Source organism: Enterococcus haemoperoxidus ATCC BAA-382, assembly GCF_000407165.1.
Lineage (GTDB): Bacteria > Bacillota > Bacilli > Lactobacillales > Enterococcaceae > Enterococcus_L > Enterococcus_L haemoperoxidus.
Genome location: NZ_KE136480.1, coordinates 1,038,086 through 1,095,756, shown reverse-complemented (window position 1 = coordinate 1,095,756; position 57,671 = coordinate 1,038,086). Strand labels below are relative to the sequence as shown.

Below are 57,671 nucleotides of genomic sequence, written 5' to 3'. Positions count from 1 at the left end.
TCATTTAACTTTTCTAGTTGGCTAAGTTGCTCTTGTTGGAAGGTAAAGACTGACTGAAATAATTCCCTCGTTAACGGATGAATCATCTTTTCCAGCATTGCTTCATCACCGATTTGATCATTAAAGTAGACTTTTGCTCTGCCTTTATTTTGCCCTTTGAAACGTTCAACCTGAACTTCCCCATAAACTGGATGGGAAAACCACAGACGTCCTCCATAAGCAGCACCATTTTTAGGTTGGTAATCTTTTTTTCGTTTGCCTTTAGCAGGAAAACCAAAAAGCATTGCTTGAATAAATTGATAAATCGTTGATTTGCCAGCTTCATTTGCCCCAAATAGTAATTGATTTTTTGGAAGAAACTCAATTTTCTGTTGTTGCCATTTACCAAATCCAACGAGTTCTATTGCAATGAGTTTCATAGCTGATCCTCCTGTATAACAAAATCTTCTTTGATAGTTTGATCTGCTTGTTCGATGCTGCGCTCACGCCATTCTTCATTTATCTGTACAATAGAAGAAAAGAGTGGATTTTGAACGAGTTCCTGCAAGGTATTTGAAAATATATCTGGTTGTAAATAGTTTTTTTCCAATTGTTTTAGCAGCTCTGGAGCTGCGCTGATCACTACTTTTTTCTCAAAATAGTCAGTCATTACCCCTACTTGAAATAAAAATAAGGAGTGATTCGTTTGCTGTAGTAAAGTTGTCTGCAAATATTGAAGTAACTCACCATTTTCATATGATATTTGGAATTCTTCACCAAGTTCTTCAGTATCAGTTAACTGAATTTCTTTTAACGTTAATTGTTTTTGGTTTTCCATGTCTTTTAAAAGAAACTCAATCAAGATACTCAATGCTTCCTGCAGATTTCTAGCTTGGCTTAGGGAATACCTTTGAACCTGCCAAGTAACTTGAGCTACAGGTTCAAAGTGAACCGTAGCATGTCCTGGTTCTATCGAAACGATTGCCACACCTTGAACTGTCTGTTCTTTTTTAGTATGACCTTGTGGTGTTCCTGGATACACGATTAAAGGGTCTGCACTTACTACTTGTGGTTGATGGATGTGTCCCAATGCCCAGTAGTCATAGCCTTTGCTTTTCATATTGCTGAATGAAAATGGGGCATAATTCTGCTGCCCGTTATTCGTCGTATCACCATGATAAATCCCAATATGTAAATCTACCATTGGATCTTTTTTAGGGAAAGCCGACAGTTTATCCTCATTGATCCAAGGATGTTCATAGCTAAAACCGGAAACTGCTACTTTCTCTTGATTCTTCGTCATAAAGTAATGCGTTTCAATCTGTTCTTTTTGGAAAAGAAACATGTTTTTAGGAAAATCGAACCAATAGCGCTCTGCTACATAGTAATCATGATTACCAAATGACATGATCACTGGAATTTCTGCTTGATCCAAACGCTTCATTTCATCGATAAAATACGCTTGTGTTCGAATCGACGTACGACTTTGGTGAAATGTATCTCCAGCAAAAACAACAGCATCCACCTGATTTTTTATTGCTATATCAACAATTGCCGTTATTACTTCATGATTGGCCCGTTGCAATTTTTCAAGGATTTCTTTGGGACTATTTTTTAGGCCTTCAAAAGACCGATCCAGATGTAAATCTGCCGTATGCAATACTTTCATTAGATCCTCCTATTCGCCCGAATTCTTTTCTTTAATCATATCATTTTATTTAGAAGCGGTCAGTAAAAACATACGAAAATTTGTTCGTTTTTCATTTTTTTAAGACCTAAAAATAAAAAGGTGAAAATAAAACTTTGTATGTTTCATTCTCACCTAATTTATTAAACTTATTCTATTGTGATCTCTATTTGAACAATTTCACTTTGAGTTCCAATTCGCATCGGCGGTCCCCATGTACCTACGCCAGAAGAAACGATGACTTGTGGGCTGTTTTCATTTTTACGATAATAACCATAGTCTACAGTGAAATAAGCTTTTGTGACTAAACTAAAGGGGAAAATCTGTCCTTGATGGGTATGACCTGAAAGAATCAACTCATTTGGATTATCATATTCATCAATTGTTGAGGGCTGATGATCCAAGATGATTTTTGGCAGTTGATTGCCTACTTTTTCGAATTGTTCCTTCATGCTTTTTCTCTGGCCATCTTGTGAGCCGATCGGTCGGCTATCTTTTCTGCCGACTACTAAAATTTCTTCCCCAATAACAGTCATTTCATCTTCCAATAACGTAATGTTTGATGCTTCAACAAGATCCTTCATCTTCTCAAAACTCTCACCAGCATCATGATTGCCCCAGCACATATATGTTCCATACGTTGAAGATAAACGGTTAAATTGTTTTTTTATGCCGTCTACATCTTGTAATGCTTTATAATTCCCATCAAACAAATCACCTGAAATGAAGATAATATCAGGATTTATTTGGTTGATTTTGGTCACGATTTTTTTCAACTTTTTCGCGTCATTAACATAACCTAGATGCAGATCGCTAATCAATACAGCCCTGATTTTTTTCTGTTTATTGTTTGCCGATTTATCGATTGCTACGTGATAATTCACCGTTTTGATTTGCTGTGCTTGCCAGGAACCATAGCAAAATAACACGGCGACCAAACATGCCGCTCCCATCCAAACCATTAACTCAGTTTTTGCTGGCACACTCGTAATTTTACCTGTAATTTTCAAAATCAAATCTGTTAGAGCAAATATAACTAAAGATACAAACCAAAATGATAACCAATAACTACCCATTTTCCCGATTAATCCACCTACATTAGCATTAAACAATAACATCGTTAGCATCGATGCCACCGAAAAAATACCAATAAGTCCCCATAAAATGAGTGAATATTTAAAAAATGAAAACTGTTCAAGTAATGAAAGCAGTTTTCTACCAATGTAAAAATTACTTAGAAGAAATAGCACCCCAATCATCAAAAATACTAGCTTATTCATGACACTCCTCCATTTTTGTTCCAAAGGCTTGACCAAATTTCACGATTGTTTCAAGATTATTTTCAGTGTTCATCCAAATTTCCGGATCGATCTGTACTTGATTTTTTTGAAATAATAAAATAACAGTTGATCCACCAAATTCAAACCAGCCTTTTTTCTCAAAACGCTGACAATTTCCTGATTTTTTTAGATTTTTGATTTTTCCAACCATCAGAGCGCCAACTTCAATTTGAGCAATTTTCCCAAATTTTTCTGTCTCAATAATCGTAATTTCTCTTGAATTTCTTGAAAATACAGGTTGATTATGAATCGCTACTGGCTGAACTGTGTGGAAAACACCCTCTATTTTTTGATGTCCTATAATCGTTCCTTCAGTGATAAAATAATAATGATGGTAATCATCTGGAGTTAAACGAAAAATAACAGCACAACCAGCTTGCCATTCTTCCGCAAGACTTGTGCTATCCAGTAATTCTGCAAGATCATATTCCGAATTTTTTATGTTAAACGTTTGACTTTTATTGATTGGATAAACTGTAACTTTCCCGTCGCAAGGCGCACCTAAAGAAGATTCACCTTTCGATAAAATGCGTGCTTCTGGCTTGATTTCCCGCATAAAAAAATGGTTGAACGAACGGTATGACATCGTTTCATATTCGTCCATTTGAAGCTTATTTTTCTTAATAAATCGTTTGATCATTCTTTTTGAAAGTGCGCTATTTAAATAAACTCCAGCCACTTTTGTAAGCGGTGGTTGGATAAGTCCTTTTAACATAAAACGTCCAATTGGATTTTTATATAAAAAATGTACTATCCCGCTATCATTGTCAGTGATAATCTGTGTTTTAAAACCCTTCTCCATTTGTTTTCCCCTTTGAAAAGTTTAGCGAACAAAAAAAGCAACAACAGCGCCTAAAAAGGCTCCAAAAACTAGTTTTCTAGGGTCGACTTTTTTTATTTTCACCTTCGAAATAAATAAGAACCCAATAATCAATAGCGCTGCAGGATAAACGAGCGTAATCCCAATATGGAAACGACCCGCAATAAAAAATAACAAAGGAATCAAGGCAGCACTACTTGTTACTGGCAATCCTTCATAATACTCGCGATATCCTTCTGCGTGTTCTTTTCTCTCCATTTCTGTCACATTATAGTGGGCTAAACGAATCAAGGCAGCTAAAATATAAAATACAAATAATGGCAAATAAATTCCTTGCGTAAGCCCTGATGCATAACCTAAAACCGTTGGGAAAACCCCAAAACTAATCAAATCAGCGAGTGAATCAATTTGAATACCGTAGCACATCTCACTCTTAGTACGTTCCTTCGTATTTGCGACTAATCCGTCAAACATATCACAAATACCTGAGAGTACTAAACAAAAAATTGCTTCAACAACATGCTGCGTCAAAGCTAAATACATTCCTACTATAGAAAAAACTGCGTTTCCATACGTTAGAATAACTGTGTAATCATAAATGCCAATCATACTATTTGTTCCCCAATCATTTTTTTCGTTTAGTAATACTATAGCATTAAAAAAGAGAGAATTGGGAAATTTTTTAAGATTTCATGTGTTTTTGATAGTAGAAAAAAACTGCCTTTTAGCTTATTTATGATTCTACAAAAAAAAGCCTTTAAAGATCGTTGAGGATGTTTCTTACCAACTAATCTCTAAAAGCTTTTATTTTCATCTATTAATCGTTATACAAATCACGAATCGGTGTCATGATAATACGGTTCAAATCATTTACGATCAAGCTAAACGCTTGTTCTTTTTGCATCAATTGGTTGATAACTTCTGCTTTTTGAACTTCCGTAGCTAATGCTTGAGCTTTCTCAGCATCTTCTTCTGAAAATTCTTCTCCACGCATTTGTTTTTCTTGTAATCCTTGTTGGAAGCTTTGGAATTCTTTGAACAACTTGTATGCTTCTTCATCCGCTTTTACATCTGCATAAGCTTGTTCCAATGCTTTAAACTCTTCCATTTCACGGATTTCACGTTCTACTTGATTAGCTGTATCATAAATATTACTCATTCAATCTCCCTCGTTTCTATAAATTCTTCTCTTTGATTGTACCATTCTTTGATTCGTTTTCAAACCGATTATTCTCCTGTCAAACCACCGAAGAAGTCTTTCAGTCCATTTTTTGTTTTGTCCCAGCCTTCTTTGATTTTGCCGCCGATATCTTTTGCGCCCTCTTTAACTTGGCCGCTAATATCTTTGACGCTGTCTTTCCAAGCATCGTTATTTTCATTTGTCGCTACTTCACTTGCTGGTTGTACGACGCCACCTGTTACATACGAATCTGCTACTGTAAAAGGAGTTTGTGCTGTGTACGGTAAAATGCCTTGTGTTTGACTGCTAAATACAGTAGAAGCATGCGTAGCACTGCTACCTTGCAAATAATGACTTTCACTCGTTTGTTCAAAGCCTAACCATGTTGCGACCACCACATCAGGTGTATAGCCGACAACCCATTGGTCATTGGTTTTATCTGTGTCAAAGTTCGTTTCTGTGGTTCCTGTTTTCCCAGCCATGACATATCCTGCTGGATCAGCATTAATCCCAGTCCCTGAGCTAAAGACACCTAACAGCATACTTGTCATTTGATCTGCAGTATCTTTTGTAATAATTTGCTTGGTTTTCGCATTAGTATTATCTTCGATGACTGCTCCTGTAGAATCAACGATTTTTGTAATCAAATGTGCTTCTGACTGAGAGCCGCCTGTCGCAAATGGACTATACGCATTCGCCATCGTTAAAGGGGATACTCCGGTTTTCAAACCACCAAGTGCTAAACCATAATATTTATCTTCTGGCGCTAACGGAATACCGAATTTCTCTGTTTTTTCGAACCCTTTATCTAGCCCAATTTTGTGCAATGTCCAAACGGCTGGTAAATTTAAACTTTCACCTAGTGCTTGGTACATCGTTACTTCACCGCTATTTGTACGACTATAATTTTCAGCGGGGTAATAATCTTGCGGTTTGTCTTCTAAAATACTATTTGGCTTCATTCCAGATTCTAAAGCTGGCGTATAAACCGAAATTGGTTTCAATGACGAACCTGGTGAACGTTTTGTTTGTGTTGCGAAGTTAAACCCACGATAGACGTGTTCGCCGCGTCCACCTACAACACCTTGTACACCACCCGTTTTGGGATTTAGTGCAACGGAGCCACTTTGAACCATTGCGCCATCTTCTGCATTCGGTGGGAATAAAGCGTCATTAGCGTATGTTTGTTCCATCGCTTTTTGATAGTTTTGGTCTAATGCTGTATAAATTTTGTACCCTTTATTCAATAGATCTTCTTCTTTTAACCCATATTTATTGACCGCTTCATCGATGACCGCATCGAAGTAATAAGGATATCTGTAATCTGAATTTTGGTCAGAATAATTGTCCGCCAATAAACTATTCATATCGACACCTGCTTGTGCATCGGCTTCTCCTTGAGATAATTTACCGTTATCTACCATTAACTGTAAAACCGTATTGCGGCGATTGACTGCATTTTCAACATAGTCTATCGGATTATAGATTCCTGGACCTTTCAACATCCCGACTAAAGTTGCCGATTCACCGACTGATAACTCGCTTGCACTAACTCCAAAGTATTTATGTGATGCGTCTTCAATTCCCCAAACTCCGTTTCCAAAGTAAGAATTGTTCAGATACATTTCTAGAATTTGTTGTTTGTCATACTTTTTCTCGATTTCGATTGCTAAAAATAGCTCTCTTGCCTTACGCGTCATCGTTTGTTCTTGTGTAAGGTAGGCATTTTTGGCTAATTGCTGAGTGATCGTACTACCGCCACCACCGCCACCGATCATGCCAAAACTCAACTTGCCAACTACTGCCCGCAAAAGTCCTTTAATATCATAACCGTGATGGGTTTCAAAATTACGATCCTCAGTTGAAATCAAGGCATCTTTGACATGTGGAGAAATTTGATCGATTGTGACAAATGTTCCTTTTTGCCCAAACAACTTCCCTGCCTCATCTCCATTTTTATCATAAATGACCGTTGATTCTTCTAACCCTTTTTTCAAAGCACCAACATTTGCTGATTTAGCTAAGGTAAATAGATAGATACTTGCTACTAAAACGACTAACATACCTAATAGCAAAATAATCTTATTGATTTGATATTTTTTCCAAATTCGCTTTCTCCAGTGATGAAAACGAACAAGATAAGGTTTGATCCAAGCCCAAAAGCGCTGAAAACCAGATTTTAATTTTCCCATAATTGTTTTAAAGTCCATAGTGCTCCCTCTTTGCATAAAAGTTTCTAAGCCATTTTACCATAGATTGCCGCTCTCATTCATACGGCTTTAGCATGAATAATGCACATAGATTTTGTTTTGCCTATTTTACCATGCTTTTCTTTTATTTTTATGTAGAAAAGTTTAAGAATACATCAAGAAATCAGGGGATTGACGGAGGAAAATAGCATTTTATGTATAAATTCTTCTTTTCGTTGAAAAAAAGTGCTAATTTAACAGAACTTTGATCATAAAAAATTCATATTTTCCCTTTATTATACAAGTATACCAACAAACAACCCTAACAAAACACTTTTTCATTTTTTAACTCCTTTTCCCACTCTTCCCCAAAGAGTGGGTCTCTTTTTGTTTTGAGAAAATTTTCAGCTCTGACTAACAGATGTGAAACTTCTACCTAGATGATTTACTAGCGCTTCCCTAACTGTTATTATACCTTTTTTTATGCTACACTTTTTTTGAAATGTAACCGTTTTACAAAAAATAGAAGAGGAGAATTTTTATGTCTAAAAAACTAACATTTTTACTTATTCCGATTTTCTTTTTACTAAGTTTTAGTCTGTTGCCTAATCAATCAGATGCTACTCAAGCAAATTCAAAAGATCCGATCATGATGGCTTATTATCGTACATGGCGAGACGTTACAATGCCTCACGATGCAAATTCCACCTTGCCTGATCCAAACGTCACTGCCATGACAGATATTCCTGAAGGCGTAGATATTGTCTCTGTTTTCCATTATGTCAATCCTGGAACAAATCAACAGAAATTTTGGGATACCTTGAAAGATACTTACGTCCCTACACTGCATGCTAGAGGGACTCGTGTCATTCGGACAATCGATATAAGAGAAATTTGGAATGTTCCTCATGCAGGTACTACGCCCACGACAGCTGAATATGATAAATATGCACAACAACTGATTGATACTTATCTAACTCCGTGGAATTTAGATGGACTGGATGTTGATATGGAATCTAGTTTGACTGCGAAGCAAGAAGAAATGGCGGTTGGTACGTTCAACGCTTTATCTAAAAAACTAGGTCCAAATTCCAATTCTGGAAAATTATTGATTTATGATACAAATAAAGATAATCATTCTTTATTTAAAAAAACAGCCTCTTACTTTGATTATTTATTTGTCCAAGCATATGGCCGTTCAGTTAGTTCTTTAGATAATACATGGAATACCTACAAAACGTCAATTACGCCGCAACAATTTCTTCCTGGCATCTCTTTCCCAGAAGAACAAGATCACAACCGTTGGAATGATACGGTAGAACCATATGAAACAAGCCGAGCTTATTCTTATGCAAAATGGAATCCAAAAGATGGTCAAAAAGGCGGGATGTTTGTCTATGCTATCGATCGGGATGGTAAGACATATGGTGATGATACAATCACAAAAACCGATTTTAACTGGACGAAACGTTTGATCAATACAATGAATAATAACTAGTTAGGAATTTTTGTGTAAATCTTAAACCCTTCTTTAGAAAATATTTACATTTTTAGACAAATTAATACACAAAAAATTCATATTTAGTTTGTATTATATATGTATACCAACAAACAACCCTAACAAAACACTTTTTCATTTTTAACTCCTTTCCCGTCCTTCCCCAAAGGACGGGTATTTGCTTTCAATCACTACACTTCGTTTCGATCTCATTGTTGTAAATCACAAAGAACGAAGTGATTCGATGATGCACAATACAAGGTATCAGAAAGATACATTGCTCCCTTTATTTTCTAAGAGCTACAGCTCTAAGAATTAAAGGACTACAACTGGCTTTGCCAGAGTAGATGATGAGCTAAAAATAGTGAGAGAAGTCTTCTTACTTGTGAATCAAAAAAATAACGTGATTTAATAGTAAACAATACAAAAATACCCTTTAGAAAAGCTATTTCTTTCTACCAATCCAGTTCAAAAATAGACTACTGCCTCTTCTGTCTCTTTAATTCTACCTAACCACTTGCACTTATCCTTCCATTTGTTAAACTAAGATAGAACGCTATTGAAAAGGTGGAAAACAAATGGAATTAGCCATCCAGTTACCGAAGAATTTTAAAGAACAAACCGTCCGAGAACTGCTTGAACAAGAATGGTTAGTTCCTCGTAAAGTAAGACACTTTTTGCGCACTCGAAAAAATGTTTCGATCAATGGAGAGCCCGCTTTATTCCATTTTCCTGTGAAAAGTGGCGATATTGTTACTTTACAGTTTGAATCAGAAGACTATCCGATGCCTACGATTCTTTTGGGGAATGAGTCTAAAGTGAATATGCTGTTTGAAGATGACCATTTGATTATTTTAAATAAACCGATCGGCATGAAAACTCACCCGAATCAACCAAATGAAAATGACACACTACTTAACCATTTAGCCGCATACTTAGCACCTAAAAACCAAATCCCCTATGTGGTTCATCGGCTTGATAAAGAAACTAGTGGTGCGATTTTATTTGCTAAAAACCCTTTTGTATTACCGATTTTAGGCCGATTACTAGAAAGCAAGCTAATCTATCGGCGCTATCAATCAATCGTTTCAGGTATTCTAAAAGAGTCTATGACCATTCGAAAAAAAATTGGCCGTGATCGTCATGATCGACGAAAACGAGTGATTGATGAACGAAATGGCGATGGTGCTGTTACTCATGTTGAGGTTGAAACTTATGATCGAAAGACGAACCATACCACTATTTATTGTGTTCTGGAAACGGGACGAACGCATCAAATCCGTGTACATCTAGCAAGCATTGGGCATCCAATCATTGGTGATCCCTTGTATCATCCAAAACCTAATGGGCGCTTGATGCTTCATGCTTATGAGCTGCACCTGACACACCCATTTACTGGAGAAACGATTATGGCAGTTGCTGAGCCTAGTTTGTGGTAAGCTGAAACAGCTAGGAGAGAACTTTTTTGTTCTTTCCTAGCTGTTTATTATTTTTTCAATATTTCGTATAGTTTAGTTAAATCTAACTGTTTATACCCTTCAAAAAAAAGAGCCAATTCATCTAAAACCTTTTGATTCATCCCAGCTTGATCATTTTCAACTTGTAAAACCAACAATGGTTCATGCAAACTCATCCGCAGTAAAAACCAACCTCTCCCATACTCATCATAAACATTTACTCGAATTCCTTCATGATTTTCAGGATCGACTTTCATGCCTCGTTGACTTAAAACAAACCCACTTAAATCTCGAATTACTTGCTCTCCATAATCACGGACATGACTGTCCAAAATTTCAAAACGTAATTCTTGGGTTTCTGCTGGTTGTTTTAATGAACTGATCAAATCACCGAGTGTTGAGCCTTCTTTTTTTAATGTAGGTAACAACATCAGAATTTTAGCGATAACATAGGCCCCATCATCTAAATAGTAGTTTTCTTTAAAGGCTGCATGTCCACTTGTTTCGATCGCTAATTGGGTATCGATTCCCTCATCATTGAGTTCAATCATTTTGTTGATCACATTGCGGTAACCAGAAATATAACGCACTTGTTTGCCACCTTTTGACTCGATAAACTCTTTCAGATGGCTTGAAGTTGGTGAGTTTGTCACAATACTGCTACCAGGATATTCAGCCAAAACAATCGTCGCTAAGACCGCAATCAAATTATTTCGATTGATGACTTCGCCTGACGCATCTACCACTGCTGAGCGGTCCACATCCGTATCAAAAATCACCCCTAAATCAGCTTTGTTTTTCAAAACAGCTTGTTGGATGCTTGCCATTGCTTCTTTATTATCTGGATTAGGAATATGATTAGGGAACATACCGTCAGGTTCTAAAAATTGCGAACCTGTAATGTCTGCGCCAAGTTTTGCTAAGACTTTTTCCGCAAAGAAACCGCCTGCGCCATTACCAGCATCGACTATAATATGAAAACCAGATAAAGGTTTTTCTTCTGCCGTTTTCATGCCTTTACGAATTTTATCAGTTAAATCAGCAGAGTAATCTTCTAAAATCGAGTATTTGGTTACTGAGCCTTTTGCTACAAGTGCAGGTTCGTCAGCGTGTTCTAAGATAAAAGCAATGTCCGCTTTTTCTGCACCACCAGATTTAGTGAACAGCTTTAAGCCATTAAAATAATAAGGCAAATGACTGGCTGTGATCATAATTGCTGCATCACAATCATATTGCGGAAATTGCGTAGCCATAAACATGGCTGGCGTTGTCGCTAAACCAAAGTCTAAGACTTCGACATTTTGCTCAAAAAAGCTATCGATCAAGGCTTGTTTCAAACTATCTGCTGAAATCCGGCTATCATGACCGATACCGATTTTCAATTGTCCCGATTGATGTTTGTCAGCTAAGTTTTTTTCATCACGAAGCCAATGAACCATTCCGACTGCAATTTTCCCGACTTGCGCTGGTGTTAAGTTCGCTGTTTTTCCCTCATGTTCTACTGCTATTCCTCTTATATCTGACCCGTTTTGTAACGCTTTCAAATCCATGTAACCAAATCTCCCTTCATTTTTTGATTGGTTCTATTTTAATCCATCATTGCCTCAAAACGTTCAACAACAGCTACTGCGTCATCTTCCGAACGAGCAATAATAATGATGGTATCAACACCTGCGACCGTTCCTGCAATTTCTTCATAACTGACTTCATCTAAAAAATTAGTGACGACATCTGCTGCGCCCATATCTGTATGAACGATCACCATAAATTGGACACGTTCCATGCGAATCACTGAATCTTTCACAGATTCTTTTAGTTTTTCCTCACTGCTAGATGCTTGTTGTTGAGAAAATAAGGCGTATTTCACTCGACCATCTGAGCCGTGTGTTTTAACGATGCTCATTTCACGTACATCTCTTGAAACTGTTGCTTGGGTTGCTTTGACACCAGATTGTTCAAGAAGTGCAATCAGGTCGTCTTGGGTTTCTATTTCATTTTCTGTGATCAGTTGCTTGATCAACCGTTGTCGGTCTGCTTTTTTCATGTTTAGCTACACTTCCTGTTTTGGTTATTTTCTTTATTATAGCGAAAGTTGAGGAAATTTGCATTTCTTTTTGGTAAAAATTACTTTATTATGAGAAAAGAAAAAAAGTATGAACGACACTGCTCATAAGACTTACGTGTTGTTCATACTCTTTTTTAGCTGCTTCCTATTCTACTGAGTCTGTTTAAGGTCTAAGTCTATAACTAGGGAAGCATATTTCAATAATTGTTTATCATGTGTGACCATTACAACTGCTTTATTTTTTTCCGTTACTAGATATTGAAAATACTTTATTATAAATGAAGCATTTTCATCGTCTAAATTTCCAGTTGGTTCATCAGCAAAAATAATATCAAACGGCTTCAATAATGAACGAATCAGAGCGATTCTCTGTTGTTCTCCTCCACTCAATAAAAATACTTTTTTCGTTAAAATCGATTCTGATAATGAAAATTTTTCTAGAAGAAGCGTAAGATCACTTTTTTTAAACGATTTATTGTATTTAATAGCTAGTTTAAGATTTTCTAAAACCGTCATATTTTCTAGTAACCCATAGTTTTGAAACATATAGCTGATTACATTTTTTCTAATCCTTTGGCAATTTTTTTTCGTATTTTCAAATTGTTCATAGTTTAAACTTCCTGTATAGACCTTCTCCAATAAACTCAAATTATTAATGAGCGTCGTTTTTCCTGTACCACTCTTACCAGTTATTAAGATAAAATCTCCTGCTTTTACTGATAAGTTAAAATTGGTGACGATTTTCTTCTTATTGATTTCAATCGATAAGTTATTTGCTTCAAATATCATAAAAATCTCCTTTCAAAGTAATAGACTTACTATTCAAATAGATGCATCCATAAATGAAGCAGTTCAATAATGCAATGATGACAAGCGGTACTACTACAATCGAAGTTTGAGAATGTAAAACATTAAAGAGGACTACAGTAGTCAACTCTATGAGTATTGGAATCAATACAATATCAGTCATTTGATTAAATACTGAATACCCCAATATTTCTTTTACCAATCGTTTTTTTGCATTCAACTTGAATAAGATATACATAATTTGAACATTCAACGTGATAATCAAGATAATCAAGATACTATATTGAATACTTAGGTTAAAGACATTCGCTTCATTTCTTGCCGTCTCTTCTCCTCGTTCTTTAAAAACTGATAACGTAAAATTCACAATACCATTGAGACCTGAATCTTTCACATCTTGTTTAATCAGGTCAAAAGGCTCTTTTTTCGATGTACTATCAAAATCAATAAACAGACCACCATTCATCGTCAATATATTCCCCCAAAAGAGTCCATCCATTAATTTTGGGTTTACGACTACAGCTATAGGATCTTCGATTTTATTTTCGTCCGCTTGGGTTCCATAAAATGAGTTATAAGTGAAATACTTTTGTTGATTCTCAACATACAGCACTTGAATTTTTACTTTGTCCAATGAAATCAATCCATTTGAAGGTTCTTCCGTTAGCCTGAACTTCAGATCTGATAAATAGTTTTGCTTGATTTCTGCTTCATATTTCTGGTATTTTTGAGGCACTAACAATGACTGTGTATTAGCATCTGCATTCATTTGTTCCATTTCAGACGGGTTAATAAATTTTATGGGGTTAACCTTTAAATAATTTGTGTCAATGGTGATATCCGCCCCTCCTGGCGAAGTAATATATTCCTCTTTATCAGGGATTCTATCTTGTCCAATGATTATGGATTTTCCTTTTGAGTCATTTAAAACAGTATAGTTATAGGGAGCTATTATAAATGTTTTATGTTTTTTTGAAAGCTTTTCATAAAATAATTGAGCATTTTTCAAATAGGTTGTTTCTTCTAATGGGTCTCCTCTATCTAGTTGATTTGTTATATTTGTTTTATATAGATTTTCAGTTTTTGCCCACAATTGCGTTGATTGCTTTATCTTATTATAATGTTTGAACTCCTGCTTTATTTCTTGTGATTTCCCAAGAAACAGAAATAATGTGATACACAACGCTCCTCCAAGGATTATTGTTAATAATTTACTTGGCGCAGCTCCCTTTATATTATTCTTTAAATTTGTAAACTGATACAAAAATACTACGATCGAACTATAGACTATTAACGATAACAAGTAAACACATACGCAAAGTAATAATGACCAAACTAGGTTGAGAGTTATATCCCTAGATAAAATAATATATAGAGTTAAAGCTAGTAGCAGTCCGTAGACTATAGAAAAAGTTGACTTGATGGATTGGAATACAATTTGTCGAATAGAATAGCCCAAGATTTTTTTCAAAGAAATCATTTTCCTTTGTGAAAATGCTAATGAAATGATACAAACAAAGAAAAATATAATCAAGTACAACGTAATCAGATTTTGGTAGATGTTAACTGTAAATGTATCTGATATAACTGGGTTAGCTATCTTAATAGTTCCGTATTTTTGGAATACATCAATAAGCTTTTTATGGCGCCCATTCCCTTGGATGTAGAAAACATTTCCTAGTCCTATATTTTTTACGTATTCAAATGAATAAAGTTTTATTTTTAAATAATCACTAGGTAAATTGATACTTCCTATATTTTTTCGATTTCCATCAGAATAATTTGCCACACAAGAAGATTCTGAATTAGTAGGAAATACGCCCGATTTCAAGCGAAAGAATGGATTTATCTTAGGATTTGTCGAGAGAATACTTAATGTGTCTTTCGCAGTAAAATTGTACTGCGAAATTGTTATATCCTCTTTAAGAGAAGTCTCGTAAAGATCATAAACAAACTGTTTATAATTAATTCCGGGCTCATAAATAATATGCAGTTCCTTCGTATTATCATAAAGTGCCTTTTTTATATCTAATCCTTTTAATAAACTAGTAGCAGAAAATAGCAGTAACAGAAAAATTATCGTTGATAAACAAAAATTTATTTTTTTAATCATATGTATGCAACCTTTCTAAAAGAATAAAAAGAGGTCGAGATAAAGCAATTAGCTCCGAGAAATAAAAAGAAATTCACGAAAATCCCCAAGAATCACAGTGAGTTTACGAGCTGATGATGATTGGTACCTACCTTGTGTTATTCAAATTTTTGAGTATTTCTTCTTATTTTCAACGGAGCTGCTTTTTTATCGCCGTTTATCCATATTTAGCTACCTAGTAGACATTCCACCAACCTGTATTACCAGATAACGCGGCATTTGCAGTTGCATAAGCGCGTCTGCCAGCACCTTGCTTATCGCGGACAGAACCACCCCAACCATTCTTAGCTGTCGCACTATGCGTTCTTCTAGAGTGATCGTATCTTGCCCAGACTTTAAATCCATTAACACCACACGCAAAGTCTCCTCCACCAGCGGCATATCTTGATTGAGGAACAACATCATCTGGAGTTACACCATTGCGTGCTTCCATTCCACCTCCAAATAAAGCTTCCGGGTCTTCACTTGCTTGTACCGAAAAGCCACCCACAACCGTCGTTGCTAAAATCCCCAAAAATAAAATTGTCTTCTTCATACTATCGTCCTCCATTACTTTTTTGTTACCATTTCTAGTACAAACTTAGCTTACTAGCATTTGGCTATTTTTATAAAGAACTTATCGAGTTACATGACAAAAAAAGCCTGTACATTTAGATTTCCACCGTGGAAACTCAACTTTCCATGCCTAAATAATGCCTTTTTGGCACTTTACTTTTGCAACTACAATAAACTATTATTAATTTTCAATGTGAATTATGCTAAAATAAAATTGTGCATATTTATATTTACATAGGGAGGGAATATGGATTCTTTAGGTTATAAACTAAAAACATTAAGAACACAGAAAAAATACACACAAGAAGAATTGGCGAAACAGCTATTTGTCACACGGCAGACTATTTCAAAATGGGAAAATGGAAAAACGGTTCCAGACATTCAAACATTAAATAGAATTTGTGATTTCTATAATATCCAGTTATCATTTTTGTTATCTGAAGAAAGTTCTGAAAAAAAAGAAAGCTTTCACAATGAAAAGCTTATAAAGTACTTAGCTATTTGTATAAATATTGTTATTGTAATGATTCTTATATTTAATTTGATACAAAGCGCTTTTTTTCTACATACACATAGCGTTTTCACATGGTTTATTCTATTTTTGTTAGGAGTTATTCTATTGGCAAATATGATTATACTCTTCATTTCAACGGGTTATAAACTATATGTATTTAATGTTGTAGTTCCCGTTTTGATTCTTATTATTGTTCAGGCTATTGTAAGAAATCAATAAAAAGCTTCAAGATCTTTGTGATAAAAGATCTTAAAGCTTTTTACTATATTTTGATTACATTTGGTTTTATTTGCCTAGTTTTCCTTTAGCTCGATTCCTAGCTCATTTTTTAAATAATCGCCAAGATCTTGCTCTTCACCTGAAGAAGCATTTTTTATTTTCCATGTTTTTCCAATTTCATTTGGGACAGAACGTGTTCTTGAAATTGGTTGTTCGTCATCTTCTAGTAGCAAAGCACCATACTGATAGCCTTCTAGAATGTATGCTCCTCTTTCCTCACTATACGTAGCAAAGAACAAATATACCTCACCTGCTTGAAGTTCAATATCGCCATCTTCTCTCACTTCCACCCAATCCTCACTCTGAGTAATAGGGGGCCGGCCCAATTCAGCTCTCAAACGATTGTGTTTATCTACTTCTTCTTTTTCAGCGTTTTTAAATCGATCTTTTTCTTTGATAATACCACCTGATCTAATAAATGATACTTCTTTATCTGTTGTTCCTTCAATATTTTTCAATACTTCTAGCTTTCCATAAGTGTCAGGTAAAATGCTGTTGCTGTCAGTTTCAGAAAGATTGGCATCTACATCCGCTTTATCTATAGAGATTACACGGGCTAAGAAAATAGTGTTTGTATTTTCTTGAAGACTTTTTGGGTTGGTATTATCATACATTAGAAATGATTCTACTGTTGATGATTGTATGTTGGAACGATCAACTTCATCGAGATAAGAGTAGTAGTTTGTTTTTTGACTTCTGATGATGTTTCTTCTTTGGTTTTAGGTGTTACATTTGAACTGCTTTTTTCTGTTGGTTGCTCTTTGACTTCGGCATTTTTGGAAGACGTATTGTTGCAACCAGTTAAAAGAATGCTTGAGCAAAGAAGTGTTATTACAGTTAGTTTTTTCATTTTTTATCACCGTATTCTAGTCTACTAAAGACAATTTGACCTTATTTAGTAAAAACAATATTATAAAATCCAAACGTAGAGTTACTGTCAGCCAAAGCTATTTTTAGTGTCTCTACATTTGTAATATCATATTCATAATGCTGTGTGGTTATGTCTGCACGAATACTTTCTTGGTGTTTCTTTTCTCCATTGAACTCTATTTTCATCTTCCCATTTTCCAAAGAATTACTTGGTTCGTCTGTTCTCCCAACATCAAACTCTACTTTGATAAACTTATTATTTGTATTTAGTAACGCAAAATTTTCTCTCCAAGTAGATCCATTAATAACAAACCCGCCTTCAATATTTTTCCCTCCAACATAGTAATCATCTTCTACATCTTTAAGTGATTTGTAATCTTTTCCACCATACAAGATACCATACTGCTCCGATAATTTTTGTTTTGTAATCTTCTGATCAGATTTTTTTCCTATATAGATTGTCTTATCTTCATCATTATAATTTATTTCTTGATCAACAAAATTTTTCAATACATCTTCATTGTAATAGAACGTATCATTAACATCTGCAACTACATTATTTCCGTCTTCAATTGCCAAACCGTCCACTACTAAAGATGCTTTCGTTAGCTCAGCATAATTTTTCTCTTCTAAATCTTTATTCTTTTTAGACAACTTAGTTTTCTCTTGAGTCTGATCCGCTATCACTGATTTTAGTTCGCTATTCTCTTTTTTTAATTCATCAATTTCTGATATCTTATCCTCATATTCTGGAAAGAAAACAGGAACTCTTTCTTCTGGAATTACGTAAGGTAATGCAGTAATAATAATCCCTACATAAGCCACAATCAACGGTGAAAATTCTTTTATTAAATCGGATTTTGTTTGCTCTTGTTGATTTTTCTTCCTTGTATTTAATCTCCAAAACAAAAACATTGAAATAAAAATTAATAATAAGATAATCCCTAAAAATACTACTAAAAAAGTGCTCAATATGTAACTCTCCTTTTTCTATGATAAAATTCTTCTTCATTATAACAAAAACAAACAAAAAGTTATACATTATACTCTAAATACATAGATATAAATTCTATTAATAACTTTTTTTACACAAACTTACATTCCCCCATTACCTCTCAACCTAACTTAATTTGAAATAAAATAAGATAGAACGAAAAAACTCTAGCCAAACAAATCTCGTTCAGCTAGACAAAATAAAAAAGCACTCTGCAGGAAGATTGGTCGTCATCCTACAGAGCTTTATACAATGATAAATCAAGTTGCCTAAGTCAATAATGCGTATAGTTAAGAAAGAATGCTATCTACCAGAATCCGTAGCATTCGATCAGATAAACATTCTTCTAGGCTGACTGTTTGCTCGTTATTTTTTGTAAAATATTTAATACACTATCAGTACAATTTTTGATATACTATAACTAGTTGAATAACGGCTGAAGCTCTGAAAAAGGAGTTGATGCCATAAAGATATGTCTTTATCGCTTTTGTCCTGCTTTATTGCTTAGGAAAAGCGGTCCTTGAAAGATTTGTTAAAAGATATCGCTTCGAAAATAGTAGTCACACTTGTGGCTTACTATATTGTCGAAGGGATCAAACTTTTTATCACTTCTATTTTTGAGTAAAAAAAGACCACTATCTGCTCAGCTAAAGTAAGATAGTGGCAATTCGTCTTATCGAGCTTTAGTCAATATTCAACTAAAGAGTCAGTGTTATCAGCACTGGCTTTTTTGTAATCGTAATGATTATCGATTACCTTCTCTTTAATTATACCTTATAATATCTCTGAAAAGCAACTTAGCATACTTGCTTTTGTAAAATATTTAATACACTATCTGGAATTTTGGCACTTATAGCGGGAACAATTATTCTAATTGTCGCCTTATATAATTTGCTCTATAATTAATTATATATATACAACAAGAAAGATAACGATTCATCTCCCTTGTTGTATCTGTTCATTTATCCATTACTATTCTTCCAACATCCCATGCTCCACCAAATAATCATGCGCAACGGTCGCCGGATCTTTTTGCTCCACATTCACTTGGTAATTCATCTCACTCATTTCTTCTTCCGTGATCTTACCAACTAAAGGCTGCAATAATTCTTTTAATTCCGGGTATTTCTCAAGCGTTTCAGCTTTCAGCAATGGCGCACCTTGATACGGTGGAAATAGCTGTTTATTATCTTTTAAAATCACCAAATCATATTGCTTCAATTCACTATCAGTCGAATAAGCGTCTACCACATTCACATCCCCATTATTGATTGCTTGGTAACGTAATGACGGTTCCATCGACTTCACATCTAAATTCAAGTTGTACAATTTTTGCAATCCTTTATACCCATCTTCACGATCGATAAATTCTAGCGTAAAACCAGCTTTTAACTGACTTTCAACTTTTTTCAGATCTTCAATGGTTTTCAGACCGTTCTCTTCTGCAAATGATCGTTTGACTGCCACCGCATACGTATTTTGATAACGCATTGGTTCGAGATAATCCATATTTTCTTGTTTCTTAATTTGATCTCGTGCGTATTCGTACACTTCTCTTGGATCATTCGATGTATTTTTGTTGTCCTTCAAAAATGTTTCAAGTACGGTTCCTGTAAATTCAGGGTAGACATCGATTTCACCAGATTTTAGTGCATTAAATAGGAAACTGGTTTTCCCAAAGTTTGATTTTAAGTTTACGTGGATATCGCTATTTGCTTCAATTAATTCTTTATACATGTTGATCAGGATATCTGGTTCTGCACCTAATTTTCCTGCAACAGTGATTTCTTTTTGTTCTGCTTCATGATGAGTATAGACAAATGAACCCACTAATAAAGCAAGTAACACCATAAATGCGGCTACAATTCGTTTCACTGTAGCTTTTTCCAATAAATGGATCCCAAAGTTAAACAATACTGCTAAAACAGCGGAAGAAATTGCTCCAATCAAGATCAGGTACACATTGTTTCGGTCGATTCCAAGTAAAATGAATGTTCCGAGACCTCCTGCACCTATCAAGGCCGCAAGTGTCGCTGTTCCGATGATCATAACGGTTGCTGTGCGAATCCCTGAAATGATATAAGGTAACGCTAACTGCAACTCAAACTTGATTAGTTTTTCCCGTTTATTCATCCCAAAAGCTTCAGCTGCTTCTTCCAACGAAGGATCGATTTCAGTCAAGCCTGTATACGTATTTTGCAAAATCGGAAACAGGGCATAAATCACTAACGCCACAATAGCTGGTGGACTGCCAATCCCAATAACCGGAATCAGTAATCCTAATAAAGCCAGTGACGGAATCGTTTGGAAAATCCCCGTAATTTGCAGAACAAATTCAGCGACTTTTTTGTAATTCGTCAGTAGAATGGCTAACGGAATTGCAATAAGAATCGCAATCAATAATGACAATAACGATAGTTGGATATGTTCGACGACCGCTTGAATAAAGTCTTCTTTACGGGCAATGAATGTTTCAATCAGTTTTCCCATATTATTGATCACCTTCTATCTTTGTTTCTAAAAAGCGTAGAATCGTTCGATCTGTGATTTCACCGATTGGACCATCTTCATCGACTAATACAACGGTTTTTCCTTCTACAAGTATGCGGATCACCGTTGGTAAATCTGTTCCTAAATTCACGGTTGTTTCACTCTCTACTTGTCCATCCTCTACAAAACCAGCGGCTACTAAATCCTCTGCACAATAATTCTCCAAATTGGCATGCTCATGTTGGAAGAACTGTGCTACAAATTCATTGGCTGGATGACTTTTGATAGCTTCTGGTGTATCTGTTTGAACGATTTTACCGTCTTTCATCACACAAATCCGATCGCCTAAAAGAAGAGCCTCATTCATATCATGGGTCACAAAAACAACAGTGCTGGCTAATTCTTTATGCAGCTCTTTGATCAACAATTGTAATTGTCCTTTGGAAATTGGATCTAATGCACTGAACGGTTCGTCCATTAAAATAATATCTGGTTTGGCTGCGATCGCTCGTAAGATTCCGATCCGTTGTTGTTCGCCTCCAGATAATTCAGCTGGTTTTCGATGGAGGTATTCTTCTGGCGGTAAACTAACTTTTCTTAGTAATTCTTCCGTTCTTTCCCGTCTTTTGGCTTTGCTCCAGTGTTTCATTTCTGGAATCAATTCAATGTTTTCAGCAACTGTTAGATTTGGGAATAGCGCAATTTGCTGAAGGACATAGCCGATTGTTAAGCGTAGCTCTTTTAGATTGTAATCGATCAGCCTTTGCTCGTTAAAATAGATATCGCCGTCTGTTGGTTCGATCAAGCGATTGATCATTTTTAAAGTGGTTGTTTTTCCGCTCCCACTTGGACCGACTAATACAAAAAATTCACCGTCCTCAATTGAGACATCGAAGTCTTCCAATACTAATTGGTCGTTGTATTTTTTTGATACGTTTTGGAAATTAATCATTTGTTCACCTCATTTTTTCTTGTGTGCACGTGCTATTTATCTTTAGGTAATCTTTCATTATTTTTAAGTATGTTTATAAGTATACTTGAAAATGTCCGATGTTTCTAACGACTTGTTTCTATTGTACAGAAAAAAACCTGACAACTGTCTGTCAGGTTTTCTGATTTTTTTAAATTAGCGTGGCGAAGTTTATTTCGCCAAACGATAAATCGCATCCGCATAAATTGCTGTTGCACGGAATAAATCATCCAACGCCATAAATTCATTGGCTTGGTGCATTGTATCTGTATAGCCTGGGAACATTGCACCATAAGCGACACCACGTTTTAGTAAACGTCCGTACGTTCCGCCACCGATGATTTGTTCATGACCTTTTTGACCAGTATGATCTTCGTAAACTTGTAATAATGTTTCAACTAATGGATCATCTGCTGGAACATAATGCGGTTCTTGATTACGTCCGCCTTGAACGATTTCTGCACCGATAGCGCCTGCTGTAGCTTTCACACCAGTTTCTAAATCAGCAGCCGTTGTTCCTTTAGGGTAACGGAAATTCAAGCTCATAAAGTTGCCTTCTTCAGCATCTTTCTTGAAGACGAATAAACCAGCGTTCATTGTTAATTTACCCATCTTAGCATCTTCAAAAGCTACGCCTAATTTTTCCCCATAGAAATCTTCATGGACAAGTGTTGCTGCAACTTGAATAAATTCTTTCGCTGCGCCAGCAAATGCATAGCTGTTTAGGAATACTGCTAAGAATGTCGCCGCATTGATCCCTGATTGCGGACTAGCACCATGTGCACCTTTTCCTACAACTTTGATCGTTACACTTGTACCATTCGCTTCTAACTCGCCAGAAATCGGCTCTTCATCCACAAATACACTAAATGCGCCTTGCATTTTTTCTGCCGCTTCGGCAGTTGGAACAGTGATTACAGCGGTTGCTGTACCTGGAACCATGTTTTCACGTAAACCAGCATTGAAGCTTTCTAAAACATATTCGCCTTCGCTTGATCCGCCAAAACGAGCGTATAAAGAGACATTCCCTTTTTCACCATTGATGATTGGGAATTCTGCATCTGGAGAGAACCCGAAATCAGGAGTTTCTTCATGTTTGAAGTAATAATCCATATCACCCCAGCCACTTTCTTCGTCACTACCAACGACAAAACGAACTTTTTTAGATAATGGTACACCTAAATCTTTGATGATTCGTAATGCATAATAAGCGGCCATACTTGGGCCTTTATCGTCACTTGAACCACGGGCAAAGATTTTACCGTCTTTGATGACAGGCTCATAAGGATCCGTATCCCAACCATCACCAGCAGGAACAACGTCCATGTGACCGAAAATTCCTAACGTTTCATCGCCTTCGCCGTATTCAATATGACCAGCATAGTTATCAACATTTTTCACAGCAAAACCATCACGTTCGCCATACGCTAACATATGTTTTAAGCCAGCAACAGGTCCTGGTCCAAATGGTGCATCTGGTGTTACTTTTGAGTCATCACGCTCACTATTGATGCGTAATAGATTTTGTAAATCTTCTAATAGCGCATCTTTACGTGCGTCTACTTCTTTTTGCCAATCAATTGTCATTTTTTAGTCACTCCAATTCATTATTCTACCTCCCCATCATACCACTAACTGGCTTAAAAGAAAAAGGCGGGAACAGTTTTTTTCTGTAATATTTTGCGCTTCATTCTAAACAGTTTTATACTGAAGGTAAATCACGAAAGGAGAATATTCAGATGAAAGAACTATCAAAAGAAAATTTGACTGCTGTGATCAAGACTCGCCTACAAAATTCTCACAAAGGAACCTTTGGACGTTCCGTTTTGATTGGTGGAAATGACTCGTATGGCGGAGCAATCATTATGAGTGCAGAAGCTTGCGTTAAAGCAGGTTGTGGCTTAACTTCTGTTAGTACAGCTGAAAAAAATCATACTGCACTTCATGCTCGCTTACCTGAGGCGATGGTTCTTGATTGGACGCTCACTCAAGAATTCAATGATTTAATTGATACAGCAGATGTCATTTTAATTGGACCTGGTCTAGGGTTAGATACTCATAGTCAACATATTTTAGACAACGTCTTACAACAGCAAAAATCGTCCCAGTGGCTTGTGATCGACGGGTCTGCTATTACTTTATTTGCGCAAAATCATTATTCTTTAAACTACCCAAAACAAGTTGTATTCACACCTCATCAAATGGAATGGGAACGTCTAAGTGGCCTTAAAATCATTGATCAAACTGTCGAAAATAACCAACTTTGGCAAATGAAACTAGGGGCTACGATTGTTTTAAAAAGCCATCGAACTGAAATTTATACCGCCAACGCAAAATACAAAAACCCCTTAGGATCACCTGCCATGGCAACTGGTGGTATGGGTGATACACTTGCTGGGATGATTGCTAGTTTTCTAGCGCAATTTAAAGAAAAAGAAGCGGCCGTTTGTGCAGCCGTTTATTTGCATAGTTTCATTGGAGAAGAATTAGGGAAAGAAAATTACGTGGTCTTACCGACTGAAATCAGTAAGAATTTGCCCTATTACATGAAACGTTTTGAACAGTTACACAATAAAACAGAAGAAAAACGATAATCATTTTTCCTCTGTTTTATTTTCTAGGTATCCTGTTTGTAAAATTCTCATATAAATCTCTGCCCGTTCTGCTAAAAAATCCATTTGTTTGACCTCGGTAACTTCTGGATCAGCTTTCAAAAGCTGCAAACTTTCAGTAGAGATTTGATTAAATACACCCAAAACTAACTGAACAACATTTTGTTTTTCAATGCCTTTTTTGATCGGCAATTGTCCAAGAATTCTAGTTAATAACGGATAGGTGATGTTCGTATTTTCATCCATATACTGTGTTAACTTAGCTTGGATTCCTTTTGGTAGCAGTTGTTTTTGTGTATATGCCACTTTCAACAATTGAAGATGTTTCGGATAAGCTTGTTCTAATTTCATTTTATGCTGAATCGATACAACTATGACTTCTACCAAATCTGGATTCTTTTCCGTAAATAAACCCTTTGATTGTTCAGTTAAAAAATCAACCACTGCACTGATCGTTCGTTCATATAATACGTGTTTTTTACCAAAATAATGGAAAATCAATCCTTTTGAAACTTCAGCATCGTTTGCAATCTGATCCGTACTGGATTTTTGATATCCATACTTTGCAAAATGGCTTAATGCCGCTTCTAAAATTCGGTCGTATTTTTTTTGATCGATCTTGACTTCGTTCACTAGACTTTCAAATCCTTCCGTTGATAAACTCCATATGTTCCAGCTAAAAATAAAATAAGCAGGACACTCAATGAAGCCACATTTCCAACAGATAACCCTTTATCCAACAAGTTGCCTGGAATCCCCATATGTGTGGGTGAAACATTTTTTGCCCAACTAAATGAGTCATTCAAATCTGAAAAAATGCCAATTAAATAAAACCCAAACACAATACCTAATGAAATACTGGTACTTTGTTTACTAGATTTTAAAAATGTCGAAACAAAAAAGCCCAGTGTTAAGAAAAACAACAAAATCAAACTTTCTTGGATATAGATTCTACTGATTTCTCTGATGATCGTTGCAGCAGAATCACTTGATTGGCGATATAATAGCGTTGAACCTACAGAAACTGCAAATGAAAATAACCAAAAAATAGCTAGAATCAATACATTTCCTACAAATTTACTTGTCACGATCCCAATACGTGTTACAGGTTGTGCATATAAGAATTCAATCGTGCCATCTGTCTCTTCTTTGATCAAAGACTGACTTCCCAGCATCATAGCATAAATGCATGCTGCTAAAAACATATACTGAAAATAGTAACCAAAGAACCCGGTAGCTACTAAAAAGCTTGTTTGTCCACTCACGCTAATGTTGAACGTCTTTAGTAAGGATGGAGATAACCCGTTCAATTTAGCTCCCAAAAGATCCTCCATCGCTGAACTGTGCATTTGGGGATAAACTGCACTAAAGCCAAAAATAATAACGGCAAATAAAATAGTCCAAATGATCAGCCCCTTTACTAACGACTTACTTTCGATTTTTGCTGTAATCATTTTCCATCTCCTCCTTCATACAAGGCCATAAACTGATCTTCTAATTCAGGATTTGTGATCGTAAAATCTTGAATCGAAGTATCACTCAATAGTGGCAGGACTTTACGTAAATCACCTTCGTATAATAATCGAGTTTCATTTCCTTGGTGTTTTAAAATAGCAGCACCCATTTGTTCAAATAACGACAATGGGATGTGATCACCAATCAATGTGATGACTTTACCTAATGATTTTTCCTTTGTAATATCTTGAACTGTGATGATTTTTCCTTGACGAATAAAGGCTGCTCGATGTGCGTGTTGTTGAACTTCATTTAAATCATGGCTAGATAAAAAAATTGTCATGCCTTTTTTATTGTATTTTTCTAACTCTTCAAATAGACGGTGCTGCATCAATGGGTCCAACCCGTTGGTAGGTTCGTCTAAAATCAGTAATTCTGGATTTGGTAAGATACCTGCTGTAATCGCAATTTTCTTTTTATTTCCTAGTGATAGATCGGACATTTTTTTACGAGCATCTATATCAAACAACTCAATAAAATAATCGATTTGCTGTTTGCTGTTTTTTAGTTGGTGAAAATCAGCCACGTATTTAAGCACGTCAATTGTTGTCATATTTGGATAAAAACGGACATCGCTTGATACATAACCTGTACGCTTACGAATTTCTTTAACATCTTTAATGCTATCCAAACCAAGTAAAGTAGCTGTTCCTTGATCAGGATAGATAAAATTTAGCATGGCTTTGATTGTCGTTGATTTTCCGGCACCATTTGGACCGATAAAACCGTAGATTTCACCTTTTTCTACTGATAAATCTACTTGATCGATAGCTGCTTGTTTTTTGTATAGCTTGGTCAACCCTTTCAGTTCAATAACATTCATTTTATTATTCCTCCTCATTGACTAGCCAGTCAATAGAAGTATATACCTGTACTGACTGGCTAGTCAAAGAAAAAACAACAAGAAAGAATTGTTTAAAATAAACAGTCGCTTCTTGTTGTCTTTTCTTGCACCTTTTAGAAATTTATATATTGTTGTACGAATAAACAGCGAGAAAAAAGCAAACTAAACTCCGTTCTGATCATCTCAATTCTCGGAGCTAAAACCTTTTATTTAGGTCTTCAAGCTCTTTTTCAGTCAAAGCTCGATATTCACCTAAGGCCAAGTCTTCATCTAGCCATAACGTTCCCATTCGCAACCGTTTTAGGTAAACTACTTTTTTATCGACCGCTTCAAACATGCGTTTTACTTGATGAAATTTTCCTTCTTGAATAATCAAACGTATTTCTGAGATTTCGCTTGTTTCGTCTACTGATTCAATCATTAGTTCACTCGGTTTGACTTGCTCTTTATTGTTCAACGCAAATCCTTCCGCAAACTGACGTACATCTTTTTCAGTTACGACTCCTTGAACTTTTGCGAAGTATTCTTTGTCTACATGTTTTTTAGGAGATAATAATTGATGAGCCAGTTGTCCATCATTCGTTAACAGCAATAAACCTTCTGTATCCTTATCCAGACGACCGACAGGAAATAGATCTTCGCGATAGTCTTCATTTCTTAGTATATCTATTACTGTTTGATCCCATTTATCTTCTGTTGCTGAGATCACGCCTTGCGGTTTGTGCAACAAATAATAGTAATATTTTTGATAGGTTAATGTTTCTCCAGCAAATTTAATGCTATCCTGCTTTTCATCAATGTGTGTCTTACCATCTTTGATGACCTTCTCATTTACAGTGACTAATCCTTTTTTCAACAATTGTTTGGCTTCTTTCCGACTGCCAACTCCAGTTTCTGCAAGAAATTTATCTAAACGCATATGATCCTCCAGTTTTAAAAGCGTATGTATTTTAACGAAAATAGCGGAACATTGCGTCCCGCTATTGATTTCGTTTTATTTATTTTATTTTCAACTTACGACGAATTTTAACTACACTTGCTCCTAGTAATTTGTCCGCTAAGCGCAGTTTTAATGTGATATATCCGTATACTGCCCCGCCAAATGCCGCTACGATCATGATAATCACAAAAGATTGGAATTTGCGTGTTGGATCCAAGAATAGATACAAGAATTGTCTCATCACGATTGCTGCAATCACCATTACTAATGTGATCAAGAAAATCAATAATCCACGTCGTAACGTCAAGCCAAAATTGAAGTGACTGACTTTCTTGATTTTTCTCATGATCAACACGCAAGATAGCGCAAACCCGATCATCGTAGCAATCAATGGGCCATAAACTTCGAAAAGTCGTATACTTGGATATTGAATAATCAATTTCAAAGCAAGACCTAAACCAAAGTATTTGATGGCGGCCTTATTCTCATACATCCCCATTAACATTGTTGATGATAACATATATAATCCCATAAACAAACCAGCAAAACAGGCTTGAATCAAGACCGAAACACCTAAGTCATCTGGTGCATAAAACATTGTATAAAGTGGTTTTGCTAAGACGATCATACCGAATGTCGCCGGCAACATCACAAACATAAACAATTGAAAATTGTTACTAATCAATTTAGACAAATCACGGTATTTTTTCAAGGTAATCGCTTCAGTGATCAATGGTAACCCTGTAGCTGAAATAGAGGTTGCTAACGCAATCACTACCATTGTTAGTTTATCTGGATTTGCATTAAATATTGCAAACAAAGTTCTCAACTGACTGCCAGAATATGCGGTAAAGGTATTCATAAAATTAGAAAATGTAAACTGGTCAACTAGTTTAAAAACTGTCACACCTGATCCAACAATAATAAACGGAATTGCTTCTTTTAAAGTCTCTGTCAATAAATCTCGAGTTGAAGCTTCATGCTCATTGGCACTGTGAGCTTCAAGATAGTCAAACATTGGTTTTTGTTTACGAATATAGTAAAGCAAAACAACTAAGCTAGCTAACATTCCTACGAATGCGGCAAGTGTTGATTGTGTTACTGCATCAACATAATTTCCATCGATGACTTTCATAATGATAAATGCTGTCAATAACATATAAAAAACACGTGCAACTTGTTCAACAATTTGTGACAAAGCATAAGGCATCATATCTTGGTTTCCTTGGAAATAACCTCGAACAACGCTCATACAAGGAAAAATCAATACAGCTAAACTTAGTGAACGCATCGTTGGAATCAATTCTTCTCCGCCGCCTGACCACTTAGCTAGAAGTGGTGCTGCAAGATACATGATGATTGCAAAAATAGCACCTAAAATAGCCATCAACTGAAGAGCCTTATAAAAAAGCTGTCGGCTGAGCTTATATTCATTCAATGAATTGTAATAAGAGGTCTGCTTAGCTATAGCCGCAGGAAGCCCCGCTGTAGATATTAATAAAAAGAGAGCATACACAGTATATCCCATTGAAGATAAACTATTTGCTTCGTTGGCGTGTTCTCCCATCCATGCGTACCATGGGATAATGTATACCGCACCCAACAAACGAGAAATTATATTACTAGCTGTCATCCAAGCAGATCCTTTAACCATTTTCTCTTGGTTAGTCAAGATCGGTTGATCAGCAGGATTTGGTTGATTTATCATTTAACTCCTCCAACTTTCTTTGAACATGCTTTCTTTATTTTAATTGTTAAACCAAGTATATGCAACGACTTTCTTGAATAAATTAACTTATTTATACTTTCCACACAGATTTTGTAAAAAAACAGTCGTTTTCATATTTTAAATATCTAAAAACCAACGAAACACTTCATTTATAACTATTCCATTTTTGTTTATATTAAAAGAAAAAAACGCTCTATACTAATTAGATTTTGTGATTATTTTTATATTAGATAAAAAAACATTTATTATATGGTTGTTATTTTAATTCCTTTTTTATATTAGAATGAGACGTATTTACATTGAGAATATCGCAATCTTTTTTCCCCACCTACCAGTCAAGCGCCTTGAAGTTTTGACGTTTAAATTGTATGATGAATTTCTAAAGTTTTCTATCCAAAAAATCTGAAAATCAGATTATTAGATACTGCTTGGAGGCGTAATGATGACTATTTCTTTAGAAACAATCCGAGAATGTTTACTTGAAGAACATCTTTTAAAAGAATTTACTTCAGCTGACGGCTGGTCTTTGACCTTACCTACCTCGTTGAATAATAAAAATTTTGACACTCTTTCCTATGATTCCCGTACTGTAAATGCTAATACTCTTTTTTTCTGTAAAGGAATGAATTTCAAATCAGAGTATTTAGAAATGGCAGTCAAATCTGGGCTTACTGTTTATGTAGCAGAACAACCTTATGATGTCCCCGCAACATTAGGAATCATTGTGACAGATATCAAAAAGGCAATGGCTGTTTTAAGCATGGCTTTTTATGACTATCCACAAAATAAATTAAAATTAATTGGTTTTACTGGCACAAAAGGCAAAACAACTGCTGCTTACTTTACTAAATTTATCTTAGATAACGCTACAAATAACAAAACAGCCATGTTGTCTACTATGAACTCTACGTTAGATGGAAAAACCTTTTTCAAATCACATTTAACAACCCCTGAGTCACTTGACCTTTATCAAATGATGGCAGAAGCTGTAAAAAACAACATGACTCATTTCATTATGGAAGTGTCATCTCAAGCTTACAAAACAAATCGCGTGTATGGTTTATTTTTTGATGTAGGAATTTTCCTAAATATTACACCGGATCATATCAGTCCGATCGAACATCCAACATTTGATGATTACTTTTACTGTAAACGGCAACTAATTAAGCATTCAAAAACGATGATTTTTAATCACGAATCCGATTATTTTCAATTATTGAAAGAAACAGCTGAATTGCATAAAATTCCTTATCTTGTTTATGGCGACCAAGCATCTCCAGACACAGATTATATCTATCAAACCTGTGCAGATGATTCTCTTGCCTTTTCTATCAAAGGAAAAAATGACTCCTTAGCCGTTTCTGGTGAGTATCACTTGCGTTTGGGCGGTGATTTTAATAAGGGGAATGCCTTGAGCGCTGTTCTTGCTAGTGCCTTAGTTGGCGCTACACGCAATGACTGTGAGAAAGGAATCAAAGAAACGACTGTTCCTGGACGAATGGAATTATTAACGAATACAAATGGTGCAAAAATCTATGTAGATTATGCGCATAATTATGATAGTTTAAAAAATCTGTTAGCCTTTGTCAAAAAAGAGCATCCTACTGGCCGTTTACTTGTGGTGATTGGCAGTACAGGAAATAAAGCTATTTCCAGAAGAAAAGATTTCGGTACTGTCTTATCTGAATTAGCTGATATTGCTATCTTAACTACAGATGATCCAGCTGATGAAAATCCCGTTACGATTTGCGAAGAGATTCAATCATACATCACAACGGATATTCCAGTTGAAATAATTGAAGACCGCAGTGAAGCAATTGAAAAAGCTTTGGCAATGAGTCTAGCAGAAGACGCCGTCGTCTTAGCTGGAAAAGGCGCAGACCTATACCAAAAAGTAGGCGGAGAAGATACGCCTTATAAAGGTGATTTCTATATTGCTGAACGTCTAATACTTAAATAACCTGAGAGGTTGGAACAGGTGTGTTTAATGCCAAAAACCAAGTAGGGACTATGCAACATCAACTCCTACTTCGTTGTGTTTTACAGCAATAAGAAGGAATTGCTTCTGCTTCCTCCATTTATACCGATTCCATGTGGGCGGGATATAACTCAAAGAGTTATCTCTCACTCACATTTTTCTAGTGTCATCCCATAAACATCATTATTAGTGTCATCAATACTAAACTGATCAAAATACTCGCAGAAGACGTAAATCCAACTGTCTCTTCCGGCATTCCGACCTTAACGCTATTGATCACCGAAAAAGTTGGCATGGGAGCCACACTCAATACGACTAAAACAATCCGTAACAATGGATCTAGCGGAATGACAAAAGCAAATAATAACGCAAAAATCGCTCCACATAAATAACGCCAAACTAAAACTTCTTTTACTAAGTGCAGCGCTTTTTTAGGTAAACGTAATTCAAAATATAGTCCGATCATAAACATCGATAAAAAACCATTTGCCTTGGCAATCATTTCTAACACACCCAACACTTCCACAGGTAAGTTAAACTGAATGATCCGTAACAGCAACATAACCATATACGCTGTAAACGGTGCTGATTTAAACAAAGCTAAAACGATTTTCTTAAACGTAGTCTCTTCTTTAGTCCCAACCACTTTATCAATCAACAAGGTGGTTCCACCTGTCAACATCACGCTATTGCCAATATCAAACATCAAAAGAAATGGCACCGCTAACGGATAAAAACCTTGGATAAACGGCAAACTAAAATTACCAATATTATAGCCTGACATTGAATACATTTGGAATTTCTGCTCTAAAATGGAACGTTTCTTACTTACTTTACCACCAATCAAAATAACCAAGATATTCAAAACAATTCCCATTGCTAATAAGAAAAATAGCGTGCCTGAAACAACCACGTTAGCTAAACTAACGATCACGGTTGCCGGCAAGGTAATATTTACAATAATAACTGACAACATACCACCATCTGCTTTACTCAGCAAGCCAATTCGCTTCATTAAATACCCTAAAAATATAACAAAACAAAACCCAATCGCCTGTAATAAAATTTCCTTCATCCAACGCACCCCTCACTTAATTATTTCTAACACTACCATAAATTATAGCAAAAAAATCTATTCCCTACTGGTTTGAATAAGAAAACATCTGTGCAACTTTTTTGCACAGATGTTTTTTGTTTTTTTTCACTTAGCTAACTTACTTTATTCTTAGACAATAAAAATTTTCGTACTAACAATAGCATCAAACTACCAATGGCAAGAAAATACAAAGGCATCATCCATAAAGTCTCATTATGCAATTTACTCATGCAAAACGTGAATAGACTAACCAACAAGTAATAACCTAAGCTAAAGATTGCTCCTGCAGTGCCGATCACATCTTGAAAATCGGTCAACGCTAAACTTAGACAATTAGGCAAGGCCATCCCTGCTCCAGTTAACAAGATAAAAATCCCCATCAACATTAGCCAAAACTGGACACTCTCCAGAAGAATACTTCCCCCACTGACACAAAGCAGAAAAATTGCACCAAACACCAACGTTCTAATCCCAATCAAAATGATTTTTTCCGGTGGATAAACTGGCAGTAACCTTTTGGACAATAAAGAGCCTAGAATCGACGCACCTGCCACACCAATGCCTAAAAATCCATACATCGCTGCCGATAAATGAAATTGTTCTATAAAGATAAATGGCGCTTCTGCATAGTAACTGAATAAAATACCATTGATCGCGCCTATTAAAAAACCATAAGTCAATACTTTAGGATTTATTAAAAATCGTTTAATGATCGGCAATAATTTTACTGGTACTCGCTTATTAACTTCAAACGTTTCAGGCAAGCGCAAAAATGCATAACAGAATATCAAAACACTCATCAATACTAATACAAGAAAGACAGCTCTAAACCCCCAATACTGATCGACAACACCGCCAATCAATGGACCAATCGCCGGAGTAAACGCAAGAGCTGCAGAAATTTGCGCAAATAACGCATGGCGCTGATTACCAGAATAACTTTCACGTAATATTGTTTGAGTTACAACGGATCCTGTACTGGCACCAAAAGCCTGAACAAATCGAGCCATAAGTAATATCTCAATCGTCGATGAGCGAAAACAAAGAAAACTACCTAACCCGTAAAACAACAATCCATAAAGCATAGCCTTACGTCGCCCAACAAAATCAGACAACCAGCCCCAAAAGAACACACCTAGCGCAAAAGCTAGAAAATAAATACTCAACGTTAACTGAACCATTGCCATGGATGTTTGAAAATCATGGGCAATATCTGGCAGCGACGGAGTAAAAATCGTTTCACTGATCTGTGGAAACCCAACTAAAACAATCAGTAACACTAAAGATGGTACACGAATTTTGATGCTTTTTTTCAAAATACTTCCTCCTAAATTAAAAGCGAGGTGGGCTCATTCAGCTCTGACTGAAAAATAGGAAAATATGGTTGTGGCATTCTTTGCCACTGACATATTTTATCTTTTTTACGAAGAGCTAGCCCACTTAGCTAGATAAAATTAAAAGCGAGGTGGGCTCATTCAGCTTTGACTGAAAAATAGGAAAATATGGTTGTGCGTTCTTTGCCACTGACATATTTTATCTTTTTTACGAAGAGCTAGCCCACTTAGCAATTTCATTACCTTACAGAGTTGAAAAAAAACATCTATCTCCGGGAAGCGGCGGGAGCATGATCAATATTAATTTATATGTATTCACCAGCGAATCACTTCCTTTTCTTTTACTATACGTTTATTTAACATCTTCTTTATGGTAGCATATATCCAGTTACGATTTCAATTCCAACAATACTTTAACTATCATCACTTTTCTGGTTTTGAGTATTGACCGTTCAAACTTTTATCAGAAAATAAAATAATGATAGTAGCCATTCAATGGTAAACTTACTATATACATATTCTAAATAAAGGAGTTTCCCTCATGAACTTAAAACAAGCTATTCCAAAAGACTTCAGCGGCCTTATCAGCATCACATCCAATAATGAACCTATATTAATGGAAGCATATGGCTATCGAGATCTTCCTAATCAAATAAAAAATAATGTAAACACGATTTTTGGAACAGCGTCCGGTAGTAAAACCTTCATTGCTGTTGCAATCATGAAACTGATTGAAGAAAAGAAACTGGGGATCGATCAGCCAATCAATCAAATTCTCTCAAAAAATATGCCTAACATCGACCCTAAAGTTACAGTACACCAACTACTGAATCATACCTCTGGAATCGGGGATTATTATGATGAAGAAGAAATTACTGATTATGCTGAATTATGGAAAGATTTTCCTAATTATAAAATACGCAAAAACAGCGATCTATTGCCACTTTTTATTGATAAAAAAATGGTGGATACACCTGGGAAAAAATTCCAATACAATAATACCGGATATGTTCTTTTAGCTACGATCATCGAAGAGCTCACTCGCCAAGATTTTGATTGTTATTTGAAACAAGTCATTTTTGAACCAGCTGGTATGACTTCAACAGGTTATTTCGCTTTGGATCGACTGCCTGCTAACGTCGCTAATGCTTACATCTACGATGAAGAAGCCAAAGCATATTACAGCAATATTTATAGTATAGACGTCAAAGGAACTGGGGCTGGCGGTTGTTTTACTACCTTAAAAGACCTTGAATGTTTTTGGCAAACCTTGCTTAGCGGAAAAATTATTTCTACACATGCGGTGAGTTTGATGCAAACCATCCAAGCTTCTGATTATTATGGCTATGGCTTTTGGATTGCTAAAAATAACGAACAGGCTTTTCCTTATATGCAAGGGCAAGATCCAGGTGTTTCATTTATTTCTTCTTATGATAGCTCATTAAACCAGAATATTACGATCATGAGCAATTTAGGGCAAAACGTTTGGGCATTGCATAAAGAACTTTCTACGGTTTTACTTGAAAAAGATGATAAGATACAGTCATAAGAAACTTGTTTGTTATACTCATAAATAAGTAAAAGGGCGTGATACAATGAAAAATCGGAAAATTCATAATTGTTTAGACGGTTGTTCTGTAGAATCAACCTTACAACTAATTTCAGGTAAATGGAAATGTGTGCTGCTGTACCATTTGATTTTTGAAGGGTCTTATCGTTACAGCGAATTACAACGTTTTGTCCCTGGTATCACTAAACGAATGTTAAGTTTACAATTAAAAGACCTAGAAGCCGATAAACTCATTCAACGGACAGTAATACAGGAAAAACCCATAGCTGTGAGTTATTCCGTAACCGAATATGGCCGAACATTAGCTCCTGTTATTGAATCAATGTATCATTGGGGCAATTCTTTTAATAAACAACATTCAGAAATACACTAGCCGTTCAAATGATGGTATAAAAAAATTCCCCGATTTACATCACTACTTACTTCCTTTACACTAAAATCACTTATTGCTTAGCGCGATAAACTTTCAAGTAAATGGAGGAAAACAAATTGACTATGAACACACCAGAAAAACGCCAAGAGATTTTATCAGCTTTTGAACATCGTCATGCCACAAAAGCGTTTGACCCATCCAAGAAAATCTCAGCAGAAGATTGGGAAACAATTTTAGAAGCAGCACGGTTGTCTCCAAGCTCATTTGGATATGAGCCATGGTCTTTTTTACTAATCGAAAGCCCTCAAGTAAAAGAAGAATTGAAAGAATTTGCTTGGGGCGCAATCAACAGTTTAAACGGAGCCAGCCATTTTATCATAGCACTAGCACGTAAAAATGTTACGGCTGATAGCTCTCATGTCAAACATATGGTCGAAGATGTATTTGGCCTACCGTTTTCAGCTGATGCACCACAAACTCAAATGTTCAAACAGTTTCAAGTAAAAGATTTTGATTTAAACAGTGAACGCGCTCTATTCGATTGGGCATCAAAACAAACGTATATTCCTTTGGCTAACATGATGACTACTGCAGCTTTATTGAAAATTGATAGTTGTCCCATTGAAGGCTTTAATCGATCTGAATTAGAAACTTATTTGAGTAAAAAAGGACTGTTAGATACAACTGAATTCGGTGTTTCTTATATGCTTGGATTAGGTTATCGTACAAAAGAAATACCATTGAAAAAACGCCAAACGACTGATGAAATTCTGACTGTTGTCGAATAAAATAAATCCTTTCTATCTCTTCACTTGAACAGCGAAAAAATCGACTAATCACCTTAGAAGCAGTATTCTTTACTGCTCACTAAGAAATTAGTCGATTTTTTCATCTTAAGTTTATCTATTTATTTCTTCAACACTGAAGGCTTAAACCCTTTCAATCTTAACGCATTCAACAATACAGATACTGAGCTAAAACTCATTGCAGCCCCTGCGATCATCGGATTCAACAATGGTCCACCAAATAGATACAGTACACCCATCGCTACCGGAATACCTAATGTATTATAGGCAAAAGCCCAGAATAGGTTTTCTTTGATGTTTTTGATTGTGGCTTTACTCAATTCTACCGCTGTCGGTACATCCATCAAATCACTGCGCATCAAGACGATATCCGCTGATTCCATTGCAACATCTGTACCAGAACCAATTGCGATCCCGATATCCGCTTGCGCTAAAGCTGGAGCATCGTTGATTCCATCTCCAACCATGGCAACTTTTTTGCCTTCTTTTTGAAGTTTCATCACTTTGTTGGCTTTATCTTCTGGTAAAACTTCACTTAGCACACGGTCGATGCCAACTTGCTTAGCAATCGCTTGAGCTGTTCGTTTGTTGTCTCCTGTAATCATCGCCACTTCAATACCCATTTGATGCAGTTTTTTGATTGCTGGAATACTGTTTGGTTTGATTGTATCTGCTACTGCGATAATTCCAGCAATCTTACCGTCTTTGGCAATATACATTGGTGTTTTTCCTTGCTCTGCTAATTGATCGGAGGTAACGCCTAAATTCCCTAGAGAAATACCGCGGTCATCCATCAGTTTTTTGTTTCCTAACAATAAGCGGCTACCTTCGATCGTCACTTCGATCCCATGACCTGGAATTGCTGCAAAATCTTCTGTTTTGGCAAAAGCTAGATTTTTTTCTTCTGCACCATTTACGATTGCTTCACCTAAAGGATGTTCTGACCCTTTTTCGGCTGAAGCAGCTAGTCTTAAGAGTTCATCACGGCTGATATCATTTATTGTCACGATATCTGTCACTTTTGGTTTGCCTTCTGTAATTGTTCCTGTCTTATCGAAAACGATTGTTTCAATTTTGTGTGTCGTTTCAAGTGCATCCCCACTTTTGATCAATACGCCATTTTCAGCGCCTTTTCCTGTTCCAACCATAATTGCAGTCGGTGTTGCTAGTCCTAACGCACATGGACAAGCGATAACTAAAACGGAAATCGTGATCGTCAATGCAAAGACCCATGATTCTTGTCCTAAGAAATACCAAGCTAAACCAGCCAAGACAGATAAAACCATTACAATTGGTACAAAAACACCAGAAATTTTATCCGCCATTTTGGCAATCGGTGCTTTTGAGCCTTGCGCATCTTCTACTAATTTGATGATTTGAGACAATGCTGTATCTTTGCCGACTTTAGTTGCTTTAAAACGGAAGCTACCATTCTTGTTAATACTTGCACCGATAACATTATCACCGATTTTTTTCTCAACAGGCATACTTTCACCTGTCAGCATCGACTCATCGATTGCTGATGAACCTTCGATCACAACACCATCTACAGGAATTTTTTCACCTGGGCGAACAATGATCGTATCGTCTAATTGAACACTATCTACTGGGATTTCCATTTCTTGCCCATTACGGAAAACACGGGCATTTTTTGGTGCGAGACCCATTAATTTCTTGATAGCTTCTGACGTTTTTCCTTTTGAAACTGCTTCAAAGTATTTACCTAATGTGATCAAGGTTAAAATCACACCCGCTGATTCATAGTAAAGCGCCATCGTAAATTGTGGATCACCAGCAAAAATCATCGCTGTTCCATATAAACTATACGCTACTGCTGCACTAGTTCCTAAAGCAACTAACGAATCCATATTAGGATGTCCTTTAAATAAAGCTTTAAACCCCACTGTAAAGAAACTTCTACCTAAATATAATACAGGAATCGTTAAAACCAATTGAACCATTGCAAAAGTTTCAGCATGCATCATTGGATCTAGAAATGTCGGTAATGGTAAGCCAACCATATGTCCCATCGCAACATATAATAGTGGAACTGTAAACACAGCTGATAGCCAAAAACGTTGCCACATTTCTTTGATATGTTTTTGTTTTTTCTCGCGGTCTTTGTCTACAGTATCTGCAGAATCTACTTGCTCAATTGCCTCATACCCTGCATCTGATACGGCTTTGGTAATATCCGAAACGTTTATTATTGACGGATCAAAATCAACAACCATTTTTTCAGTGGCTAAATTGACAGAGGCTTTTGTGACACCTGTTAATTTACTTGTGGCTTTTTCGATTGTTTGGGCACAAGAGGCACAGGTCATTCCTTCTATATCAAATGTTCTTTGCTGGACATTACTTAATGCCTCGTACCCTGCATCTGATACGGCTTTTTGAATGTCCCTTTCTGACAATTTACTTTCATCGTATTCAACATTTAGCTTTTCTGTCGCTAGATTGACAGTGGCTTTTGATACGCCCGTTAGCTTTGCGGTGGCTTTTTCTACTGTTTGCGCACAAGAGGCACAGGTCATTCCTTCTATATCAAATGTTTTTGCTTCCATTTTTCTCCATCTCCTTTATTTTTTGCTTTCTATTTTATGCTTATACACGCATCGACTATATTTGTAGTCTACTCATTTCTTCTTTATATTAAGGTAGAATATTCTATTTGTCAACCTAAAGATCTGACAGTTTTATTTAAAAAGTATAAAAAAATAGTTTCGAGCATTCTTTAAGTAGAATACTCGAAACTAGTTCAAAAGTGAGTTCATATAGCTTTTATTTTTTGATTTCAAATACACTTCAACTCATTAACTTAATCAAGTGAATAGCTATTTAAAGATAGATATATTTTTCCTTCTTTTAAACCTTTAAATAAAATATTTTTCGATTTTTTCGTTATTTTTTCAATTTACATACTCAAAAACTAATCATACTCATCATTTTCTGTTTATTATATCATAAAAATATAGATAATTACTCACTAATTAACCTTTTATATTTTCTTTTTGTTAATCAAAATTATTACTAAGAATTTTTAACCAAACTTAACAGCAACAGCACATCACTTTATTATACATTTAATTAACATAAAGTGTAAAAACAAATAAAACAACTTTTCTGATACTATTTTTTAATTTCCAACTATGTTATTTTATTTTAAATACCTTCCTCACATTAAATAACATACATAATGATTCGTAAACTTGTCAAACAGTGTTATTATCAGTTTGTAAATAATTATTTAACCAATTTGTAGAGGAGAGAACATTTTGAAAAAGAAATCTTTAACGTTATGTTTATTAGCTTTAGGTGTTACAGGATTAACAATGTTTAGTGGAGGAAACGAAGCATCAGCTCACGGTTACGTAAATCAACCTGCAAGCCGAGTGGTCAATGCTAAAGCAAACGGGTTTGGTTGGGGACCTGGCGAAATTTCATCACATCCTGAAATCATCTCGACACCACAAGGAGTTGAAGCTCCGACTGCTGATTTGGATTCTGGAAAATTGAATGGTAAATTAGCTTCTGCCGGTTTAGATGTATACTCACCATTGAACGAGCAAACTTCAAGTAGATGGGTTAAAAATACAATCAGCACTGGAGAAAATAATTTCAATTGGCACCATACCGCTGTTCACAAAACAAACAGATACAGATACTATATGACAAAACAAGGTTGGAACCAAAATGAACCTTTGACTTTAAAAAATATGGATCTTATTAAAGTAATCGGTCAACCTATCGGTGAAGACTTCCCTAAAGGAGAAGGCTTTACGCCAGCTGTAGATGAAATGCAACAAGTAAATATTCCAACTGACAGAAGTGGATATCATGTCGTTTATGCCGTTTGGGACATTAACGATACAATTAACTCATTCTTCCAAGCTATTGATGTGAACGTAAAATAATATTTTTAACATTCCATGTAAACAAAAAAGAGGTTGGGACAGGAGTGTTTAACCCCGAGAAATAAGAAGGAATTCACGAAAATTGCTCTTCAAATTTTTGTGAATTCCAGCTTATTTCCGAAGGGGTTGCTTCTGCTCCCACCGTTTATTCGTATTTAGGGTGTGAAACAAAAGTGCTGTTTACTTTTGTCCCACACCCTTTTGAGTTTACAATAAAAAATGATTGCGAAATAACTCTACAAGTCTTATCCCAATCACATAAAATCCGTACCACCGGTGAAAGCTCTAGTAGCCCCTCCGAAAACACTCTATTCTTTCAAAGAAAGTACCGTCTCTCGCTTAATCAATTTATGCGGAATCACCATCCGAACGCCTGTCGCTTCTTTTTCCTGCAATGACTCAATCAGTTTTTGCATCCCCATTCTCCCAAGTTCTGCAATATCGATATCAATACTTGTCAAATAAGGATGGACTAACGTCGCATAAATCGAATTGTTAAAACTGATCACCGAAAAATCATCTGGTACACGATAGCCATACATTTGCGCTAACTGGATCATCCGCATTGCAAAGATATCGTCAATCACGACAGCCGCGGTTGCTTGTGTGTCTTTTAAAAGCTCCTCAAATGCTACATAATCTTCTGGCTTCTCCATATCAACAGAAGGAAGCACCGTTAAATCCGCTAACATCATCGCTTTTTGATACCCAAAATAGCGCTCATAATAAACATTTTCGTGTGTCGTATTCGTAATAAATAAAATAGTTTTGTGGCCATTTTCAATCAAATAATCAGTTGCATGTTTTCCTAGCAGCTGATTATCGTTATCTACATAAATCACTTTATCTTCATTTGTATAAGGTTGACCGATCAAGGAGAAGGGAACCTGATTTTCGAATAAGTAATCGATGACGGGATCGTCCTTATCAGAATAGAGCAAAATAAAACCGTCAACTTGTTTTTGCCGATGCATTAGCTGTACGTTTTCCAGTAAAGTCTCAAAAGTCTGTGCCGTTGCGATCGCTGTTGTCATGCTGTGTTGGCGTGCCTCGTCATTGATCGACTCAATAATCTCTAAATAAAATGGGTTTCCCATCCGCTCGCGAGAATCTAATGGCGGCAAGATCACACCCACGGCTCCTGAAGATCGTTTCCCAAGATTTCGAGCAGCAATGTTCGGGACATACCCCATTTCTTCCATTACTTTATAGACTTTTTTCTTCGTAGCATCCGAAATACTGGAATGATCATTGATTACTCTGGAAACAGTAGAAGTCGCAACTCCAGCCTTTTTAGCAACATCTTTCACTGTAATCGTCATCTTTCCCACTCCTTTCACGGTTCATTATAAATCTGTCAATAAATCATTCTATCGTAGAAAATAATACCACAGATTGATGTCTTGTTGCTATCGTCATTTTGATTCGAGGTAAATAACTGTTGAATCAAGCATTATTTCTTGCAGTTTGCCATACAGAAACTAGTAAATCGACCGTTAATTCTTTCGTAGAAGAAACTAAAACGATATCTGTCCCAAGATCTTCTGGACGTCCCACACCGATTGGTAGTGCACCACTTGCTAAAATTGCTTGAATACCAGCCTTAGCATCTTCGATCCCAATACAATCTCTCACAGTCAAACCAACTTTTTCAGCTGCTAATTGGAAAATTTCTGGATCTGGTTTCCCCTTCGCCACGTCCGCTGGATCAGCAATACCATCAAAATAGGGCAGCAAAGACATCCTTTCAAGTAAAAACGGTCCATTTTTACTAGCAGAAGCTAAAGAAATTTTGATTCCTTGTTTTTTTAAATCCTTTAACAAGTTCAGAATCCCTGGATAAACATCAGCCGGACTAACTTCTTGAATCATCTCTACATAATACTCATTTTTCCGTTTTGCCAGTTCAGCAAACTGCTCTGAGTCAAAATCTTGTGCGCGACCTCCATGAGCCAACAATAATTTCAAAGAATCTTCGCGGCTCACACCTTTTAGTTCTTCATTAAATGCACGATCGATCGTGATCCCGATTTCTTTTCCTAACCGTTGCCACGCTTGATAATGATACTCCGCTGTATCCGTCAACACACCGTCTAAATCAAATAAAACGCCTTTAAACATGTTCATTCACCTTTTCCATCGTACTTATTAATTCATCCACTAAAACCATTTTATTTCCATATAAGGTAAGAGGTAGCTCATCTCCTGATACAAGCTGTAAGCGAACATTATCTTTATCCACTGTTACATATAACAAACGGTCACGATAATTCACGTGGAAGGCATAGCTTGTCCATGTACTTGGTAAAAACGGTGCAAAGCTTAATTTTTCATCAGCCGTCTTCATTTGAGCAAACCCTTGAACAATCGCAAGCCAGCTACCAGTCATAGACGTGATATGCAGACCATCTTCTGTATCGTTATTGTAGTTATCTAAATCTAAACGTGCTGTCCGTTGATACATTTCTACCGCTTTTTCTTCCATCCCGAGTTCAGCCGCTAAAATCGCGTGAACACTTGGTGATAAAGAGGATTCATGAACAGTCATAGGTTCATAGAACAAGAAATTCCGCTCTTTCTCTGCTCTTGAAAAACGTTCGCCAAAGAAATAAATCCCTTGTAACACATCTGCTTGTTTAATGAAGCAAGAGCGTAAAATACGATCCCAAGACCAATGCTGATTTAAAGGTAAATCAGCTGGCGTTAAAGCTGTTCTTGGCATCAAATCTTTATCTAAAAAGGTATCATGCTGAACAAAAACACCTAGTTCTTCATCAAATGGATAATACATATTTTCAACGATTTCTTGCCAATGCGTTTGTTCTTCTTCAGTAATTTCAACAGGCGTTTCAGCCTTGTACTTGTCATAATTATCTAAGGTATATTGCAATACCCAAGTTGCAATCGTATTTGTGTACCAATTATTATTGATATTATTTTCATATTCATTTGGTCCAGTCACACCATGGATCATGTATTTTCCTGCTCGTTTAGAAAAATGAACTCGATCTGCCCAAAAACGTGCGATTTCAGTTAAAACCTGTAACCCTTCATTTTTTAAATACTCGTTGTCACCTGTGTAATTCACATAATTATAGATAGCATAGGCAATCGCACCATTTCGATGGATTTCTTCAAACGTAATTTCCCACTCATTATGACACTCAATTCCGGTAAATGTCACCATTGGATACAAAGCCCCTGCTAATCCTTGTTGGCGCGCATTGTGTTTCGCTTGTTCTAATTGATTATAGCGATATTTCAATAGATTTTTTGTCACTTCTGGTTTTGCCAAAGCTAAATATAAAGGAACCGCATACGCTTCTGTATCCCAATAAGTAGCACCGCCATACTTTTCACCCGTAAAGCCTTTAGGTCCGATATTCAAGCGTTCATCTTCACCATAATAAGTCGTAAATAATTGGAATAAATTAAAGCGAATCCCTTGTTGCGCCGCATTGTCCCCTTCAATCACAACATCTGCAAGATCCCAACGTTTTTTCCATGCATCAGTTTGTTCACTCAATAATTCATCAAACGTTTTAGACGTTTGCTTCAATAGTTGCACTGCTTTTTCCCGTTGCTCAGCTTCTGGAATATCACGGCTAGTCAAAACGATTACTTGCTTTTCTAGGACGATTGATTCGTTTGTTTGTAGAGTCGCTTGGAATGATTGTTGTACGTTTAAAGGTTCTGTTTCGACAACGCCTTCTTTGGCCTCTGTTATATGTTTCATTGCTGCGGTTACACTAAACTGTTCAATGCCAAACAGATTTGGGATCGTCTTAGTTGTTAAAAAACCAATTGATTCTTCAAAACCAGATTGTTGAGCTTCCCAAAACATTTCATCATAATTGCTGTCTTCATTGCGGACATCTCCATCAATTTTTGAGATGATTTGAATATCCGCAATTCCTTCAATAACCTCTGCCGTTACTCGAATCACAGCCAGTTCTTGTTGCACAATACTCAAAAAACGTTCAAATTGGAATTTGACTTTTGTATCCTGGTTTTCAAGAATAAATGTACGTGTCAATAACCCGTTATGCATATCTAATTCTAAATAAAAATCTTTTGGTTCTTGAATGCCTAAATCAACTACTTCCCCATTCACAAAAATATCCATTGCGATGAAATTGACGGCATTAATGACTTTCCCAAAGTAATCAGGATAACCATTTTTCCACCAACCGACTCTGGTCTTATCTGGATACCAAACACCTGCTAAATAAGTACCCTGATGGTGATCTCCTGTATATTGTTCTTCAAAATTCCCTCTCATCCCCATATAACCATTCCCCATTGATGTTAGCGACTCTTGAAGACGACGTTCATTACGTTCTAATTGATGTGTGGCAATTTTCCACGGGTCTATTTCAAATAAATGATTCATTTTCTCTCCTCCTATAAATAGTTTGCTTATTAACATCATAATAAACGCAACCGATTGCATTGTCAAACATTTCTTTACCTTTCACTACTTATTAGTTGAAAATTCTTTATCTATAATGATATTATCGTTTTATAGAGAGTGAAAAAGAATGGTCACTATTTAAGGGTTTACAAAAATAAAAATCTGCTTTATACTACAGTCAACGAAATCGATTGCGCTATTATTGCAAAGGAGAGAAAAAAGATGAAAAAGTTATTAAGTTTCGAGTTTTGGCAAAAGTTTGGTAAAGCATTGATGGTTGTAATTGCTGTTATGCCAGCCGCAGGGTTGATGATCAGTATTGGAAAAACGATTCCTTTGATCAATCCAGACTGGACAGCACTAGCGACAACAGGCGGTGTTATTGAAAATATTGGTTGGGGCGTCATCAGCAACTTGCATATTTTATTCGCACTTGCGATTGGCGGTAGCTGGGCAAAAGAACGCGCTGGCGGCGCATTTGCTGCTGGACTTTCTTTTATTTTGATCAATCGAATCACCGGCTCGATTTTTGGCGTAACCAGTGACATGTTAGCTGATGACAAAGCATTTACGCACACTTTGTTTGGCACTAAAATTATGGTTAAAGGTTTTTTTACTAGCGTCTTAGAAGCACCAGCTTTAAATATGGGGGTTTTCGTTGGGATCATCGCTGGTTTTGTTGGGGCAATGGCCTTCAATAAATATTATAATTACCGCAAACTCCCCGATGCTCTTTCATTTTTCAACGGTAAGCGCTTTGTGCCATTCGTTGTGATCCTTTGGTCAACGATCGTTTCGATTCTTTTAGCTCTTATTTGGCCGTATATCCAAGCCGGTATCAATAATTTTGGTCTTTGGATCGCGCAATCTCAAGATACTGCGCCAATTTTGGCCCCTTTTTTATATGGAACTTTAGAACGTTTACTACTACCATTCGGTTTACATCATATGCTGACGATTCCGATCAACTATACGCAATTAGGCGGAACTTATGAAATTTTATCCGGTGCGCAAGCAGGAACGCAAGTTTTCGGTCAAGATCCATTGTGGTTAGCTTGGGCAACTGATTTGGTGAATCTAAAAGGTTCAGGTGATACTTCTCAGTACAATTATGTTTTAAGCAATTGGACTCCTGCACGATTCAAAGTAGGGCAAATGATCGGCGCTTCTGGTATTTTGATGGGCATGACACTCGCAATGTACCGCAATGTCGATGCTGATAAACGCGCTAGTTACAAATCAATGTATCTCTCAGCCGCATTAGCGGTATTTCTGACCGGCGTTACCGAACCACTAGAGTTTATGTTTATGTTTGCAGCTGTCCCACTATATATTGTTTACGCCATAATCCAAGGTGCTGCCTTCGCTATGGCAGACATCGTTAATTTACGTGTTCATTCTTTCGGAAACATCGAACTTTTGACGCGCACGCCACTAGCCTTAAAGGCCGGTCTTGGCATGGATTTACTGAATTTCGTTTTATTTGTGCTCGTATTCGGTGTCATCACTTACTTTATCGCTAACTTTATGATCAAGAAATTCAATTTTGCCACACCTGGCAGAAATGGAAATTACGATAATAATGATACTCAAACAGATGCAACGCAAGTAAGCACTCAAAATGCAGATGGTGTCGATCCTCAAATCATCGAAATCATTCATTTATTAGGTGGCAAGGAAAATATTACAGATGTCGATGCTTGTATGACCCGTTTACGAGTGAGTGTTACTGATAAGAGTAAAGTCGGAGCAGAAGATGCTTGGAAAAAAGCAGGTGCTATGGGATTGATCGTAAAAGATAACGGGGTTCAGGCTGTTTACGGACCAAAAGCAGATGTGTTAAAATCAGACATTCAAGATTTATTGGATTCTGGCGTTACTATTCCACCCTCATCTCAAACAACTATGACTGACACGACAATCGATAAAACAGATTATCTAGGCGTAACAAAAACGATTGTACCTGTCGCAAATGGCGAAGTAATTGCTATTGATCAAGTTGACGATCCTGTCTTTTCACAAAAAATGATGGGCGATGGTTTCGCAGTCCTCCCTATTGATTCAGCGATTTATGCACCTATCGACGGTGTAATCAGCAGTATTTTCCCATCTAAACATGCCTTAGGTATTACAACCTCAGAAGGAATCGACGTTTTGATTCACATGGGACTTGATACGGTCGAGATGAAAGAATCTGCTTTTACAATCCATGTAATCGAAGGACAAAAGATTACTGCAGGCGAAACGATTGCCACAGCCGATTTAGATAAAATCAAAGCCGCCGGGAAACAAACAACTATGATAGTTGTCTTTACAAACGGCGATAGAATCAACACTTTCCACTTAGATAAAATTGGCAAACAAGATCCTGGAACTATTATTGGACGTTTAGAGATCTAATCATAATTTAAAACACGTTTAAACAGGGTTGGCTTAAAGCTCACAGAGTTTTATCCTTGCCCTGTTTTCTATCTATATAGCTTTGCGAGCTAGCCACTACGCTACGCTTTTAAACGAGGAGGAACAACATGAAGGTTTTAACATTGAATACCCACAGCTGGTTAGAAAGTCAGCCACTAGAAAAATTACAGCACCTTGCAGATCACATCATGAAGGAAGATTACGCATTGATTGCCTTACAAGAAGTCAATCAACGGATTGATAGCTTACCAACTATTTCTACTCATAACTTTCATCCCACAGAAGATCAGCTAACCATCCACGAAGACAATTTCGCACACCTTTTAGTTCTGCTATTAAAAGAACAAGACTGTCACTATCATTGGAGTTGGACGTATAATCACATTGGCTACTCGACCTATCACGAAGGCGTTGCCCTACTTTCAAAACAACCGATCCAGCCACAAGCCTTTGTCATTTCCGAAGAAAAAGATCCCAGTGACTATCGCAGAAGAGTTTTATTGATAGGTCAGACAAAACTCGGAGACAAAAACATCACCGCTTTAAGCTGCCACTATTCTTGGTGGTCCGAAACTGGCGGATTTGCATACGAATGGAAGCAAACCGAGACAGCCTTACAAGATCACATTTCCCCATTACTGATTATGGGCGACTTCAATAACCCAGCTTCAGCTAAACAAACGGGGCACGCTCTTGTTCTTAATAGCTCGTTACACTTGCAAGATAGTTTTTTGTTAGCGGATGAAACAACTGGGGAACACACCGTTGAAAAAGCAATTGATGGTTGGGGAGAAAATCAAGAGAAATTGAGAATCGACTATATTTTCACTTCAAAAACATTATCCGTTTCTAGCTATCAAATCGTTTTCGATGGAAAAACTACGCCTGTAATTAGTGATCATTTCGGCGTGTCGGCTATTATCCAATAATACCTTCCATCATTAGCACAGGAACTTCCTATATCCCTTTTCTTGTCATTTAAATAGTATAAAGCATTTAACCACTTCCAAAAATAGCCTGCTACTAAAATAATCATCAAGAAAATAGAAACACTAACTACAATGAATATTAATTCTTTATTCTTTCCCTCAAGCATTCCTTACCCTTTTTTCCGTTGGATAATGCTAAACTAGCTATAAGATAGATATATCACGAAACTTTCAAGAAAGTAGGAAGAGAAGATGCAAATAACTATTTTCGGTGGTAGCGGTTTTATCGGACAAAAACTTTCAAAAGAACTCATCAACCGAGGTCATCACGTAACAGCTATTTCCCGTAGCGGAAAACCGCATGACTTAACAACTTCTTGGTCAAAAAAAGTCCACTGGCTTCGTTCTGATGTTTTAACAGATGATCATTGGCATCCAGCTGTAAAAAATGCCGATTGGGTCATTGATGCGATCGGTATTCTTAGAGAGAATCCTTCTAAAAATATTACCTACGATCGATTTATTCTAGAACCTGTTCGAATCATTTTGACGTATTTAAAGACACAAGCAATGCCCGCCAGCTTTCTGTTCATATCCGCAAACAGCGCACCTTTCCCTTTAAGGAAGTACATGGACGCTAAGCTTCAAGCTGAACAATTGATCAAAGAACAAACGACTAAAAGTGCAATTATTTACCCTAGTTTAGTTGTGGATAAACAACGCTTTTCTTCTGTTATCGGCGCAGCTGCTATCAACTTGACTAAAAAAATACCCGGAGTAAATAAGCTTGTTAAAGCTTATGATCCTATTTCAAGAGAGAAGCTTGCAGCAGAAATCGCGAACGTGATCGAAGGAAATATTTCTCCTTACACCCAAAGACGAACGTAAAAAAAGCATCTCCAATACGGAAATGCTTTTTCCTGTCTTATCCTTTCACAGAACCACTCGTAATTCCTTCTACATAATATTTTTGCATAAAGATAAACAGTAATGTAATAGGAACGGCTATCAACACACAGCCTGCGGTAAACGCCATGAAATACTGATCGATTTTATCCTTCGTTTGCATTGTAAACAACCCAATCGCAACCGTATATTTGTTCACATTATCACCTAAAATGATTTTTGCAAAAATGAAATCCATCCACGGTGCCATAAACGCCATAAGCGCCGTATAAACAATGATCGGCTTACTCAGCGGCAACGTGATTTTCGTGAAAATCTCAAACTTGCTCGCCCCATCGATCATCGCAGATTCATCCAACGCCATCGGAATAGTATCGAAAAATCCTTTTGCTATATAAAAACCTAAGGCAGCACCTGATGAATAAACTAAAATCAACGCTAATAAACTCCCCGTCAAGTTCATCGCTTTTAAAATATAATAAACAGCAATCATGCTCATAAAACCAGGAAACATGTTCAACACCAATGCTAATTTCAAGAATGGTTTACGTGCTCTAAAACGCAGACGACTTAAAGAATACGCCATCGCAATTGTGATCAATGTCGATAAAATACAACTACAAACTGCTACAAACAATGTATTTAAAAACCATTGCACAAAAGGATACGTTGAACTTGTCAGCAACATTTTATAATTTTCAAAAGTAAATTGTTTAGGGATAAAGTACGTCACGAAGGCTCCGCCTTCACTTCTAAAACTAGTCAACACAATCCAAACAATTGGAAAGATCCAGACGATCGATAAAATCGTCAATAATGTATAATGCAAGAATAGATTTTTTCTTTTTTTCGATTTCATAAGTCTGTTTACGCCCCTTCCGTTTTGAATGAACTACTTCTTGTGTAGGCAAATAATGAGAAGACCGCCGAAAGAACAAAGATAATGATGCCGATTACAGATGCGAGATTATAATCAGCAGCTGTCACTGTTAGTTTATACAGCCACGTAACAAGTAAGTCCGTCTCACCAGCAGAGTGAAAATTACTATTCGCCGGTTGCCCACCCGTCAACAAGAAAATCACATTGAAGTTATTGATATTTCCAATAAACTGTTGAATCAAACTAGGCGCCATCACAAACAAAATCTGAGGAAACGTAATATTTCTAAAAATTTGAAACTTATTTGCACCATCGATTTCGGCCGCCTCTATTTGATCGGTCGGTAAATTTGTAATAATCCCCGTCGCAACTAACATCGTTACCGGAATCCCTACCCACATATTCACGAAAATCACGGTGACCTTTGCGAGTAGTGCATCTGTTAAAAAAGGAATTGGCTGATCGATCAAGCCCCAATTTTGCAACATCGCATTGACCGGTCCTGAGCCGTTAAACAAATTTGCCATCAATAACAAGCTGACAAACTGCGGTACCGCCATCGTGATCACAAAAATCGTCCGCCAAACTTTTTTCCCTTTCACTCCCTTAGCATTGATCAACAGCGCTAACAAAATCCCAAAGAAAAACGTTGTGGCTGTCGCTAAAACAGCCCAAATCAAGGTCCAAGTAAGCACAGGAAAAAAAGTTCCAGCAATATCTCCCGTCAGTACATTTCCAAAATTTGAAAAACCAACCCAATGGAATAAGTTTTTAGGCGGCAAATGATTATGATCATAACTTGTAAACGCAATGGAAATCATATAAAGTAGCGGCAAAATAGTAAATGCCAGCACACCCAATAATGGAATACTCATCAACGTAATATAAAATTTTTCATTCAACAAACTATTCAAATCTTCTTTTAACGTTGGCAACGGTTGCCCTGCTTGTTTTAATGTAAAAATGTTGCGCGCACTTCTTAGGTTTACGATGTATAGAAAAATAAAGAGCAAAATAAGAATAATTGCAGCGATCCCAAATAATAAAAGCAACATCGAATTGTCACCAGGCTGCTGCACTTCGATACCTAGCGACTCATCCATGATCCAACCTTGCGATTTTGTTCCCAATGTTTGTAGCATCGACAGTGCATGAAATCCATTAATGACCAACCATGCTACAAATCCAATTTGTAGTGCTAAAAATGCCAACCCTTTGACGATTTGTCCATTCATGATATTCGCTGTTCCCATAAATACATAAGAAAGCTTGATTGATTTATCCCCTTTTTTGAATAGCTCTCTAAAAGAAATCGGTCCATCGGCTTTTGCCTTTCGCTTCATCGCGTTTCACATCCTGTTCTTAAAATAAGAAATGAGGCTGAGACAAAGCTCATAGAGTTTCGTTCCAGCCTCAAGATCACCTTGAAAATGGTGAAGAATTATTTGTCTGATTTACTGGTATCTTTAACTAATTTATCTAATTTTGGTAAGTATTGGTCTTCAGCAATCTTGCCATTATACGTATCATTTAATACTGCATCAGCTGGGCCCCAGAAAGAAACCATCGCTGGAAGTTTCGGCATTACAACAGAATGATCCGCATCACTCATCGTCATCACAGCTTCTGCCACCTTGTCAGATGTCACTTTTCCATCTGTTTGAGCTTCTTTATTTGCTGGCACTGTACCATTTTTTTCAAAAACGGTTAATTGATTTTCTTTATTTGTTAAGAAGTCTGCTAGAGCCATTGCCGCAACAGGACTTTTAGTTGATGCATTAACTCCGAATAATTTCACCCCTAGGAATGCTTTTTGTTGAACAGGACCATTGCCCAAATCAACTGTTGGATATGGTGCAACCGCAAAGTTATCGCCTAAAGCTTTTTCCACATCTAATTTAGACCATGGACCAGATAAGAAGGCATCAATTTTGCCATTTCCTAAATTAGAAAGTGCATCTGCATTCGATTGAATAACACCAGGATTGTCTTTTTGCTCACGAACCCATTTCAAAACTTGGACCCCTTTATCGTTGTTGAAATTCGTTCCTTCGATATCTTCCCCGTTTTTCCCGTATAATTCATCCCCATTTGACATGAACAACGGTGTGAAGATATAGTTTGCTCCAGCTTCGCCAAAGTTTGCTCCTAATTTTCCTTTTGACGTTAGCGTTTCCCAGCTTTTAACATCGGCTTCTGCTAATTTCTCTTTGTTATAATACAAGATTTGTGATTCAACGCCATATGGGTACCCATATAATTTCCCATCATAAGTCGCAGCTTCCACTGCACTTTCTGTACTATTTTCTTTGATGCTATCTTCATATTTTGTATTGGCATAGATAATCCCTGCATCTACCATTTGCCCTAGTTGGTCATGCGGCATCATGAATACGTCTGCTGCAGCACTAGGATCTTTTTTTAGATTTTCTTGTGCTGTTGCGGATTCACTTGGCTTGATCGTAACTTTCCAATCTTTATGTTCTTTTTCGAACTGTTCTACTAATGGTTTGTACGTATCAACGAAAGCTACATCTACCCATAATTTTATAGAAGCGTTTTCATTTTTGGCAGTCGTTTTTTCATCTGATGATCCGCCGCCACAAGCCGCTAGTGTAAACGCCGCCGCTGTCATTGTTACCCCTAATGTCAAAAGCTTTTTCATATTTCTTTTCATCTTTTGTTCCTCCTAGGAATTTTTTACTGTTCTATTCTCTTACATTGTGCAATCGTTTGCGTAAAATGTCAAGTGAAATATAAAGAATTTATAAAAATACTTTCATTAAATTTACACAACGTATTAAAAATGACTTATCTAACAAACAAAAAAACGTTGATAAACAACACTATAAATTTAAATATAGCTAAATATAGGGTTTTCCAGAAGGATTACCTTTATTTCTAGGGCAAATAATCTATTTGTTAAAACAAAATGCAATCGTTTGCGAAAAATACGTTGAAAACGGTTTTCTTATGTGTCATAATATGGGTGGTTTTTAGAAAACATGGCAGGAACAGAAAATGAATCGATATCAGGAGGAAAAAATTAGATGAACACTGCAGCAATCCACCACCAACCCGAAAGCGAATTCGCTTATTTATACACAGCTAACAAAATGCACGTTCGACTACGCACCGGTAGAAGCGACATAAAAAACGTTTCACTGATCAATGGTGATCCTTATCAACTTGAACACAGCGAATGGTTTAAATCAACGATACCGATGGAAAAGTATTTATCCACAATGACACATGATTACTGGATAGTAGAAACATCCGCACCGCACAGACGCTTAAGCTATGCATTTCAGATAGAAGGAATGGATGGTACAGTGCTTTTTTACGGCGATCACGGATTCTTTCCTTATCAAGAATCTACTTTAAAAACAGCAGGCAATTATTTTAAACTTCCTTATTTTCATGAAGCAGATCGTTTCAAAGCACCTCAATGGGTGAAAGAAACAGTCTGGTATCAAATTTTTCCGGATCGTTTTGCAAATGGCGATCCAACCAATGATCCTAAAGGTACTTTACCTTGGGGCAGCCAAGAACATCCTGGACGAGACGACTTTTACGGCGGAGATTTACAAGGTGTTTTAGATCATTTAGATCACCTTGTGGATCTTGGAATCAACGGCTTATATTTTTGTCCGATTTTCCAAGCTGCTAGTAATCATAAATATGACACAATCGATTATTTCGAAATCGATTCAGCTTTTGGTGATAAGAAACTCTTTAAAAAACTAGTGGAGGAATGTCATAGACGTGGAATTCGCGTTATGTTGGATGCTGTTTTCAACCATATGGGAGACTTTTCGCCACAGTGGCAAGATGTGGTTAAAAATGGCAAAGCTTCTCCGTACGCATCATGGTTCCATATCCATAACTTTCCAGTCACTTATACAGCGACTGCCGATTTTGAATTTTCTAATGACATTACTTATGATACATTTGCCTTCACACCTCATATGCCTAAATTAAACACGGCCAATAAAGAGGTACAAGATTATCTACTAGAAATTGCCCGTTATTGGATAGATGAATTTAACATTGATGCTTGGCGTTTAGACGTAGCAAATGAAGTAGATCATCGTTTTTGGCGTAAATTCCACGATGTCTGCACTGAAGCAAAACCAGATATTTATATTTTAGGCGAAATCTGGCACTCATCCCAACGTTGGTTACAAGGCGATGAATTTCACGGGGTCATGAATTATGCCTTTACAGATGCAATTCTTTCTTATTTTGTACACCAGACGATTCCTTTGAATAAGCTCGTATCTGAATTAAATCATCAATTGATGCTTTATCGTGAACAAACCAACCAAATCATGTTCAATGTGCTAGATTCTCACGATACGCCACGTTTATTAACAATCGCCAAAAACAACAAAGAACTAATGAAACAAGTCTTGGCGTTTACCTATTTACAAAAAGGCGTGCCTTGTCTTTATTACGGAGATGAATATGCAATGGACGGCGACGGAGACCCAGATTGTCGTAAATGTATGGTTTGGGAATCAGAAAAACAAGATCTGGAGATGTACCAATTCGTCAAAAACTTAATTGCCTTTAGAAAAAAACACCAACCACTTTTATCGGAAGGAAAATTACGTTGGTATGAAGCAGATGAGCAATCAGGTATTATCGATTTCGCCTATGAACATGAAGGAAAGATGCTCCGCAGCATTTTTAATACTGGGAAACAGCCTATTTACATTGAAAAAGAAGAAATTCTATTCTCCGCTCGAGCACAATCACTGGACGAAAAGGCCATCGAAATTGCGCCTTATGGGTTTATCACATCAGTAGACACAACAGAAGGGATTGAACAAAATGACAAATCAGGAAGCAAGCACTCATTGGTGGCAAGAAGCCGTCGTTTATCAAGTTTATCCACGGAGTTTTCAAGATAGTAACGGTGATGGTATCGGTGATTTGAACGGAATCATCCAAAGATTAGATTATTTGAAACAATTAGGAATCAGCGCGATTTGGCTAAGTCCTGTCTACCGTTCGCCAAACGATGACAATGGATATGATATCAGCGATTACGAACAAATTATGGCAGAATTTGGAACGATGGAGGACATGGAACAGCTGATTCAGGAAGCTGAAAAAAGAGAGATTAAAATCATTATGGATCTGGTCGTTAACCATACCAGCGATGAACACCCTTGGTTCGTCGAATCTCGTTCATCTAAAGACAACCCTTATCGTGATTTTTACGTCTGGCGCAAAGGAATTGATAAAGACACACCTCCAAATGACTTAGAATCAACTTTTCTAGGTTCAGCGTGGCAATTAGACGAGACGACCGATGACTATTATCTACACTTATTCAGTCAAAAACAACCTGACTTAAACTGGGAAAACCCTGCTGTCCGAAATGCTATTTACGATATGATGAACTTTTGGATCAATAAAGGGATCGGCGGCTTTAGAATGGATGTTATTGATCTAGTTGGAAAAATCCCAGACAAAAAAATCACTGGAAACGGCCCAAAACTTCACGACTATTTACAAGAAATGAATGCTCAGACTTTTGGCGGAAAAGATTTGCTGACAGTTGGCGAAACATGGGGCGCTACACCAGAAATCGCAAAACTTTATTCTGATCCAAAAAGAAACGAACTTTCTATGGTCTTTCAATTTGAGCACGTTGCATTAGATGAAGAACCCGGAAAAAGCAAATGGGATCTGCGTCCTTTACAGATAGCAGAATTAAAACAAGTCTTTTCAAAATGGCAAACCGAACTTGGCGACCAAGGTTGGAATTCCCTATTTTGGAACAATCACGACCTCCCTCGAATCGTTTCAAGGTGGGGAAATGATCGTAATTACCGTGTACAAAGCGCTAAAATGCTGGCTATTTTACTGCACATGTTAAAAGGAACTCCTTATATTTACCAAGGTGAAGAAATCGGAATGACGAATCGTGTGATTCAAGATATTAAAGAAGTTGAAGATATCGAAAGTAAGAATATGTATGCTGATCGCATCGAAAAAGGCTACACAAAAGTTGAAATTTTGACTTCTATAAACACTAAAGGTCGCGATAATGCCCGCACACCCATGCAATGGGCTGATATCGAAAACGCTGGTTTTACAACAGGTACTCCTTGGCTCGCCGTCAACGATAACTATCCCGAAATCAACGTTGCCAATGCTTTAGCTGATAAAAATTCGATTTTTTATACCTACCAAAAACTAATCGAACTGCGCAAAACATCTCCTTTGATCGTTTGGGGTAGTTTCGAATTGCTAACAAATACAGCCGATGAAGTATTTGCTTATTATCGTCATTATCAAGGAACAAGTTGGTTAATTGTTTGCAACTTTTCAGACCAAAAACAAGCATTTTCATTAGATCAAACAAGCACTGAAACGATTATCGCAAATACTGAGAAAGACTATAGCAAACTTTCTGACAGAACATTAGAACCCTACGAAGCATTCGTGGTTCATTTATCTAGTTTCAAAGGCTAGCTCCTCGGAAAAAAGATGAAATAGGATTGTGGCAAATTACGCCACTCTCCTATCTCCCTATTTTTCTGTCGGTGCTGAACGAGCCTTTTACACTTTTATTCTTATCTAGTTTCAAAGGCTAGCTCCTCGGAAAAAAGATGAAATAGGGTTGTGGCAAATTACGCCACTCTCCTATCTCCCTATTTTTCTGTCGGTGCTGAACGAGCCTTTTACACTTTTATTTGGAGGGAGTCCATGTCTAATACAGCAATCGAAGTTAAAAAAAATAGCAGTTTGGAGAAAAATAGTTGGTGGAAGAATGCGGTGGGGTATCAAATCTATCCTCGCAGCTTTAAAGACAGTAACCATGACGGCATTGGTGATTTGAATGGTATCCGTCAAAAACTACCTTACTTAAAAGAACTTGGCGTTGATTTTATTTGGATCAACCCAATCTATGCTTCACCAAATGTTGATAACGGTTATGATATTTCTGATTACCAAGCGATTCATGAAGATTTTGGTACGATGGATGATTTTCAAGCGTTGCTTAAAGAAGCACATGCTCTAGATTTAAAGATTATTATGGATTTAGTCGTCAATCACACTAGCGACCAACATCCTTGGTTTATCGAGTCTAAGAAATCGCTTGATAATCCTTATCGTGATTATTATCATTGGGCCGATGCAACAAAAGACCAGATGCCTAATGACTGGCAATCCTTTTTCGGTGGCTCAACCTGGACTTATGACGAAACGACCCAACAAGCTTACTTTCACGTTTTTGCTAAAGAGCAACCCGATCTTAACTGGAAAAATCCGCGTGTTCGCCATGAAATTTACCAAATGATTCGCTGGTGGCTTGATCTTGGTATTGATGGTTTCCGGATTGACGCAATCAGTCATATCCAAAAAGAACCTTGGGATTTCAAGATTACTGATAATCAATGGGCCCCCTTTATGAATGTCTCTGGTATCGAAATGTATTTAAAAGAATTAAAGGCTATTTTTAATGAATACACGGTTATGACAGTCGGCGAAGCCAGCGGTGTCCCACATCATGAAGCTGGTGCTTGGACGGGTGATCATGGGT

The 57,671-nt window shown here is 36.7% G+C and carries 46 protein-coding genes and 1 pseudogene (2 of these 47 running past the window's edge); 15 read left to right on the top strand and 32 right to left on the bottom strand.

Annotation, left to right across the window (positions count from 1 at the left end; genetic code table 11):
- The 7 genes from I583_RS15650 to I583_RS15620 all read right to left on the bottom strand — a co-directional run.
- A protein-coding gene (locus I583_RS15650; protein WP_010762388.1) for an AAA family ATPase crosses the window boundary here: on the bottom strand, positions 1–419 show its 5' portion. The gene continues 2,278 nt to the left of window position 1, outside the view; only the first 419 of its 2,697 coding nucleotides appear in the window; it begins with the start codon at positions 417–419; its stop codon lies off the left edge, out of view.
- Entirely contained in the window at positions 416–1,648 is a 1,233-nt protein-coding gene (locus I583_RS15645; protein WP_010762387.1) for a metallophosphoesterase family protein, read from the bottom strand. Before I583_RS15645 ends, I583_RS15650 begins: the two co-directional genes overlap by 4 nt.
- A 167-nt stretch (positions 1,649–1,815) precedes the next feature.
- A complete protein-coding gene (locus I583_RS15640) occupies positions 1,816–2,946 on the bottom strand; it encodes a metallophosphoesterase (RefSeq protein WP_010762386.1) in 1,131 nt (376 codons plus the stop codon).
- Positions 2,939–3,808, bottom strand: coding sequence for a phosphatidylserine decarboxylase (locus tag I583_RS15635; protein ID WP_010762385.1), 870 nt, complete (start codon positions 3,806–3,808; stop codon positions 2,939–2,941). The genes I583_RS15640 and I583_RS15635 overlap by 8 nt, the downstream gene beginning before the upstream one ends.
- A gap of 21 nt (positions 3,809–3,829) precedes the next feature.
- Positions 3,830–4,435 (bottom strand): CDP-alcohol phosphatidyltransferase family protein, encoded by a 606-nt coding sequence (locus I583_RS15630; protein WP_010762384.1) that lies wholly within the window; start codon positions 4,433–4,435, stop codon positions 3,830–3,832.
- Between the two features lie 208 nt (positions 4,436–4,643).
- Entirely contained in the window at positions 4,644–4,985 is a 342-nt protein-coding gene (locus I583_RS15625) for a YlbF/YmcA family competence regulator (RefSeq protein ID WP_010762383.1), read from the bottom strand.
- 68 nt (positions 4,986–5,053) lie between these two features.
- Complete coding sequence (locus I583_RS15620) at positions 5,054–7,216, bottom strand: PBP1A family penicillin-binding protein (RefSeq protein ID WP_010762382.1); 2,163 nt, start codon at positions 7,214–7,216, stop codon at positions 5,054–5,056.
- A gap of 520 nt (positions 7,217–7,736) precedes the next feature.
- Here I583_RS15620 and I583_RS15615 point away from each other — a divergent pair.
- Positions 7,737–8,693 carry an endo-beta-N-acetylglucosaminidase family protein gene (locus tag I583_RS15615; RefSeq protein WP_010762381.1) on the top strand — a complete coding sequence of 319 codons (957 nt, stop codon included), beginning with the start codon at positions 7,737–7,739 and terminating at the stop codon, positions 8,691–8,693.
- A 578-nt stretch (positions 8,694–9,271) separates the two neighbouring features.
- A complete protein-coding gene (locus tag I583_RS15610; protein ID WP_010762380.1) occupies positions 9,272–10,132 on the top strand; it encodes an RluA family pseudouridine synthase in 861 nt (286 codons plus the stop codon).
- Positions 10,133–10,179: 47 nt separating this feature from the next.
- On the opposite strand, the gene I583_RS15605 is transcribed toward I583_RS15610, so the two are convergent.
- The 5 genes from I583_RS15605 to I583_RS15585 form a co-directional block, all read right to left on the bottom strand.
- Positions 10,180–11,700: a phosphohexomutase domain-containing protein gene (locus I583_RS15605; RefSeq protein WP_010762379.1), complete on the bottom strand. Its 1,521-nt coding sequence runs from the start codon at positions 11,698–11,700 to the stop codon at positions 10,180–10,182.
- A 38-nt stretch (positions 11,701–11,738) separates the two neighbouring features.
- Entirely contained in the window at positions 11,739–12,194 is a 456-nt protein-coding gene (gene argR / locus I583_RS15600; protein WP_010762378.1) for an arginine repressor, read from the bottom strand.
- A 171-nt stretch (positions 12,195–12,365) separates the two neighbouring features.
- Positions 12,366–13,004 (bottom strand): ATP-binding cassette domain-containing protein, encoded by a 639-nt coding sequence (locus tag I583_RS15595; protein ID WP_010762377.1) that lies wholly within the window; start codon positions 13,002–13,004, stop codon positions 12,366–12,368.
- Positions 12,994–15,135, bottom strand: a complete 2,142-nt coding sequence (locus tag I583_RS15590; RefSeq protein ID WP_010762376.1) for a hypothetical protein — start codon at positions 15,133–15,135, stop codon at positions 12,994–12,996. The genes I583_RS15595 and I583_RS15590 overlap by 11 nt, the downstream gene beginning before the upstream one ends.
- A 214-nt stretch (positions 15,136–15,349) precedes the next feature.
- Complete coding sequence (locus I583_RS15585) at positions 15,350–15,709, bottom strand: lactococcin 972 family bacteriocin (protein ID WP_010762375.1); 360 nt, start codon at positions 15,707–15,709, stop codon at positions 15,350–15,352.
- Positions 15,710–15,976: 267 nt separating this feature from the next.
- On the opposite strand from I583_RS15585, the gene I583_RS15580 reads away from it, so the two are divergent.
- Complete coding sequence (locus I583_RS15580) at positions 15,977–16,462, top strand: helix-turn-helix domain-containing protein (RefSeq protein ID WP_010762374.1); 486 nt, start codon at positions 15,977–15,979, stop codon at positions 16,460–16,462.
- Positions 16,463–16,536: 74 nt separating this feature from the next.
- Here I583_RS15580 and I583_RS15575 read toward each other — a convergent pair whose 3' ends face one another.
- The 6 genes from I583_RS15575 to pepV form a co-directional block, all read right to left on the bottom strand.
- Entirely contained in the window at positions 16,537–17,136 is a 600-nt protein-coding gene (locus tag I583_RS15575; RefSeq protein ID WP_010762373.1) for a hypothetical protein, read from the bottom strand.
- A gap of 11 nt (positions 17,137–17,147) precedes the next feature.
- Complete coding sequence (locus I583_RS15570; RefSeq protein ID WP_034683658.1) at positions 17,148–17,372, bottom strand: hypothetical protein; 225 nt, start codon at positions 17,370–17,372, stop codon at positions 17,148–17,150.
- A gap of 41 nt (positions 17,373–17,413) precedes the next feature.
- A complete protein-coding gene (locus I583_RS15565) occupies positions 17,414–18,364 on the bottom strand; it encodes a hypothetical protein (protein WP_010762372.1) in 951 nt (316 codons plus the stop codon).
- Between the two features lie 994 nt (positions 18,365–19,358).
- Positions 19,359–20,876 carry an ABC transporter permease/substrate-binding protein gene (locus I583_RS15560; RefSeq protein ID WP_010762371.1) on the bottom strand — a complete coding sequence of 506 codons (1,518 nt, stop codon included), beginning with the start codon at positions 20,874–20,876 and terminating at the stop codon, positions 19,359–19,361.
- A gap of 1 nt (position 20,877) precedes the next feature.
- Complete coding sequence (locus I583_RS15555) at positions 20,878–21,828, bottom strand: ABC transporter ATP-binding protein (protein ID WP_010762370.1); 951 nt, start codon at positions 21,826–21,828, stop codon at positions 20,878–20,880.
- 189 nt (positions 21,829–22,017) lie between these two features.
- On the bottom strand, positions 22,018–23,433 hold the full coding sequence (gene pepV / locus I583_RS15550) for a dipeptidase PepV (RefSeq protein ID WP_010762369.1): 1,416 nt from the start codon (positions 23,431–23,433) through the stop codon (positions 22,018–22,020).
- Positions 23,434–23,585: 152 nt separating this feature from the next.
- On the opposite strand from pepV, the gene I583_RS15545 reads away from it, so the two are divergent.
- On the top strand, positions 23,586–24,440 hold the full coding sequence (locus I583_RS15545; RefSeq protein ID WP_010762368.1) for an NAD(P)H-hydrate dehydratase: 855 nt from the start codon (positions 23,586–23,588) through the stop codon (positions 24,438–24,440).
- Here I583_RS15545 and I583_RS15540 read toward each other — a convergent pair whose 3' ends face one another.
- The 5 genes from I583_RS15540 to I583_RS15520 all read right to left on the bottom strand — a co-directional run bounded on the left by I583_RS15540 (position 24,441) and on the right by I583_RS15520 (position 29,465).
- Complete coding sequence (locus tag I583_RS15540; RefSeq protein WP_010762367.1) at positions 24,441–25,091, bottom strand: TetR/AcrR family transcriptional regulator; 651 nt, start codon at positions 25,089–25,091, stop codon at positions 24,441–24,443. It abuts the gene before it with no gap.
- Positions 25,091–25,912 carry an ABC transporter permease subunit gene (locus I583_RS15535; RefSeq protein WP_010762366.1) on the bottom strand — a complete coding sequence of 274 codons (822 nt, stop codon included), beginning with the start codon at positions 25,910–25,912 and terminating at the stop codon, positions 25,091–25,093. Before I583_RS15535 ends, I583_RS15540 begins: the two co-directional genes overlap by 1 nt.
- Positions 25,909–26,796: an ABC transporter ATP-binding protein gene (locus tag I583_RS15530; RefSeq protein WP_010762365.1), complete on the bottom strand. Its 888-nt coding sequence runs from the start codon at positions 26,794–26,796 to the stop codon at positions 25,909–25,911. The genes I583_RS15535 and I583_RS15530 overlap by 4 nt, the downstream gene beginning before the upstream one ends.
- Before the next feature lie 217 nt (positions 26,797–27,013).
- Positions 27,014–27,736, bottom strand: coding sequence for a pseudouridine synthase (locus I583_RS15525; protein WP_010762364.1), 723 nt, complete (start codon positions 27,734–27,736; stop codon positions 27,014–27,016).
- A 79-nt stretch (positions 27,737–27,815) separates the two neighbouring features.
- On the bottom strand, positions 27,816–29,465 hold the full coding sequence (locus tag I583_RS15520; protein WP_010762363.1) for a putative polysaccharide biosynthesis protein: 1,650 nt from the start codon (positions 29,463–29,465) through the stop codon (positions 27,816–27,818).
- A gap of 463 nt (positions 29,466–29,928) precedes the next feature.
- On the opposite strand from I583_RS15520, the gene I583_RS15515 reads away from it, so the two are divergent.
- The gene (locus tag I583_RS15515; RefSeq protein ID WP_010762362.1) at positions 29,929–31,446 is read left to right on the top strand and encodes a UDP-N-acetylmuramoyl-L-alanyl-D-glutamate--L-lysine ligase; all 1,518 of its coding nucleotides are present in this window, start codon (positions 29,929–29,931) and stop codon (positions 31,444–31,446) included.
- Between the two features lie 184 nt (positions 31,447–31,630).
- Here I583_RS15515 and I583_RS15510 read toward each other — a convergent pair whose 3' ends face one another.
- Together I583_RS15510 and I583_RS15505 are read right to left on the bottom strand one after the other, a co-directional pair.
- Positions 31,631–32,539, bottom strand: coding sequence for an AEC family transporter (locus I583_RS15510; protein ID WP_010762361.1), 909 nt, complete (start codon positions 32,537–32,539; stop codon positions 31,631–31,633).
- A gap of 134 nt (positions 32,540–32,673) precedes the next feature.
- Positions 32,674–33,876, bottom strand: coding sequence for a multidrug effflux MFS transporter (locus I583_RS15505; RefSeq protein ID WP_010762360.1), 1,203 nt, complete (start codon positions 33,874–33,876; stop codon positions 32,674–32,676).
- 559 nt (positions 33,877–34,435) lie between these two features.
- Here I583_RS15505 and I583_RS15500 point away from each other — a divergent pair.
- The 3 genes from I583_RS15500 (at position 34,436) to I583_RS15490 (ending at position 36,625) form a co-directional block, all read left to right on the top strand.
- Positions 34,436–35,443 carry a serine hydrolase domain-containing protein gene (locus tag I583_RS15500; RefSeq protein ID WP_010762359.1) on the top strand — a complete coding sequence of 336 codons (1,008 nt, stop codon included), beginning with the start codon at positions 34,436–34,438 and terminating at the stop codon, positions 35,441–35,443.
- A gap of 46 nt (positions 35,444–35,489) precedes the next feature.
- Entirely contained in the window at positions 35,490–35,837 is a 348-nt protein-coding gene (locus tag I583_RS15495; protein ID WP_010762358.1) for a winged helix-turn-helix transcriptional regulator, read from the top strand.
- 122 nt (positions 35,838–35,959) lie between these two features.
- Entirely contained in the window at positions 35,960–36,625 is a 666-nt protein-coding gene (locus tag I583_RS15490; RefSeq protein WP_034683798.1) for an NAD(P)H-dependent oxidoreductase, read from the top strand.
- Positions 36,626–36,744: 119 nt separating this feature from the next.
- Here the strand turns inward: I583_RS15490 and I583_RS15485 are convergent, their stop codons facing one another.
- The gene (locus tag I583_RS15485; RefSeq protein WP_010762356.1) at positions 36,745–39,210 is read right to left on the bottom strand and encodes a heavy metal translocating P-type ATPase; all 2,466 of its coding nucleotides are present in this window, start codon (positions 39,208–39,210) and stop codon (positions 36,745–36,747) included.
- Positions 39,211–39,978: 768 nt separating this feature from the next.
- On the opposite strand from I583_RS15485, the gene I583_RS15480 reads away from it, so the two are divergent.
- Entirely contained in the window at positions 39,979–40,560 is a 582-nt protein-coding gene (locus tag I583_RS15480) for a lytic polysaccharide monooxygenase (protein ID WP_081631831.1), read from the top strand.
- A 308-nt stretch (positions 40,561–40,868) separates the two neighbouring features.
- Here the strand turns inward: I583_RS15480 and I583_RS15475 are convergent, their stop codons facing one another.
- From I583_RS15475 to I583_RS15465, 3 genes are all read right to left on the bottom strand, one after another.
- The gene (locus I583_RS15475; protein ID WP_010762354.1) at positions 40,869–41,882 is read right to left on the bottom strand and encodes a LacI family DNA-binding transcriptional regulator; all 1,014 of its coding nucleotides are present in this window, start codon (positions 41,880–41,882) and stop codon (positions 40,869–40,871) included.
- Positions 41,883–42,006: 124 nt separating this feature from the next.
- The gene (gene pgmB / locus I583_RS15470; RefSeq protein WP_010762353.1) at positions 42,007–42,681 is read right to left on the bottom strand and encodes a beta-phosphoglucomutase; all 675 of its coding nucleotides are present in this window, start codon (positions 42,679–42,681) and stop codon (positions 42,007–42,009) included.
- Complete coding sequence (locus I583_RS15465; RefSeq protein WP_279625135.1) at positions 42,674–45,013, bottom strand: glycoside hydrolase family 65 protein; 2,340 nt, start codon at positions 45,011–45,013, stop codon at positions 42,674–42,676. Before I583_RS15465 ends, pgmB begins: the two co-directional genes overlap by 8 nt.
- A 183-nt stretch (positions 45,014–45,196) precedes the next feature.
- Here I583_RS15465 and I583_RS15460 point away from each other — a divergent pair.
- The 3 genes and pseudogenes from I583_RS15460 to I583_RS15445 form a co-directional block, all read left to right on the top strand.
- Positions 45,197–47,300, top strand: a pseudogene (locus I583_RS15460) (PTS transporter subunit IIBC); the annotation flags it as partial.
- 202 nt (positions 47,301–47,502) lie between these two features.
- Entirely contained in the window at positions 47,503–48,324 is an 822-nt protein-coding gene (locus tag I583_RS15455) for an endonuclease/exonuclease/phosphatase family protein (RefSeq protein ID WP_010762350.1), read from the top strand.
- Positions 48,325–48,576: 252 nt separating this feature from the next.
- A complete protein-coding gene (locus I583_RS15445; RefSeq protein WP_010762349.1) occupies positions 48,577–49,212 on the top strand; it encodes an NAD(P)-dependent oxidoreductase in 636 nt (211 codons plus the stop codon).
- Between the two features lie 37 nt (positions 49,213–49,249).
- On the opposite strand, the gene I583_RS15440 is transcribed toward I583_RS15445, so the two are convergent.
- The 3 genes from I583_RS15440 to I583_RS15430 form a co-directional block, all read right to left on the bottom strand.
- The gene (locus I583_RS15440; RefSeq protein WP_010762348.1) at positions 49,250–50,089 is read right to left on the bottom strand and encodes a sugar ABC transporter permease; all 840 of its coding nucleotides are present in this window, start codon (positions 50,087–50,089) and stop codon (positions 49,250–49,252) included.
- 8 nt (positions 50,090–50,097) lie between these two features.
- Positions 50,098–51,453, bottom strand: a complete 1,356-nt coding sequence (locus I583_RS15435; protein WP_010762347.1) for a carbohydrate ABC transporter permease — start codon at positions 51,451–51,453, stop codon at positions 50,098–50,100.
- A 98-nt stretch (positions 51,454–51,551) separates the two neighbouring features.
- On the bottom strand, positions 51,552–52,787 hold the full coding sequence (locus tag I583_RS15430; RefSeq protein ID WP_010762346.1) for an extracellular solute-binding protein: 1,236 nt from the start codon (positions 52,785–52,787) through the stop codon (positions 51,552–51,554).
- Positions 52,788–53,160: 373 nt separating this feature from the next.
- Here I583_RS15430 and I583_RS15425 point away from each other — a divergent pair, with 373 nt between their 5' ends.
- From I583_RS15425 to I583_RS15415, 3 genes are all read left to right on the top strand, one after another.
- Positions 53,161–55,026, top strand: a complete 1,866-nt coding sequence (locus I583_RS15425; protein WP_010762345.1) for a glycoside hydrolase family 13 protein — start codon at positions 53,161–53,163, stop codon at positions 55,024–55,026.
- A complete protein-coding gene (locus tag I583_RS15420) occupies positions 54,947–56,599 on the top strand; it encodes a glycoside hydrolase family 13 protein (protein WP_034683649.1) in 1,653 nt (550 codons plus the stop codon). The genes I583_RS15425 and I583_RS15420 overlap by 80 nt, the downstream gene beginning before the upstream one ends.
- Positions 56,600–56,833: 234 nt before the next feature.
- On the top strand, positions 56,834–57,671 hold the 5' portion of the coding sequence (locus I583_RS15415) for a glycoside hydrolase family 13 protein (RefSeq protein ID WP_010762343.1). It continues 836 nt past the right edge of the window; 838 of the gene's 1,674 nt are visible here — the first part of the coding sequence; its start codon is at positions 56,834–56,836; the stop codon falls past the right edge of the window.

Bases quoted from the DNA above. Each gene is read 5' to 3' on its own strand.
- I583_RS15645 (WP_010762387.1), bottom strand. From the start codon at position 1,648: ATGAAAGTATTGCATACGGCAGATTTACATCTGGATCGGTCTTTTGAA.
- I583_RS15640 (WP_010762386.1), bottom strand. From the start codon at position 2,946: ATGAATAAGCTAGTATTTTTGATGATTGGGGTGCTATTTCTTCTAAGT.
- I583_RS15635 (WP_010762385.1), bottom strand. From the start codon at position 3,808: ATGGAGAAGGGTTTTAAAACACAGATTATCACTGACAATGATAGCGGG.
- I583_RS15630 (WP_010762384.1), bottom strand. From the start codon at position 4,435: ATGATTGGCATTTATGATTACACAGTTATTCTAACGTATGGAAACGCA.
- I583_RS15625 (WP_010762383.1), bottom strand. From the start codon at position 4,985: ATGAGTAATATTTATGATACAGCTAATCAAGTAGAACGTGAAATCCGT.
- I583_RS15620 (WP_010762382.1), bottom strand. From the start codon at position 7,216: ATGGACTTTAAAACAATTATGGGAAAATTAAAATCTGGTTTTCAGCGC.
- I583_RS15615 (WP_010762381.1), top strand. From the start codon at position 7,737: ATGTCTAAAAAACTAACATTTTTACTTATTCCGATTTTCTTTTTACTA.
- I583_RS15610 (WP_010762380.1), top strand. From the start codon at position 9,272: ATGGAATTAGCCATCCAGTTACCGAAGAATTTTAAAGAACAAACCGTC.
- I583_RS15605 (WP_010762379.1), bottom strand. From the start codon at position 11,700: ATGGATTTGAAAGCGTTACAAAACGGGTCAGATATAAGAGGAATAGCA.
- argR (WP_010762378.1), bottom strand. From the start codon at position 12,194: ATGAAAAAAGCAGACCGACAACGGTTGATCAAGCAACTGATCACAGAA.
- I583_RS15595 (WP_010762377.1), bottom strand. From the start codon at position 13,004: ATGATATTTGAAGCAAATAACTTATCGATTGAAATCAATAAGAAGAAA.
- I583_RS15590 (WP_010762376.1), bottom strand. From the start codon at position 15,135: ATGATTAAAAAAATAAATTTTTGTTTATCAACGATAATTTTTCTGTTA.
- I583_RS15585 (WP_010762375.1), bottom strand. From the start codon at position 15,709: ATGAAGAAGACAATTTTATTTTTGGGGATTTTAGCAACGACGGTTGTG.
- I583_RS15580 (WP_010762374.1), top strand. From the start codon at position 15,977: ATGGATTCTTTAGGTTATAAACTAAAAACATTAAGAACACAGAAAAAA.
- I583_RS15575 (WP_010762373.1), bottom strand. From the start codon at position 17,136: ATGTATGATAATACCAACCCAAAAAGTCTTCAAGAAAATACAAACACT.
- I583_RS15570 (WP_034683658.1), bottom strand. From the start codon at position 17,372: ATGAAAAAACTAACTGTAATAACACTTCTTTGCTCAAGCATTCTTTTA.
- I583_RS15560 (WP_010762371.1), bottom strand. From the start codon at position 20,876: ATGGGAAAACTGATTGAAACATTCATTGCCCGTAAAGAAGACTTTATT.
- I583_RS15555 (WP_010762370.1), bottom strand. From the start codon at position 21,828: ATGATTAATTTCCAAAACGTATCAAAAAAATACAACGACCAATTAGTA.
- pepV (WP_010762369.1), bottom strand. From the start codon at position 23,433: ATGACAATTGATTGGCAAAAAGAAGTAGACGCACGTAAAGATGCGCTA.
- I583_RS15545 (WP_010762368.1), top strand. From the start codon at position 23,586: ATGAAAGAACTATCAAAAGAAAATTTGACTGCTGTGATCAAGACTCGC.
- I583_RS15535 (WP_010762366.1), bottom strand. From the start codon at position 25,912: ATGATTACAGCAAAAATCGAAAGTAAGTCGTTAGTAAAGGGGCTGATC.
- I583_RS15530 (WP_010762365.1), bottom strand. From the start codon at position 26,796: ATGAATGTTATTGAACTGAAAGGGTTGACCAAGCTATACAAAAAACAA.
- I583_RS15525 (WP_010762364.1), bottom strand. From the start codon at position 27,736: ATGCGTTTAGATAAATTTCTTGCAGAAACTGGAGTTGGCAGTCGGAAA.
- I583_RS15520 (WP_010762363.1), bottom strand. From the start codon at position 29,465: ATGATAAATCAACCAAATCCTGCTGATCAACCGATCTTGACTAACCAA.
- I583_RS15515 (WP_010762362.1), top strand. From the start codon at position 29,929: ATGACTATTTCTTTAGAAACAATCCGAGAATGTTTACTTGAAGAACAT.
- I583_RS15510 (WP_010762361.1), bottom strand. From the start codon at position 32,539: ATGAAGGAAATTTTATTACAGGCGATTGGGTTTTGTTTTGTTATATTT.
- I583_RS15500 (WP_010762359.1), top strand. From the start codon at position 34,436: ATGAACTTAAAACAAGCTATTCCAAAAGACTTCAGCGGCCTTATCAGC.
- I583_RS15495 (WP_010762358.1), top strand. From the start codon at position 35,490: ATGAAAAATCGGAAAATTCATAATTGTTTAGACGGTTGTTCTGTAGAA.
- I583_RS15490 (WP_034683798.1), top strand. From the start codon at position 35,960: ATGAACACACCAGAAAAACGCCAAGAGATTTTATCAGCTTTTGAACAT.
- I583_RS15485 (WP_010762356.1), bottom strand. From the start codon at position 39,210: ATGGAAGCAAAAACATTTGATATAGAAGGAATGACCTGTGCCTCTTGT.
- I583_RS15480 (WP_081631831.1), top strand. From the start codon at position 39,979: ATGTTTAGTGGAGGAAACGAAGCATCAGCTCACGGTTACGTAAATCAA.
- I583_RS15475 (WP_010762354.1), bottom strand. From the start codon at position 41,882: ATGACGATTACAGTGAAAGATGTTGCTAAAAAGGCTGGAGTTGCGACT.
- pgmB (WP_010762353.1), bottom strand. From the start codon at position 42,681: ATGTTTAAAGGCGTTTTATTTGATTTAGACGGTGTGTTGACGGATACA.
- I583_RS15465 (WP_279625135.1), bottom strand. From the start codon at position 45,013: ATGCAATCGGTTGCGTTTATTATGATGTTAATAAGCAAACTATTTATA.
- I583_RS15455 (WP_010762350.1), top strand. From the start codon at position 47,503: ATGAAGGTTTTAACATTGAATACCCACAGCTGGTTAGAAAGTCAGCCA.
- I583_RS15445 (WP_010762349.1), top strand. From the start codon at position 48,577: ATGCAAATAACTATTTTCGGTGGTAGCGGTTTTATCGGACAAAAACTT.
- I583_RS15440 (WP_010762348.1), bottom strand. From the start codon at position 50,089: ATGAAATCGAAAAAAAGAAAAAATCTATTCTTGCATTATACATTATTG.
- I583_RS15435 (WP_010762347.1), bottom strand. From the start codon at position 51,453: ATGAAGCGAAAGGCAAAAGCCGATGGACCGATTTCTTTTAGAGAGCTA.
- I583_RS15430 (WP_010762346.1), bottom strand. From the start codon at position 52,787: ATGAAAAGAAATATGAAAAAGCTTTTGACATTAGGGGTAACAATGACA.
- I583_RS15425 (WP_010762345.1), top strand. From the start codon at position 53,161: ATGAACACTGCAGCAATCCACCACCAACCCGAAAGCGAATTCGCTTAT.
- I583_RS15420 (WP_034683649.1), top strand. From the start codon at position 54,947: ATGACAAATCAGGAAGCAAGCACTCATTGGTGGCAAGAAGCCGTCGTT.